The sequence below is a fragment of the Bradyrhizobium sp. AUGA SZCCT0222 genome, from assembly GCF_018130205.1.
Lineage (GTDB): Bacteria > Pseudomonadota > Alphaproteobacteria > Rhizobiales > Xanthobacteraceae > Bradyrhizobium.
Map to the genome: position 1 here is coordinate 1 of NZ_JAFCLX010000001.1, position 55800 is coordinate 55800.

The 55800-nt window shown below is 62.6% G+C and carries 56 protein-coding genes; 37 read left to right on the forward strand and 19 right to left on the reverse strand.

Annotated elements, in window-relative coordinates; genetic code table 11:
* Positions 1-711 precede the first annotated feature (711 nt).
* The 3 genes from JQ629_RS00005 to JQ629_RS00015 all read left to right on the forward strand — a co-directional run bounded on the left by JQ629_RS00005 (position 712) and on the right by JQ629_RS00015 (position 3728).
* Positions 712-1947 carry a cytochrome P450 gene (locus tag JQ629_RS00005; RefSeq protein WP_212410290.1) on the forward strand — a complete coding sequence of 412 codons (1236 nt, stop codon included), beginning with the start codon at positions 712-714 and terminating at the stop codon, positions 1945-1947.
* Positions 1948-2167: 220 nt separating this feature from the next.
* Positions 2168-2881 (forward strand): dihydroxy-acid dehydratase domain-containing protein, encoded by a 714-nt coding sequence (locus JQ629_RS00010; protein WP_212410291.1) that lies wholly within the window; start codon positions 2168-2170, stop codon positions 2879-2881.
* Positions 2868-3728 (forward strand): tetratricopeptide repeat protein, encoded by an 861-nt coding sequence (locus tag JQ629_RS00015; RefSeq protein WP_212274949.1) that lies wholly within the window; start codon positions 2868-2870, stop codon positions 3726-3728. Before JQ629_RS00010 ends, JQ629_RS00015 begins: the two co-directional genes overlap by 14 nt.
* Positions 3729-3781: 53 nt before the next feature.
* Here the strand turns inward: JQ629_RS00015 and xth are convergent, their stop codons facing one another.
* On the reverse strand, positions 3782-4573 hold the full coding sequence (xth, locus tag JQ629_RS00020; protein WP_212410292.1) for an exodeoxyribonuclease III: 792 nt from the start codon (positions 4571-4573) through the stop codon (positions 3782-3784).
* A gap of 157 nt (positions 4574-4730) precedes the next feature.
* On the opposite strand from xth, the gene JQ629_RS00025 reads away from it, so the two are divergent.
* Genes JQ629_RS00025 through JQ629_RS00035 form a run of 3 tightly spaced genes read left to right on the forward strand, consistent with a single transcriptional unit; the run spans position 4731 to position 9847 of the window.
* Complete coding sequence (locus tag JQ629_RS00025; protein ID WP_212410293.1) at positions 4731-5861, forward strand: efflux RND transporter periplasmic adaptor subunit; 1131 nt, start codon at positions 4731-4733, stop codon at positions 5859-5861.
* Between the two features lie 3 nt (positions 5862-5864).
* Positions 5865-8990 (forward strand): efflux RND transporter permease subunit, encoded by a 3126-nt coding sequence (locus JQ629_RS00030; protein ID WP_212410295.1) that lies wholly within the window; start codon positions 5865-5867, stop codon positions 8988-8990.
* Between the two features lie 17 nt (positions 8991-9007).
* Complete coding sequence (locus JQ629_RS00035; RefSeq protein WP_249134729.1) at positions 9008-9847, forward strand: amidohydrolase family protein; 840 nt, start codon at positions 9008-9010, stop codon at positions 9845-9847.
* A gap of 6 nt (positions 9848-9853) precedes the next feature.
* Here the strand turns inward: JQ629_RS00035 and erpA are convergent, their stop codons facing one another.
* Positions 9854-10183, reverse strand: a complete 330-nt coding sequence (gene erpA, locus JQ629_RS00040; RefSeq protein WP_192739521.1) for an iron-sulfur cluster insertion protein ErpA — start codon at positions 10181-10183, stop codon at positions 9854-9856.
* A gap of 107 nt (positions 10184-10290) precedes the next feature.
* Here erpA and JQ629_RS00045 point away from each other — a divergent pair, with 107 nt between their 5' ends.
* The 12 genes from JQ629_RS00045 (at position 10291) to surE (ending at position 22591) form a co-directional block, all read left to right on the forward strand.
* Entirely contained in the window at positions 10291-11499 is a 1209-nt protein-coding gene (locus tag JQ629_RS00045) for a deoxyguanosinetriphosphate triphosphohydrolase (protein WP_212410296.1), read from the forward strand.
* A 24-nt stretch (positions 11500-11523) separates the two neighbouring features.
* Positions 11524-13317, forward strand: coding sequence for an arginine--tRNA ligase (gene argS, locus JQ629_RS00050; protein ID WP_212410297.1), 1794 nt, complete (start codon positions 11524-11526; stop codon positions 13315-13317).
* Between the two features lie 120 nt (positions 13318-13437).
* Entirely contained in the window at positions 13438-14895 is a 1458-nt protein-coding gene (locus tag JQ629_RS00055; RefSeq protein WP_212410298.1) for an SPOR domain-containing protein, read from the forward strand.
* A 47-nt stretch (positions 14896-14942) separates the two neighbouring features.
* A complete protein-coding gene (gene nagZ / locus JQ629_RS00060; protein WP_212410299.1) occupies positions 14943-15965 on the forward strand; it encodes a beta-N-acetylhexosaminidase in 1023 nt (340 codons plus the stop codon).
* Positions 15962-16792 carry a segregation and condensation protein A gene (locus JQ629_RS00065; protein WP_212269933.1) on the forward strand — a complete coding sequence of 277 codons (831 nt, stop codon included), beginning with the start codon at positions 15962-15964 and terminating at the stop codon, positions 16790-16792. Before nagZ ends, JQ629_RS00065 begins: the two co-directional genes overlap by 4 nt.
* A gap of 21 nt (positions 16793-16813) precedes the next feature.
* Positions 16814-17545, forward strand: a complete 732-nt coding sequence (gene scpB / locus JQ629_RS00070) for an SMC-Scp complex subunit ScpB (RefSeq protein ID WP_212410300.1) — start codon at positions 16814-16816, stop codon at positions 17543-17545.
* Positions 17546-17775: 230 nt separating this feature from the next.
* Entirely contained in the window at positions 17776-18015 is a 240-nt protein-coding gene (locus JQ629_RS00075; protein ID WP_192739514.1) for a twin-arginine translocase TatA/TatE family subunit, read from the forward strand.
* A gap of 155 nt (positions 18016-18170) precedes the next feature.
* Positions 18171-18692 (forward strand): Sec-independent protein translocase protein TatB, encoded by a 522-nt coding sequence (gene tatB, locus JQ629_RS00080; protein WP_212410301.1) that lies wholly within the window; start codon positions 18171-18173, stop codon positions 18690-18692.
* On the forward strand, positions 18689-19516 hold the full coding sequence (tatC, locus tag JQ629_RS00085; protein ID WP_211996703.1) for a twin-arginine translocase subunit TatC: 828 nt from the start codon (positions 18689-18691) through the stop codon (positions 19514-19516). The genes tatB and tatC overlap by 4 nt, the downstream gene beginning before the upstream one ends.
* Before the next feature lie 249 nt (positions 19517-19765).
* Entirely contained in the window at positions 19766-21190 is a 1425-nt protein-coding gene (gene serS / locus JQ629_RS00090; RefSeq protein ID WP_212410621.1) for a serine--tRNA ligase, read from the forward strand.
* Between the two features lie 11 nt (positions 21191-21201).
* Entirely contained in the window at positions 21202-21732 is a 531-nt protein-coding gene (locus tag JQ629_RS00095; protein WP_212410303.1) for a hypothetical protein, read from the forward strand.
* Between the two features lie 91 nt (positions 21733-21823).
* Positions 21824-22591, forward strand: a complete 768-nt coding sequence (gene surE, locus JQ629_RS00100; RefSeq protein WP_212269938.1) for a 5'/3'-nucleotidase SurE — start codon at positions 21824-21826, stop codon at positions 22589-22591.
* 152 nt (positions 22592-22743) lie between these two features.
* Here surE and JQ629_RS00105 read toward each other — a convergent pair whose 3' ends face one another.
* Positions 22744-23049 carry a GIY-YIG nuclease family protein gene (locus JQ629_RS00105; RefSeq protein WP_212410305.1) on the reverse strand — a complete coding sequence of 102 codons (306 nt, stop codon included), beginning with the start codon at positions 23047-23049 and terminating at the stop codon, positions 22744-22746.
* Between the two features lie 272 nt (positions 23050-23321).
* Entirely contained in the window at positions 23322-23699 is a 378-nt protein-coding gene (locus JQ629_RS00110) for a response regulator (protein WP_212269939.1), read from the reverse strand.
* A 258-nt stretch (positions 23700-23957) separates the two neighbouring features.
* On the opposite strand from JQ629_RS00110, the gene JQ629_RS00115 reads away from it, so the two are divergent.
* Together JQ629_RS00115 and JQ629_RS00120 are read left to right on the forward strand one after the other, a co-directional pair.
* A complete protein-coding gene (locus JQ629_RS00115; protein WP_502752104.1) occupies positions 23958-24602 on the forward strand; it encodes a protein-L-isoaspartate(D-aspartate) O-methyltransferase in 645 nt (214 codons plus the stop codon).
* Positions 24603-24712: 110 nt separating this feature from the next.
* On the forward strand, positions 24713-26095 hold the full coding sequence (locus JQ629_RS00120) for a peptidoglycan DD-metalloendopeptidase family protein (protein ID WP_212410307.1): 1383 nt from the start codon (positions 24713-24715) through the stop codon (positions 26093-26095).
* Between the two features lie 180 nt (positions 26096-26275).
* On the opposite strand, the gene JQ629_RS00125 is transcribed toward JQ629_RS00120, so the two are convergent.
* A complete protein-coding gene (locus JQ629_RS00125; RefSeq protein WP_212410309.1) occupies positions 26276-27247 on the reverse strand; it encodes an ATP-binding protein in 972 nt (323 codons plus the stop codon).
* Positions 27248-27426: 179 nt separating this feature from the next.
* On the opposite strand from JQ629_RS00125, the gene yajC reads away from it, so the two are divergent.
* The 5 genes from yajC (at position 27427) to JQ629_RS00150 (ending at position 31862) form a co-directional block, all read left to right on the forward strand.
* On the forward strand, positions 27427-27792 hold the full coding sequence (yajC, locus tag JQ629_RS00130; protein WP_211996710.1) for a preprotein translocase subunit YajC: 366 nt from the start codon (positions 27427-27429) through the stop codon (positions 27790-27792).
* Positions 27793-27832: 40 nt separating this feature from the next.
* The gene (gene secD, locus JQ629_RS00135) at positions 27833-29437 is read left to right on the forward strand and encodes a protein translocase subunit SecD (protein WP_212410311.1); all 1605 of its coding nucleotides are present in this window, start codon (positions 27833-27835) and stop codon (positions 29435-29437) included.
* Between the two features lie 122 nt (positions 29438-29559).
* The gene (gene secF, locus JQ629_RS00140) at positions 29560-30561 is read left to right on the forward strand and encodes a protein translocase subunit SecF (RefSeq protein WP_212410313.1); all 1002 of its coding nucleotides are present in this window, start codon (positions 29560-29562) and stop codon (positions 30559-30561) included.
* 45 nt (positions 30562-30606) lie between these two features.
* Positions 30607-31002 (forward strand): Mth938-like domain-containing protein, encoded by a 396-nt coding sequence (locus JQ629_RS00145; protein WP_212410315.1) that lies wholly within the window; start codon positions 30607-30609, stop codon positions 31000-31002.
* Entirely contained in the window at positions 30999-31862 is an 864-nt protein-coding gene (locus JQ629_RS00150; protein WP_212410317.1) for a phytoene/squalene synthase family protein, read from the forward strand. The genes JQ629_RS00145 and JQ629_RS00150 overlap by 4 nt, the downstream gene beginning before the upstream one ends.
* Here the strand turns inward: JQ629_RS00150 and JQ629_RS00155 are convergent.
* The 3 genes from JQ629_RS00155 to JQ629_RS00165 form a co-directional block, all read right to left on the reverse strand.
* Entirely contained in the window at positions 31859-32983 is a 1125-nt protein-coding gene (locus JQ629_RS00155; protein ID WP_212410319.1) for an AMP-binding enzyme, read from the reverse strand. The genes JQ629_RS00150 and JQ629_RS00155 overlap by 4 nt on opposite strands.
* Before the next feature lie 4 nt (positions 32984-32987).
* On the reverse strand, positions 32988-34421 hold the full coding sequence (trmFO, locus tag JQ629_RS00160; protein WP_212410321.1) for a methylenetetrahydrofolate--tRNA-(uracil(54)-C(5))-methyltransferase (FADH(2)-oxidizing) TrmFO: 1434 nt from the start codon (positions 34419-34421) through the stop codon (positions 32988-32990).
* Positions 34422-34556: 135 nt separating this feature from the next.
* A complete protein-coding gene (locus JQ629_RS00165; RefSeq protein ID WP_016846063.1) occupies positions 34557-34709 on the reverse strand; it encodes a DUF1127 domain-containing protein in 153 nt (50 codons plus the stop codon).
* 828 nt (positions 34710-35537) lie between these two features.
* Between JQ629_RS00165 and JQ629_RS00170 the strand changes: the two genes are divergently transcribed.
* Positions 35538-35801 (forward strand): hypothetical protein, encoded by a 264-nt coding sequence (locus JQ629_RS00170; protein ID WP_212410322.1) that lies wholly within the window; start codon positions 35538-35540, stop codon positions 35799-35801.
* A gap of 58 nt (positions 35802-35859) precedes the next feature.
* On the opposite strand, the gene JQ629_RS00175 is transcribed toward JQ629_RS00170, so the two are convergent.
* Entirely contained in the window at positions 35860-36675 is an 816-nt protein-coding gene (locus tag JQ629_RS00175) for a lytic murein transglycosylase (RefSeq protein ID WP_212410323.1), read from the reverse strand.
* A 277-nt stretch (positions 36676-36952) separates the two neighbouring features.
* On the reverse strand, positions 36953-37897 hold the full coding sequence (locus JQ629_RS00180) for a DUF2189 domain-containing protein (protein ID WP_212410324.1): 945 nt from the start codon (positions 37895-37897) through the stop codon (positions 36953-36955).
* Between the two features lie 292 nt (positions 37898-38189).
* Between JQ629_RS00180 and JQ629_RS00185 the strand changes: the two genes are divergently transcribed.
* On the forward strand, positions 38190-38564 hold the full coding sequence (locus JQ629_RS00185; protein WP_192739852.1) for a DUF3597 domain-containing protein: 375 nt from the start codon (positions 38190-38192) through the stop codon (positions 38562-38564).
* Positions 38565-38645: 81 nt separating this feature from the next.
* Here the strand turns inward: JQ629_RS00185 and JQ629_RS00190 are convergent, their stop codons facing one another.
* Positions 38646-38810: a DUF1127 domain-containing protein gene (locus JQ629_RS00190; protein ID WP_212410325.1), complete on the reverse strand. Its 165-nt coding sequence runs from the start codon at positions 38808-38810 to the stop codon at positions 38646-38648.
* A gap of 170 nt (positions 38811-38980) precedes the next feature.
* Between JQ629_RS00190 and JQ629_RS00195 the strand changes: the two genes are divergently transcribed.
* A complete protein-coding gene (locus JQ629_RS00195) occupies positions 38981-39769 on the forward strand; it encodes a fumarylacetoacetate hydrolase family protein (RefSeq protein WP_212296527.1) in 789 nt (262 codons plus the stop codon).
* Positions 39770-39899: 130 nt separating this feature from the next.
* Here JQ629_RS00195 and JQ629_RS00200 read toward each other — a convergent pair whose 3' ends face one another.
* Positions 39900-40169 carry a GNAT family N-acetyltransferase gene (locus tag JQ629_RS00200; RefSeq protein WP_212410326.1) on the reverse strand — a complete coding sequence of 90 codons (270 nt, stop codon included), beginning with the start codon at positions 40167-40169 and terminating at the stop codon, positions 39900-39902.
* 98 nt (positions 40170-40267) lie between these two features.
* Here JQ629_RS00200 and JQ629_RS00205 point away from each other — a divergent pair, with 98 nt between their 5' ends.
* Together JQ629_RS00205 and JQ629_RS00210 are read left to right on the forward strand one after the other, a co-directional pair.
* Positions 40268-41212, forward strand: coding sequence for a tetratricopeptide repeat protein (locus JQ629_RS00205; protein ID WP_212410327.1), 945 nt, complete (start codon positions 40268-40270; stop codon positions 41210-41212).
* A 144-nt stretch (positions 41213-41356) separates the two neighbouring features.
* The gene (locus JQ629_RS00210; protein ID WP_211996725.1) at positions 41357-41761 is read left to right on the forward strand and encodes an SPW repeat protein; all 405 of its coding nucleotides are present in this window, start codon (positions 41357-41359) and stop codon (positions 41759-41761) included.
* A gap of 123 nt (positions 41762-41884) precedes the next feature.
* Here JQ629_RS00210 and JQ629_RS37430 read toward each other — a convergent pair whose 3' ends face one another.
* Positions 41885-42013: a hypothetical protein gene (locus tag JQ629_RS37430; protein WP_283813479.1), complete on the reverse strand. Its 129-nt coding sequence runs from the start codon at positions 42011-42013 to the stop codon at positions 41885-41887.
* Positions 42014-42224: 211 nt separating this feature from the next.
* Here JQ629_RS37430 and JQ629_RS00215 point away from each other — a divergent pair, with 211 nt between their 5' ends.
* On the forward strand, positions 42225-43865 hold the full coding sequence (locus JQ629_RS00215) for an acyl-CoA synthetase (protein WP_212410329.1): 1641 nt from the start codon (positions 42225-42227) through the stop codon (positions 43863-43865).
* A gap of 35 nt (positions 43866-43900) precedes the next feature.
* Positions 43901-44758 (forward strand): PCC domain-containing protein, encoded by an 858-nt coding sequence (locus JQ629_RS00220; protein WP_212410623.1) that lies wholly within the window; start codon positions 43901-43903, stop codon positions 44756-44758.
* Positions 44759-44803: 45 nt separating this feature from the next.
* Here the strand turns inward: JQ629_RS00220 and JQ629_RS00225 are convergent, their stop codons facing one another.
* Together JQ629_RS00225 and JQ629_RS00230 are read right to left on the reverse strand one after the other, a co-directional pair.
* Positions 44804-45070 (reverse strand): hypothetical protein, encoded by a 267-nt coding sequence (locus JQ629_RS00225; protein WP_212410330.1) that lies wholly within the window; start codon positions 45068-45070, stop codon positions 44804-44806.
* 1289 nt (positions 45071-46359) lie between these two features.
* Positions 46360-46563 (reverse strand): hypothetical protein, encoded by a 204-nt coding sequence (locus JQ629_RS00230; RefSeq protein WP_212410332.1) that lies wholly within the window; start codon positions 46561-46563, stop codon positions 46360-46362.
* 265 nt (positions 46564-46828) lie between these two features.
* Here JQ629_RS00230 and JQ629_RS00235 point away from each other — a divergent pair, with 265 nt between their 5' ends.
* From JQ629_RS00235 to JQ629_RS00255, 5 genes are all read left to right on the forward strand, one after another.
* Positions 46829-47041 (forward strand): hypothetical protein, encoded by a 213-nt coding sequence (locus JQ629_RS00235; protein WP_212410333.1) that lies wholly within the window; start codon positions 46829-46831, stop codon positions 47039-47041.
* A gap of 157 nt (positions 47042-47198) precedes the next feature.
* On the forward strand, positions 47199-47741 hold the full coding sequence (locus tag JQ629_RS00240; RefSeq protein ID WP_212410334.1) for an SRPBCC family protein: 543 nt from the start codon (positions 47199-47201) through the stop codon (positions 47739-47741).
* A 103-nt stretch (positions 47742-47844) separates the two neighbouring features.
* Positions 47845-48771, forward strand: coding sequence for a YVTN family beta-propeller repeat protein (locus tag JQ629_RS00245; protein WP_212410624.1), 927 nt, complete (start codon positions 47845-47847; stop codon positions 48769-48771).
* A gap of 137 nt (positions 48772-48908) precedes the next feature.
* Positions 48909-49121, forward strand: coding sequence for a DUF433 domain-containing protein (locus JQ629_RS00250; protein ID WP_212410335.1), 213 nt, complete (start codon positions 48909-48911; stop codon positions 49119-49121).
* 18 nt (positions 49122-49139) lie between these two features.
* The gene (locus JQ629_RS00255; RefSeq protein WP_212410336.1) at positions 49140-49427 is read left to right on the forward strand and encodes a HigA family addiction module antitoxin; all 288 of its coding nucleotides are present in this window, start codon (positions 49140-49142) and stop codon (positions 49425-49427) included.
* 116 nt (positions 49428-49543) lie between these two features.
* Here the strand turns inward: JQ629_RS00255 and JQ629_RS00260 are convergent, their stop codons facing one another.
* The 4 genes from JQ629_RS00260 to JQ629_RS00275 form a co-directional block, all read right to left on the reverse strand.
* Complete coding sequence (locus tag JQ629_RS00260; protein WP_212410338.1) at positions 49544-50662, reverse strand: DUF262 domain-containing protein; 1119 nt, start codon at positions 50660-50662, stop codon at positions 49544-49546.
* A gap of 2 nt (positions 50663-50664) precedes the next feature.
* Positions 50665-51453: an FRG domain-containing protein gene (locus tag JQ629_RS00265; protein WP_212410340.1), complete on the reverse strand. Its 789-nt coding sequence runs from the start codon at positions 51451-51453 to the stop codon at positions 50665-50667.
* 102 nt (positions 51454-51555) lie between these two features.
* Positions 51556-54555: an excinuclease ABC subunit UvrA gene (gene uvrA / locus JQ629_RS00270; RefSeq protein ID WP_212410342.1), complete on the reverse strand. Its 3000-nt coding sequence runs from the start codon at positions 54553-54555 to the stop codon at positions 51556-51558.
* A gap of 268 nt (positions 54556-54823) precedes the next feature.
* Entirely contained in the window at positions 54824-55579 is a 756-nt protein-coding gene (locus JQ629_RS00275) for an outer membrane protein (RefSeq protein WP_212410344.1), read from the reverse strand.
* Positions 55580-55800 lie beyond the last annotated feature (221 nt).

The window sequence follows — 55800 nt, forward strand, 5'->3', positions numbered from 1 at the left end:
CCATCCCGTCCTACTCAGAAGGGCGTCGGCCGTCGTCACGGACGTTGGACGGGTTGCGGTGGACGCTGGTTTACGCCTCGACGACGGCGTGGATAAGCGTACGGCAAAACCGTGTGGTCCTGGCGCCCGTTGCAGGCGTCAAGCTGTCGGAGAAGCGCAAGCGGGAACGGCAGCGACGGAGTCAACCAAGAACTCGTCTCCGGGGAGAGCACGGCATAAGCCGTAAAGCCATTGCGCAGGGAAGGCCGGGTGTTCTCCGCTGCCCTGTATGCTCGTGTGCACTTTGTTTTGTGCAAACCGCACACGGGACCGCGGGTGCAGCGCGCACCCGGTCTTCCCTGCGCCCTCTCTATGAAAGGGCAAGGAACTTCTGGCAAACCTCGGGCGCAATGCGTCGCGAGATCGCGAAGCCACATTCAGTTGTCGTCACCCGCCCTCGCGAAGGCGGGTGACCCAGTATTCCAGAGACGCTGATGATAGAACCGAAAAGCCGCGGCGTACTGGATCCCCGCCTGCGCGGGGATGACGTCATTTGTGGGATGGCCGCTTTCCCGCCGTCATTGCGAGCGAAGCGAAGCAATCCATCCATCCGCGCGGGCAGCATGGATTGCTTCGTCGCTATCGCTCCTCGCAATGACGTTACTCATTGGGGCTGGAATTATTGCGTCGAGCTCGCATATCGGGCATCGGACTTCAGCGAAGGAACCGCGCATGAGTTTACAGGCCGACTTCACCAGCCAGGAGTTCTTTCGCGACCCCGCCACCGCGATCGAGAAGCTGCGCACCACCGGGCCGGTGGTGGAAGTGCGCTTTCCCATCATCGGCAAGGTGTGGGCCACCACCACGCAGGCGCTCGCCGATCAGGTGCTGAAGGACACTGAAACCTTCACAATCCGCCGCGACGATGGCAATGTCGCCGGGCTGCAGTGGTGGATGCCGGGCATCGTGCGCACGCTCGCCAACAGCATGCTGTCGATGGACGAGCCCGATCACAAGCGGCTGCGCGACATCGTCGACGAAGCGTTCCGCCGCCGTGCCGTGCTCGACATGGAGCCGCATATCCAGGCGATCGGCGACCAGCTTGCCGATGAATTGTTTGCCGATGGCAGTCCGGCCGATCTCGTCGAGCGCTTTGCGCGCAGGCTGCCGCTGTCGGTGATTTGCGAACTGCTCGGGCTGCCGCTCGCCGACCGCGCCAAATTCACCGCCTGGGCCAGCGGCTTTACCCGCTTCACCGGCGCGCTCGGCTTTCTCGGCATGATGCCGAAGATTTTTGCCATGCGGCGCTACGTCGAGCAGCATCTCGAAACCGTCCGCCGGCAGGGCGGGCAGGGGTTGATCGCCGAGATCGTGCGCGTCGAAAAGGACGGCGGGAAGATCAGCCGCGACGAGATCGTGTCGATGGTGTTCCTGCTGCTGTTCGCCGGCCACGAAACGACGACGCATCTGATCAGCGGATCGGCGTTCGAGCTTCTGAAGAATCCCGGACTGCGCCACTGGCTTGGTGAGGACGAAAGCCGGCTCGATCTGGCGGTCGAGGAATTTCTGCGCTTCATCACGCCGGTGCAATTCACCAAGCCGCGCTATGTGCGCCGCGATGTCGACCTCGGCGGCGTGCAAGTGAGGAAGGGCGACAAGGTCATGGCGATGCTCGCCGCCGCCAACATGGACCCGCAAGCCAATCCGCATCCCGAGCGGCTCGACCTGCAGCGCAGGCCCAACCGCCACATCGCGTTCGGCACCGGGATCCATTTTTGTCTCGGCCATCAGCTGGCGCGGATCGAAGGCCGATGTGCGCTGAAATCGCTGTTCCGGCGCTGGCCCGAGCTGGCGCTGGCGGTCGATCCATCCGAAATCAAATGGCGCAAGCGGCCTGGCCTGCGCGCGATCGACCGGTTGCCGGTGGCACGGCAAACACGCGGTCCGGGTGGCGTAAAGCAGGAGTAGCGGGTTTTTGGTTCCACAGCCTGTGCGGGTTGTGCCATCGATCGTTGCCCACTTGCTACGATTGTTGCGTAGCCGCAACACTTCCTGAACATTTAACCGTCAAATCAGCCAGCTGTTGCCTGCGCCGCTTTTTAGCCACACCCCTGCATGAAATCATGCCTTCATAGGCTGATGGCCACAGCGCTCGCGAAGACGAGACGGCTGGGGAAACAGGTTCGCGATGCACGCAGGGACCAACATCAAGAACAGGCTGCCGAGCCGTCACGTGACGGCGGGTCCCGCGTGCGCGCCGCAAGCCTGCGCCGCGGCATCCAGCGACGCGAGCAATGCTGCACCGCACATGCCGTTGATCACCAATCACTACCGCACCAGATTCGATTTGGTCGACGTCGCCGAAATCTTCGCGGAGGAAATCTTCAAAAAGACTCCGTATGCCGCGGGTTTGCAGCCGGGCGGCCGTTATGTTGCCAAAGACATGCAGGAAATTGGGAGCATATCGCTTCTGATGAAGACGCTGCTCGACAATGGCCACCTGCGCGGGAATTGCCTTACCGCCTCGGGCCGGACGATCGCCGAAAATCTCAAGAGCGTAAAGGTGATGGCCGTCACCGGCGGTGTCGTCGGCCCAAAAGATAATATTGCGCAGGAAGGTGCGGTCGTGAAGGTCGCGGGCATGTCGAAGCCGAAATTTCCAGGTTCTGTATTTCCAGGTTCTGTCCGCGGTTTGGACCGCGAAGAGAACGCCGCGGCGAGTCTTAACGTAAAGTTGACCGGCGCCGACGCCCCTGAACATGAGACCAAACGGCAGTCCCGAGCGACTAACTTCAAATCGGCTGCGCTGTGGAAGGACGCCCAAAGGATCGGGCAGGCGATGGGTGGCGCTGTTTCCCACCCAGGCGGTGCGCACGAGAAACAGTGTTATGCGGACATCTAGGCGTATCATTCTTGCGTTGATGTTAGGGGCCGCGCCGGTGGCGGGTTCCGGATTCGCGTTCGATGGTGCGCCGGTAAATCCCAAAGATGCCGCTCTTCCCGTGGTTTCCCAGCCCGCCGCCCAGGCGTTGAACGCCCAGGCCTTGGGTATTCCGGGCCAAAAAAAGGCGATTCCGCCGGCAACTGCGGCGGCTGCCGCGACCGCGCCGTCACTGACGTCCCTGCAATACGCCGCTGAAGGCGGTCATCCCGTGGCCCAGTGGAAGCTGGGCCGGATGTATGCCAACGGCGATGGCGTCACCCAGGACGACCTGCGGGCGTTCGAATATTTCAGCCGCATTGCCAACCAGCACGCCGAGGATAGCCCGTCGGCGCCTCAGGCGACGATCGTGGCCAACGCGTTCGTGGCGCTGGGGCGGTATTACCTCAACGGCATTCCCAATTCGAAGGTCAAGGTCGACCGGGAGCGGGCGCGGGAGATGTTCTCCTATGCCGCGTCCTATTTCGGCAATGCCGACGCCCAGTACGATCTGGCGCGGCTCTATCTGAAGACCCCCGACGCCTCGCGGGAAGATTTCCGCTATGGCGCCCGCTGGCTTGGTCTGGCCGCCCAGAAGGGCCAGCATCAGGCGCAGGCGCTGCTCGGCCAGATGCTGTTCAACGGCGACCGGCTGCCGCCGCAGCGCGCGCGCGGGCTGATGTGGCTGACCCTGGCGAGCGAGAGTGCGACGCCGGACGAGGTCTGGATCAAGGAAAGCTACACCCGGGCGATGTCGAAAGCCTCCGGCGACGACCGCGCGATGGCGCTGCAGATGCTCGAGCACTGGGTGCAGGGCCGCCGGGACTGATTGCCGCCGCGGCTTGGTGGCTGCCGCGGCTGGCTTGAGCGGCGCTTGTTCGCTCAGGCGGTTTCGAGATCGAGATCGGCCCAGACCGGGACATGGTCCGACGGCTTCTCCCAGGCGCGTACGTAGCTGTCGATACCGACATTGGTGAGCCGGTCGCTGGCCTGCGGCGACAGCAGCAAATGGTCGATCCGAATGCCCCAGTTCTTCTGCCAGGCACCGGCCTGATAGTCCCAGAAGGTGTACTGGCCGGGGGCGTCGTTCACGGCCCGCAGCGCGTCCGTCAGGCCAAGCCCGAGCAGCGATTGGAAGGATTCGCGGGTCGCGGGGCGGAACAGCGCGTCATTGGCCCAGGCGGCGGGATTGTAGACGTCCTGGGCTGCCGGGATGACGTTGAAGTCGCCCGCCAGGATCAGCGGCTCCTCCGCTTTAAGTCGTTCCCTGGAGTACTCAAGAAGCCGCGACATCCATTTGAGTTTATAGGGATATTTATCTGAATCCGCAGGATTGCCGTTGGGCAGATAAAGGCAGGCGATGCGCAGCACGCCCTTCTTCAGGGGAATCACGCCTTCGAGGAACCTGGCATGGGCATCCTCGTCGTCGCCGGCGAGGCCGGATTTGGTTTCCTCGAACGGCAGCTTCGACAACAGCGCAACGCCGTTGAAGGTCTTCTGGCCGTGGGTGACGACGTTGTAGCCGAGCGCCTCGATCTCGAGCCGCGGAAAGGCGTCATCGATGCATTTGATTTCCTGCAGGCAGACGACGTCAGGCGCGCAGTCCTTCAGCCAGGTCAGGAGATGGTCGATCCGCTGCCGGACCGAATTGACGTTCCACGTAGCAATACGCATTGCAAAAGCCCGGATTGTAATCACACATTTTCGCTGCAGTGGCATACCATGTGCCGCGAGGCTGTGATAACTATCTAGAAATAAGGCGTAAAAGTCGCCGTCAAGGGGGCCGGGACCAGCTGTCCCGCCCTTTGCGGACCGGCGGACGTGAAAAATTATGAAAAAGCGTAACTGGATACTTTTCGCCGGCATTATCGGCATTGCTGCCGTCGCGGCCTACACAACCCGCTCGTCGTGGATGGGGAGCAACGCCAGCGCACAGGGGCCGCAGCGCCCGCGCATGGTCTCGGTCGAACTGGCGAAGGCGGAGCGCAAGTCCGTGCCCGTCGATGTCGACGCCAACGGAACCGTCACGCCGATCTCCAGCGTGGCGCTGAAGTCGCGGCTGGAAACCACCATCGTGTCGGTCCATTTCCAGGACGGCGCCAAGGTCAACGAAGGCGACTTGCTGTTCACGCTCGATGCGCGCCAGATCGACGCCCAGATCGAGCAGGCCGAGGGGGTCCTGGCGAAGGACCAGGCCCAGCTCGAAGGTGCGCAGCGCGATGTCCGGCGCTACAGCGAGCTGATCGGCAAGGGCGCCACCACGCAGGTCAATCTCGACAACGCCAAGACGACGGCTGACATCCTGGCCGGAACCATCAAGGCCGACCAGGCGGCGCTCGACAATCTGAAGGTCCAGAAAAGCTACACCACGATCCGCGCACCGTTCTCGGGCCGGGTCGGTGCGGCTAACGTCAAGGTCGGCAATTTCGTGCGGCCGGCCGATCTCGCACCGCTCGCCGTCATCAACCAGATGGCACCGGTCTATGTGACGTTCGCCGTCCCCCAGCGCGTGCTGGTCGATCTGCGCGAGTCGATGGCGAAGGGGGCATCCGGGGTGACCGCGACGATCCCGGGTCATCAGCGCTCGGAAAGCGGCAAGATCGCGATGGTCGAGAACACGGTGGATGCCACCACGGGCATGGTTACCGTGCGCGGCATCATGAACAACGAGAACGAGACCTTGTGGCCGGGCACCCTGGTCGCGACCCGACTGACGATCCGCAGCGAAGATGCGATCGTGGTTCCGACGGTCGCCGTGCAGCGCAGCCAGACCGGCAACTTCGTCTTCATCGTCAAGGACGGCACAGCCAAGGTTCAATCGGTCACGGTCGATCGTACCTCGCAGGGCATGTCGGTGATTTCAGAAGGGCTCGCCGGCGACGAGAGCGTGGTGGTCGACGGACAATTGCTGCTGTCGGATGGAACGCGGGTCGAGGCGCGGGCGAAGAAGGCGGGGGCGTAGCCGATGACGCTCTCGGAGCTCTGCATCCGCCGGCCGGTCATGACGACGCTGATCACGGCGTCGATCATTGCATTCGGCATCTTCGGCTTCCGCCTGCTGCCGGTATCGGCGCTGCCGCGGGTCGACTTCCCGACCATTGCCGTGACCGCGACCTTGCCGGGCGCGAGCGCGGATACGATGGCCGCCTCGGTGGCCGGCGTGATCGAGCGCCAGCTCTCGACCATCGCCGGCATCTCCTCGATGTCGTCGAACTCATCGCAGGGCTCGAGCCAGATCACGATCCAGTTCGATCTCAACCGCAATATCGATTCCGCCGCGCTCGACGTGCAGACGGCGCTGACCATCGCGCAACGCCGCTTGCCGATCGAGATGAGAATCCCGCCGAGTTTCCGCAAGGTGAACCCGGCCGATTTCGCGATCCTGTTCGTGGTGCTTGGCTCGTCCACGCTGCCGCTGTCGGCGGTCAACGAATATGGCGAAATCACCATCGGCCAGACGTTGTCGCAGATACCGGGCGTCGCGCAGGTCAGCGTCTACGGCGCGCAGAAGTTCGCCGTTCGCGTCCAGGCCGATCCGGAAGCCGCCGCGGCGCGCGGATTGTCGCTCGAAGACATCCGCGCCGCGGTTTCGGCCGCCAATTCGTCGACCCCGGTCGGCACGCTGAATGGACCAAAGCAGGACGTGGCGCTGCAGGCCTCCGGCCAGATGGACAAGGCGGCTGACTACAGCAAGATCGTGGTGGCCTGGCGCAACGGTTCGCCGGTCAAGCTCGATGAGGTTGCAAAGATCTACGACAGCGTCGAGAACGAGCGGATCGCGACCTGGCTGAACGACGAGCGCTCGATCGTGCTCGGCATCCAGAAACAGCCGGACGCCAACACGGTGGCGGTGGTCGATGGCATTCTGGCCAAATTGCCGGTGCTGCGGGCGCAGATCCCGCCATCGGTGTCGATCAACGTGCTGATGGATCGCTCGGTATCCATTCGTCAGGCGGTGGCCGACGTCGAGGAGACGCTGCTGATCGCGATCGGGCTGGTCATCCTCGTCATCTTCCTGTTCCTGCGCTCGGCGTCGGCGACCTTCATTCCGGCGCTGGCGGTTCCGATCTCGCTGTTCGGCACCTGCGCGGTGATGTACGCGCTCGACTATTCGATCAACAACATGACGCTGCTGGCGCTGACCCTTTCCGTCGGGTTCGTGGTCGACGACGCCATCGTCATGCTGGAGAACATCGTCCGCCATATCGAGCGCGGGATGCAGCCGTTTGAAGCCGCGCTGAAAGGCGCGCGCGAGATCGGATTCACGATCATTTCGATCACGTTCTCGCTGATCGCCGTGTTCATCCCGGTGTTGCTGATGGGTGGCATCGTCGGCCGGGTGTTCCGCGAGTTTGCGGTGACGGTATCGGTCGCGATCATCGTGTCAGGATTCGTTTCGCTGACCTTGACGCCGATGCTGTGCGCGCGCGTGCTGCGGGCGCACGACCCGAACAAGAAGCCGAACATCGTGCTTCGCGTTTTCGAGGCGATGTTCGAATCCTGGCTGCGTGCCTATGAATGGACGCTCGACTGGGTGCTGGCGCGCAAGGCGCTGATGCTGGCCGTGACGCTGGCGACGCTGGGCGGCACCGTCTACCTCTATATGATCGTGCCGAAGGGCTTCTTCCCGCAGGAGGACACCGGCTTCCTGATCGGCGTGACCGAGGCTGCGACGGACACGTCCTTCGATGCGATGAAGGAGCGGCAGCAGGCGCTGGTCGCGGTGCTGAGAAGCGATCCTGCGATCGAATACATCAATTCCACCGTCGGCGCCGGCGGACCGAACACGACGGCGAATTACGGACGGCTGTTCATTGCGCTGAAGCCGAAGAAGGAACGCGACAACCTCACGACGATCATCGGGCGGCTGCGGGGCAAAGCCCGCCAGATTCCAGGCATGCAGGCGTTCTTCCAGCCGATCCAGAACCTCAATATCGGGGGGCGGATCTCCAAGAGCCAATACCAGTATGTGATGCAGAGCGGCGACACCGACTCGCTGTACCGGCTGGCGCCGGAAATGCGCGACAAGATCGAGAAGGTGCCGGGCCTGCTCGACGTCACCACCGATCTCTACATCAAGAACCCGCAGATGACGGTCGATATCGACCGCGAGAAGGCCGCGGTTTACGGCGTCACCGTCGACCAGGTTCGCAACCAGCTCTACAACGCCTACGGCTCGCGCCAGGTCGGCACCATCTATATGCCGTCGAACGACTACCAGATCATCCTGGAAGTGCAGCCGCAGTTCCGGGTAGATCCGTCCGACCTGTCCAAGCTCTACATGAAGACCCAGAACAACCAGACCATTCCGCTGTCGGCCGTGGCGAAACTGGTTCCGACGGTGGGGCCGCTGCAAATCAACCATCAGGCGCAGCAGCCGGCGGTGACGATCTCGTTCAACCTCGCGCCCGGCTATTCGCTGGGCTATGCGGTCGACCAGATCACCACGCTCGAGCAGAGCTCCAACCTGCCGGCGACCATTGCCACCGGCTTCTCCGGCACGGCGCAGGTGTTCCAGGATTCGCTGCGCGGGCAGGGCGTCCTGATCCTCGCCGCCGTGTTCGCGGCCTTCGTCATCCTCGGCATCCTCTACGAGAGCTTCATCCACCCGATCACCATCATCTCCGGCCTGCCGTCGGCCGGCATCGGCGCGATCCTGACGCTGATGCTGTTTGGAATGGAGATGTCCGTCATCGCGATGATCGGCATCGTGATGCTGGTCGGCATCGTCAAGAAGAACGCCATCATGATGGTGGACTTTGCGCTGGAGCGCCGCAGCGTCGGCCTCAGCGCCGAGCATGCGATCCGGGAAGCCGCGCTGCTGCGTTTCCGCCCCATCATGATGACGACGTTCGCCGCGATCTTCGGCACGCTGCCAATCGCGCTCGGCGCCGGCGCCGGCGCCGAGCTGCGCCAGCCGCTTGGCGTCGCCGTGGTCGGCGGTCTGTGCCTGTCGCAACTGCTGACGCTGTACATCACCCCCGTGATCTACATCTATCTCGACCGCATCGACCGCCGCCTGAAGCGCCGGCTCGAGCCGCAGCTCGAGGAAACCGACGGCGAGCGGCCGCACGTGGTCGCGGCCGAGTAATGGTCCTGGCGCGGGCAATGCGGACTGCCTTGCGATGCATTGTCGTCCTGATCGCGATTGCGTGGACTGCCGGGACCAAGGCCGTTCCGGCCGAGCCGATCGAAATCTTCGACGCGCATCTGCATTATAATTGGGAACCGAAGCCCTATTACCAGCTCGACGAGGTGCTCGCGCTGTTCAAGAAGCATCGCGTCACCGGCATCCTCGCGACCAGCCGCCCGAACAGTGGAACGCATGCGCTGGTGGATGCGAAGGCCGATGGCCTGCAGGTCGTGCCTTTCATCCGGCCGTACCGCGTCCGGTCAGATATCCAGAGCTGGTTCGGCGATCCCGTGATCTTCGATCTCGTGCAGGACGAATTCAAGCGCGGCTATTACCGCGGCATCGGCGAATTCCATCTGTCGGGCAAGTCGGCGGAAAACGAGTGGGTGAAGAAGACCGTCGATTTTGCGGTGGCTAACGACCTCTATCTGCACGCCCATGCCGACGACGAGGCGGTCGAGATCCTGATGCGGCACAATCCGAAAGCCCGGATCATCTGGGCGCATACCGGCTTTGGGCTGTCGACCGATCGCGTCACGGCGATGCTGTCGAAATACCCAAAGCTGTGGGGAGAGTTGTCGTATCGCAGCGGCATCACCGACGGCGCAGGCAAGCTGACGGCTGAGTGGCGGACGCTGTTCGAACGCTATCCTGATCGCTTCCTGCTCGGTTCGGACACCTGGGTGCCGGAGCGCTGGGCGAGCTATGGTGAGATCATGGCGAGCTATCGCGCTTGGCTGGCGCAGCTATCGCCAAAAATCGCCGAGCAGATCGCGAGCGGCAATGCGAAGGCGCTATTCGCCGCGCCGCGCTGATATCGCTCAGATCGAAAAACTGGTGCCGCAGCCGCAGGAGGCGGTGGCGTTCGGATTGACCACCCGGAACGACGCGCCGATCAGGTCGTCGACGAAATCGACCTCCGAGCCGGCCAGGAACGGCACCGATGCCGGATCGACCAGCACCACCGCGCCCTCGCGCGCAATCACCAGATCGTCCTCGGCCTGCGCGTGTTCGACGTCGAACTTATACTGGAAGCCGGAGCAGCCGCCACCTTCGACAGAGATGCGCAGCATGGCGCCGTCGCCCTCGGTCTTGAGGATTTGCCCGATGCGGCGGGCGGCCCGCTCGCTGACGGTGATGGCAGTGGTCATGCGTGGTCTCCGGTCGAAGGCGTCATACCCAATTCATTTGGTATCCCGCGCTCCCCATAGTTAAGTATGTAATCTCGCAGAATCAAATGGATAAGGACTAAAAAAACGTGTCGGTCGGAATGGCTGCCCCCCGCGCGCTCTATGCCTGCGATCCCGATCGCAGCCGCGGCCGGCTGTTTACGGAGCCGCCGAGCAAGACCCGCAGCCCGTTCCGGCGCGACTGCGACCGGGTGATCCATTCCACCGCCTTCCGCCGCCTGAAGCACAAAACTCAAGTCTTCGTGTTCCATGAGGGCGATCATTACCGCACAAGACTGACCCATTCGCTGGAGGTGGCCCAGATCGCCCGCGCGCTGGCCCGCCAACTCGGGCTCGACGAGGACCTCACCGAGACCCTGGCGCTGGCCCATGACCTCGGCCACCCCCCGTTCGGCCATGCCGGGGAGCGGGCGCTGGACAAATGCCTGGCGGCCCATGGCGGCTTCGATCACAACGCCCAGACCTTGCGTGTCGTGACCTCGCTGGAACATCGCTACCCCGAGTTCGACGGCCTCAATCTGAGCTGGGAATCGCTGGAGGGCATCGTCAAGCACAACGGCCCGCTGACGGAGCGGAGCGGAGCCCCGGCCGGGCGCTACAGCGACAGTGGGATCCCGGTCGGGATCGCCGATTTCAACCGCAAATATGATCTGGAGCTGTGGACCTACGCCTCGCTGGAGGCCCAGGTCGCAGCCTTCGCCGACGACATCGCCTATGACGCCCACGATATCGATGACGGCCTGCGCGCGGGCCTGTTCAGCGTTGACGACCTCAAGGTGATGCCGCTCACGGCAGCCATCATCGCTGACATCGGCAAGCACTATCCCGATCTCGATGACAGCAGGCGCGGGGCGGAATTGGTGCGCGAGCTGATTTCCTACATGATCTCGGCTGTTGTGGCGGAGGCCGGCAGGCGGATCGACGCCGCCAAACCGCAATCGGCCCATGATGTACGCCACTGCGCTCAGCCGCTGGTCGCGTTTCCGCCTGCCGTGGCGGCGGAAGAGGCCGACATCAAGGCGTTCCTGAAGCTGCGGATGTACCGCCACAAGCGGGTGATGCGGGTGATGGGCGAGGCGGAGCAGATCGTGTTCGACCTGTTCGCGCGCTACCAGAAATCTCCGGATGACCTGCCGGCCGAGTGGGTCGAGGGCACCGAGCGCGAGACCGAGGGCGAACGTATCCGCCGGATCGGCAATTTCATTGCCGGGATGACCGACCGTTTTGCCCTGACCGAGCATCAAAGGCTTTTTGACTCGACCCCGGATTTGCGTTAGGCGGCGGCCCAGGAACTTAGAAATATGGCCGAAAAACCCACTTCTCCGCACCTTTTTGCCGATGTGCTTGCGCGCGTGCACAGGATTTGTGCCGTGCTGGCGGCCGAGGAAAACTGGCCCGCCGGCATCGATTTCTCCCGCGTGGTGGTCGAGCCGCCGCGCGATGCGACCCATGGCGACATGGCGACCAATGCCGCGATGGTGCTCGCCAAGGACGCCAAGGCCAAGCCGCGCGATCTCGCCGACAAGTTCGCCGAAAAGCTGCGCGCGGACGATCTGATCGCCTCCGTCGAAGTCGCCGGGCCGGGCTTCATCAATCTCACTTTGAAGCCAGAGGTGTGGGCCGATGCGCTGCGCACGGTACTGCGCGAAGGTGTCACGTACGGCCAGAGCGCGATTGGCGGCGGCGAAAAGGTCAATGTCGAATACGTCTCGGCCAATCCGACCGGGCCGATGCATGTCGGCCATTGCCGGGGCGCGGTGTTCGGCGATGCGCTGTGCAGCCTGCTGCAATTCGCGGGCTATGACGTCACGCGCGAATATTACATCAACGATGCCGGCGCGCAGGTCGATGTGCTCGGCCGCTCGGCGTATCTGCGCTACCGCGAAGCGCTCGGTGAAGACATCGGCGCGATACCGGAAGGCCTGTATCCCGGCGACTATCTCGTGCCGGTCGGGCAGGCGCTTGCCGCCGAATACGGCGACAAGCTCAAGGCGATGTCAGAGAGCGCCTGGCTGCCGGTCGTTCGCCTCAAGGCCATCGACATGATGATGGAGATGATCAAGGGCGATCTCTCAGCGCTCCACATCAAGCATGATGTCTTCTTCTCGGAGCGCTCGCTGATCGAGACCGGCAACAACAAGGTCACCGAGACTATCGATTATCTGCGCTCCAAGGGCGATGTGTATGAAGGCCGCCTGCAGCCGCCGAAGGGCAAGCCGGTCGAGGATTATGAGGACCGTGAGCAGACGCTGTTCCGGGCCACCGCATTCGGCGACGATGTCGATCGTCCGCTGATCAAGTCGGACGGCGCCTATACATATTTTGCGTCCGACATCGCCAACCACAAGAACAAATTCGATCGCGGTTTCACCAACCTGATCGACGTGTTCGGCGCCGATCATGGTGGCTACATCAAGCGCATGCAGGCCGCGGTGAAGGCCGTGACCTCGGGCAAGGCGGCCCTCGACGTCAAGATCGTGCAACTGGTCAAGCTGCTGCGCGACGGCGAGCCTGTGAAGATGTCAAAGCGCTCCGGCGAGTTCGTCACCTTGCGCGAGGTGGTCGACGAGGTCGGTTCGGACGCCGTGCGCTTCATGATGCTGTTCCGCAAGAACGACGCGGTGCTGGATTTCGACCTCGCCAAGGTGATCGAGCAGTCCAAGGACAACGCGGTGTTCTACGTCCAGTACGGCCATGCCCGCGGCCATTCGATCTTCAAGAACGCCCGGGAACTGGTTCCCGACCTGCCGGAGAGCGATTCTGCCCGGGCGGCCTATCTCGGGGATGCCGCGGTGGAGCGGCTGACCGACCCTGCGGAACTCAGCCTGCTGAAGCAATTGGCGCTCTATCCCCGGATGATCGAGGCGGCGGCGGTGGCGCATGAACCCCACCGAATCGCTTTTTACCTCTATGATCTCGCGAGTGAATTTCACGCGCTTTGGACCAGGGGGCGGGATTTGCCCTATTTACGCTTCATTATCACTAATGATGCACAGATTACGAAGGCGCGACTGGCAATGGTCCAGGGCGTCGTCTCGGTTCTGGCATCGGGCTTAGCCGTTCTCGGCGTCCACGCTCCGACCGAGATGCGGTAGGCAGGGGCGAAGGCCCTCACAATGGGGATTGTGAGGGTGTCTGGCAGGGGCCAATTCGTATTTCATGGCTCTTATGGTCATGGCGGGTTGGCGCTGTCCCGAAGGGGATGCATCTTCACGATGGCTGATCGATACCAGGAACGACTTTTTCCTTCCGACGCCGGCGATGATCGCGGCGCGGACCCGGCTGCCCCGAAGGGCGACAGCGATCCGCTCGCGGAGCTGGCGCGGCTGATCGGGCAGTCCGACCCGTTTGACGGCAGCACCAAGACCCCGCACCCACTGCAGTCGCGGGCCAACGTGCGCCCGCAATACGACGCCGTGGAGGAGGAAGGGGTCAGTGTAGCCGCGGGCCCGCCGCCATGGATGCAGCGCGCCAGGCACGATGCGCCGCCACTACCACCGCAACAGGAATACGAAGAGCCGGAGCCGGAATACCAGCCGAGCCCCGTGCATCCCCTGCACCGCTACGCCGCTCAGCAGCCGGCGGCTCATGAACAGGACTATCACGAGACGGCGCAGCAATACGCGGCTGAGCAGCCGGTGGATCCCTCGCGGTATGACGACGCGCTGTATGGCCAGCTCGAATCCGGGCAGCATGAATTTGCGCGTGATCCGGCCTTTCCGGATGATCCCTACGCCTACCAGAGTGATTATGAGGAAGAGCCCGAGCCGCCGCGCAAGCGCAGCAACGGCTTGATAACGGTCGCCGCGGTGCTGGCGCTGGCTGTGGTCGGGACGGGGGCTGCCTTCGCCTATCGAACCTATGTCGGTTCACCCCGCAGCGGCGAGCCGCCGATCATCAAGGCCGACAACAGCCCGACCAAGGTCATGGCGACGCCCGGCGATGGCGCCGCTGGCAAGACACCGGACCGCATGGTGCCCGGCGATGGCGGCGAGAAGATAGTGTCGCGTGAAGAGGCTCCGGTCGACGTCAATTCCAGGTCCGGCCCGCGCGTGGTGTTTCCGCCGCTGAACCCGAATGGCAGCCCGCCCTCGGTCGCAAGCGTCTCTCCGGCCGCTCCGCCGCCAGCTGCCGCCGCGAACGGCTCGCTGCCGAACAACGAACCACGGAAGATCAAGACCCTTGCCGTGAAGGGCGACGCCGACAACGGCGGCGTTCCTGCAGGGGTTGCGTCGGCAAAGCCGGCGCCGGCTGCCCGTACGGCCGCACCGGCGCCAGCCCCGGCCGCGGCGCCGCGCAACCCGTCATCCGCCAACGCCAGCGCCAATGGTCCGCTCGCGTTGACGCCGCAAGGCGGCGTAGCGCCCGATCCGGCGCCCACCCGTGTCGCCGCGACCAATCCGGCGCAGGCCGCGCCTTCCGGCGTTGGATACCTCGTCCAGGTCTCCTCGCAGAAGAACGAGGCCGATGCGCTGGCCTCCTACCGGGCGCTGCAGGGCAAGTATCCATCCGTGCTGGGGACACGTTCGGCTTCGATCAGGCGGGCGGATCTCGGAGAAAAGGGCGTCGTTTACCGCTCGATGGTCGGACCGTTTGGTTCTCAGGAGGAGGCGGCGCAGCTGTGCGGCAACCTGAAAACCGCCGGCGGACAGTGCGTCATCCTCAGGAATTAACGGCCGTTTCCTTGACCCGGGAGCTGTGAGGGGCCTAATCGGCCCCCATGAGCAGCCGCGCATTCATCACAGGCATATCCGGACTGGAATTGAGCGCTGACGAGCGCGCTTTTATCCGTGCCGAGCTGCCATGGGGCTTTATCCTATTCAAACGAAACATTGAGACCCCCGCGCAAGTTGCTTCGCTTGTTGGCGAATTACGCGATTTGATCGGAAACGCCGATGCGCCTGTCCTGATTGACCAGGAAGGCGGGCGGGTCCAGCGGCTCGGACCGCCGCATTGGCCGGTCTATCCGCCAGGCGCCGTCTTTGGGGCGTTGTACGACATTGACCCCAAGTTGGGCTTCAAGGCCGCCCGTTTGAGTTCACGGCTGATCGCAGCCGACCTGATCGACCTCGGAATCACGGTGGACTGCCTGCCGCTCGCAGACGTGCCGATCGCCGGCGCCGACGCTGTTATCGGCAACCGGGCCTATGGAACCGACCCGGGCAAGGTTGCCGCGATCGCCCGCGCCGTCACCGAGGGGCTCGAGCAGGGCGGGGTGTTGCCGGTCCTGAAGCACATTCCCGGCCATGGAAGGGCCACAGCGGACAGCCATTTTCGGCTGCCGACGGTTGATTCGACTAGGGAAGAGCTCGATCGGACCGATTTTGCCGCCTTCCAACCGCTGGCGGACCTGCCGATGGCGATGACCGCACATGTTGTGTTTAGCGCGCTAGACCCCGTCCATCCGGCGACGACTTCTGCGACAATCATCCGGCAAGTGATTCGCGGCGTAATCGGGTTCCAGGGTTTGTTGATGAGTGATGACGTGTCCATGAATGCGTTGGCGGGGTCGATCGCCGAGCGGACCCGAGCCATCGTCAACGCCGGCTGCGACGTGGTTTTGCACTGCAACGGCAAGCTCGACGAAATGCGTGATGTCGCAGCCGAGACGCCGGAACTGACGGGCGAGGCACTCAATCGCGCCAACCGGGCGCTGGCCTCGCGAAAGGCGCCGTTGCCGCTCGACCGGCAGGCGGCGCGGGCTGAACTGGACGCGTTGATGAATCGGGTAGGGACGGTATGACGGCGGAGATTCTATCGTTTGAGACCGGACGGCCCGCCGCTGACGGCACCGACAGCGAGCCCTCGCTGGTCGTCGACGTCGAGGGCTATGAAGGTCCGCTCGACCTGTTGCTGACGCTGGCGCGGCAACAGAAGGTCGATCTGTCCAAAATTTCGATCCTGGCGCTGGCCGACCAGTATCTCGTCTTCATCGAGGCGGCGCGAAAGATTCGCCTCGAACTCGCGGCCGACTACCTCGTCATGGCGGCCTGGCTGGCGTTCCTGAAATCGCGGCTGCTGCTGCCCGAGCCGGCGACGCCGGACGGCCCGAGCGCCGAGGAGATGGCGACCGCGCTCGCCAACCGGCTGCGCCGGCTGGAAGCCATCCGCGAGGCGGCCAACCGGCTGATGAACCGGCCGCAGTTCCAGCGCGATATTTTCCCGCGCGGCAATCCGGAATCGATCGCAGAAATCCGCCACCCCAAATTCACCGCGACCCTGTACGACCTGCTCACGGCCTATGCCACGCAGCGTCAACAGAAGGTGCTGGCAACGGTGCATCTGGCCAAGCGCACGGTGTGGTCGCTGTCGGAAGCGCGCGCCTCGCTGGAGCGGCTGGTCGGCGTGGCCGATGACTGGAGCTGCCTCGACGAGTATCTCCTCAGCTATGTCGTCGATCCCTCGCAGAAGGCGACGGTATTTGCCTCCACCTTTGCCGCAGCGCTTGAGCTGGTGCGGGAAGGTGAGATGGAACTGAACCAGAAAGAGGCGTTCGCGCCGCTGTATTTTCGTAAGCGTCAGCCGCAAGCGTCCGGGGCGATGTCCGCTTCGGATCTCTCGGTCGAGTAAGTGGAAGAAGGAGACCTAGCCATGGCGAGCCTCGCGGAAAAGCGAATGGAAGAAGCCGAGGAACATTCCGTCGATCCCACGAACGAGCCCGAAGCGCGGCCCGAAGAATTGCGGCTGCTGGAAGCGCTGCTGTTCGCCTCCGCCGAGCCGGTCGATCAGGCGGCGCTGGCCAAGCGCATGCCCGACGGCGTCGACGTCAAGGTCGCCTTGGCGCAACTGCAGGCGGAATACGCCACGCGCGGCGTCAATCTGGTGCGGGTCGCCAACAAATGGACGTTCCGCACCGCCGGCGATCTGGCGTGGCTGATGACGCGGGAGAGCACGGAAACGCGGCGGCTGTCGCGCGCGGCCATCGAGGTGCTCGCGATCATCGCCTACCACCAGCCGGTGACGCGCGCCGAGATCGAGGAAATCCGCGGCGTGATCACCTCCAAGGGCACGCTGGATGTGTTGCTGGAGACCGGCTGGATCCGTCCCCGCGGCCGCCGCAAGACGCCGGGCCGTCCGCTGACTTTTGGAACCACAGAGGGGTTCCTGTCGCAGTTCAGCCTCGAAGCACTCGGCGATCTGCCGGGCCTGGAAGAGCTGAAGGGCACGGGCCTGCTGGATTCGCGGCTGCCTTCCGGCTTCAGCGTGCCGACCCCGTCGGACGACGTGGCGCTGCGAGAGGACGAGGATCCGCTGGATGCCGGCGACACCCTGGAACTCCTGCTGGCGCCGGCCGCCGAGCCGGAGACGCCGAGCGAGAGCTAGGGCGCGGACAAAAATATCGAAAACAACCCCATGCAAAGTAGAACGGGCCCGGTTCGGAGCCTGTTCCGCCAAGGGCCGGTTGGTCCTCGAAACCGGATTAACGGTAGCAATAATACGTAGTCGCGACAGCGATTTGCCGCGGCTTGGGTCCTTGTTTTTGACACCTCCCGGGCCTACCTTCCGGCAAAGCTTGGGCCGGTTGCCGGCCGTCTCTTTTGGAGGGTTGCAGGATGGGTTCGCTTAGCATTTGGCACTGGATCGTCGTGATCGCAGTGGTCCTGCTGTTGTTCGGCCGCGGCAAGATTTCGGACCTGATGGGCGACGTCGCGCAGGGCATCAAGTCCTTCAAGAAAGGCTTGCAGGACGATGACAAGCCTGCGGAAAAGCCCGCGGTCGAGCCGACCAAGACCATTGATCACAATGCGGCGCCGACGGCGGCCCGCACCGATGTCGGCAGCAAGGCTGTCTGACGGTTTAGTCGTAGGCGCCCGTCTGGCGCGGACCGGTGTCCGGTGAAGGCATGGCCTATTGAAGTCATGGACGCCGGTTGAGAAAAGACGCGGGCCGCCCCAAAATCTTGCTAATGAGATTTGGTTGGGGCGGGGTCGCGTAAGCGGAAATTTTCATGTTCGACATCGGGTGGAGTGAACTGGTCGTCATCGCGGTTGTCGCGCTGATCGCCATCGGCCCGAAAGAGCTGCCGGGCGTGCTGCGCATGGTCGGGCAATGGATGGGCAAGGCCCGCAAGATGGCCTCCGAATTCCAGGGCCAGTTCCAGGAAGCGATGCGCGAGGCCGAAATGGCCGACCTCAAGAAGAGCTTTGACGAGGTCAAGGACGTCGCGACCGGCATGTCTCCCACCAATCTGATGACTTCGCTGCAAAAGGACGTCGGCGACGCCTTGCAGATCGGCGACATCGACAAGCCCGTCAATTCGCAGGTGGAAACCTCGATCGGTGAAAGCGTGACGCCCGAAATCGTCGCGCCGACCACGCCGGCCGCCCCGACGGCCGAGACCTTTGTCGAGGCCGAAACCTATCAGGCTGCTTCCGAGCCGCTGGTGATTACGCGTGAAGTTCAGGCCGCGCAGCAGCAGGACATCGCGCCACCGGCGCCGGATATTCTCAAGGACGCCAAAGCGTCATGAGCGACGAAGACATCGAGGCCAGCAAAGCGCCGCTGATGGACCATTTGATCGAGCTGCGCTCGCGGCTGATCAAGGCGCTGCTGGCGTTCGGTATAGCCTTCATCTTCTGCTTCTTCTTCGCCAAGCAGATCTACAACGTGCTGGTGTGGCCGTTCGTCTGGGTCGCTGGCCCAGAGAATTCGAAGTTCATCTACACGGCGCTGCTGGAATATTTCCTCACGCAGTTGAAGCTCGCGCTGTTCGGCGCCGGCTTTATTTCGTTCCCGATCATCGCGACGCAGATCTACAAATTCGTGGCGCCCGGGCTCTACAAGCACGAGCGCGGTGCGTTCCTGCCGTATCTGGTGGCGACCCCGTTCTTCTTCGTGCTCGGCTCGCTCCTGGTTTATTTCATCGTGCTGCCGATGCTGGTGCGCTTCTCGCTCGGCATGCAGCAGTCCGGCGGCGACGAGACCGCGCAGATCCAGCTGTTGCCCAAAGTGGGCGAATATCTGTCGCTGATGATGGGGCTGATCTTCGCCTTCGGCATCGCGTTCCAGTTGCCGGTGATCCTGACGCTGCTGGGGCGGATCGGCATCCTCACCGCAAAACAGCTTCGCGAAAAGCGGCGCTATTTCATCGTGGTCGCCTTTGTCATCGCCGCCGTCCTGACGCCGCCCGACGTGCTGAGCCAGGCCTCGCTCGCGCTGCCGTTGCTGGTTCTCTACGAAGGCTCGATCCTCGCGGTCGCCCTGGTGGAGAAGCGGGCCGCCGCCGCAGCCAAGGCCGCGACCGGTACGCCGCCCTCCGCGACCCCGCCGCCCGCGGCCAATCCGGCCGAGTAGGGCCTTTCGGCGCCTGCCGCACATCCTGCCGTCATCCTGAGGTGCGCGCTCTTGCGCGCCTCGAAGGATGAGCCACAGGCACCTGTTTCCCATCCTTCGAGGCTCGCCGAAGGGCTCGCACCTCAGGATGGCGGGCACTGAGTATGTCTTCAGTGTTCCAAATTGCGTCAGTTCGGGGTACGGAATTCATGTTGTATGACAACGTTATGCGTTGCTTGTTTGCAGAGCGGTGGCCCAGGAATTCTTGAAATGCACGACATCAAATCGATCCGCGATAACCCGCAAGCCTTCGACGCCGGACTGAAGCGCCGTGGCCTGGCGCCGCTGTCGCCGTCGCTGCTGGCGATCGACGAACGGCGCCGCGCGGCGATCCAGGCGTCCGAGCAGGCACAGGCACGGCGCAATGCGGCTTCAAAGGAAATCGGCGACGCCAAGAAGGCGAAGGATGAGGCGCGTGCATCGAAGTTGATGGCCGAGGTCGCCGAGCTCAAGACCACGATGCCCGAGCTTGAAGCTGCGGCAAAGACGGCGGACGACGAGCTTGCAAAAGAGTTGGCCGCGATCCCGAACCTGCCGCTCGACGAGGTGCCCGACGGCGCCGACGAGCACGGCAATGTGCAGCGTCAGGTGTTCGGCAAGGCGCGCACCCACGGTTTTGCGCCGAAGCCGCATGACGATCTCGGCGGCGCGCTCGGCTATATGGACTTCCAGGCGGCGGCGAAACTGTCCGGCGCGCGTTTTGTCGTGCTGAAAAAAGGTCTCGCGCGGCTGGAGCGCGCAATCGGGCAATTCATGCTCGATCTCCACACCAACGAGCACGGCTACAGCGAGATCAATCCGCCGCTATTGGTGCGTAGCGACGCGATGTTCGGTACGGGGCAATTGCCAAAGTTTGAAGAGGATCAGTTCCAAACTGCACGAGGTATGGCGAAAGCGCTGAACAGTTTCCTCGCACACTCAAAGCACATAGAAGCTATGGTGCAAGCTACTTTGAGAAAGGAGGCGTTCAACGAAGATGTGCCGGTTGGCCTCCCAATGGGCACGGAGTTGACAGATAGTCTCTGGCTCATTCCCACGGCCGAAGTATCGCTCACTAACCTCGTCCGCGAATCCATCGTCGACGACAAGGAATTGCCGATGCGTCTCACGGCGCTGACGCCGTGTTTCCGTGCGGAGGCAGGTGCCGCCGGCCGTGATACCCGAGGCATGATCCGCCAGCATCAGTTTACCAAGGTCGAACTGGTCTCGATCACCACGCCGGAGAACAGCCGCGACGAACACGAGCGGATGCTGTCCTGTGCTGAGGAAGTGCTGCGCCGCCTCGACCTGCATTATCGTGTCATGACGCTGTGCGCGGGCGACATGGGTTTCTCCGCGCAAAAAACCTACGACATCGAAGTGTGGATGCCGGGGCAGGGCGACGGCGGTGCTTATCGCGAAATCTCCAGCTGTTCGGTGTGCGGCGATTTCCAGGCGCGGCGCATGGATGCGCGCTATCGCGGGCCCGACGGCAAGCCGCGTTTCGTGCATACGCTGAACGGTTCCGGCACTGCGGTCGGCCGCGCGCTGATTGCGGTCATGGAAACCTATCAGCAACAGGATGGCTCGATTGCGGTACCCGACGTGCTGCAACCTTATATGGGCGGCCTCAAAGTGATCGAGCACGACAAATAGCAAAGTCGAAAATGGCGCTGCATCGCGACATCCATTGGATCGGCCGGCAATGGGCTGTCACCGGCCTCGGGATGCAGTTGATCGACCAGAAGCTGAAGGGCTTCTTTGATATTGAGGTCCCGCAATTGTGGGACGAGGCGCTGATCGAAACCACGCGCGCCAAGGAATGGCTCAACGTCGCGGATTTCGACAAGGGGCTCGAGGTGGCGCGAAAGCGGTTTCCTCCGGGCAGCCTGACGTCGCCGCCGGCGGCGGCCACCCCAGCGCAGCCGGCCGCATTGGCGGCAGTTCCGGAGGCTCAGCCCGTTCCACCGTTGACATCAGTTGCTTCGGCTCCGCCCATCGTAGCGGCTCCGGTTATCACATCGATCAAGCCGGTTAGAAAAGCGCCGGCGCCTGCGCAAATCACGGCGCCTGCAGAACCGCTGCCGCAAGAGGCTGAAATGATCGAGCCGGCAAAATCGGCGCTGGGAAAATTTCAGATGCAGTTTCTGGGTCATGGCAAGTTCATTCGTCCCTGGCGGGTCCGAATGAAAGAGTGACGGTATTTTGCCGGTTTGCCTCGGCGGCGATAGCCGGATAATACGGCGCCCGGAAACCGGCCTCGACTCGAACCAGAAGGCATTTTGACGGATGCGCATTCTCTGCACCAATGACGACGGCATTCACGCTCCCGGTCTGAAGGTCGTCGAGGAGATCGCCCGCGCGCTGTCGGACGACGTCTGGATCGTGGCGCCCGAACTCGATCAATCCGGCGTCTCGCATTCGCTGTCGCTGAACGATCCGCTGCGGCTGCGCGAAGTTGGCCCCCGACACTTTGCAGTGCGCGGCACGCCGACCGATTGCGTGATCATGGGCGCGCGCCACATCCTCGGCGAGAAGCTGCCTGATCTCGTGCTGTCCGGCGTCAACAAGGGCCGCAACGTCGCCGAGGACGTGGTCTATTCCGGCACCATTGCGGGCGCGCTGGAAGGCACCATTCTGGGTATTCCGTCATTTGCGCTGAGCCAAGAATTTTCCATCGACACGCGCCACGCGCCGCTGTGGGACACGGCGGTGAAATTCGGACCGGATATCGTGCGCAAGGTGATCGACGCCGGCGTGCCCAAGAACACCGTGATCAACGTCAACTTTCCGGCCTGCACCCCCGACCAGGTCAAGGGCATCCGCGTCACGCGGCAGGGCAAGCGCAATCTCGGTTTCCTGAAAGTCGACGAGCGTCACGACGGTCGCGGCAACCCCTATTTCTGGATCGGCTTCGAACGCGCCGCGGTGCTGGACACGCCGGCCGAAGGCACCGATCTCGCCGCATTGGCCGCGCGCTACGTCTCAGTGACGCCGCTGCGGCTCGACCGCACCGATGAAGCATTTTCGGAAGCGCTGACGACGACGCTGAAGTAGGGCAGCCACAGACTCGGACGTCATCCTGAGGCGCGAGCGCAGCGAGCCTCGAAGGATGGGCCACGGGCGCTTCTCATCCTTCGAGGCGCGCAAGGGCGCGCACCTCAGGATGACGCGATCGGGTGCAGTTGGCCTACATAGCTCAACACAAGCTAGCTCGATTTTGGCCGCCCAGCGCGACGACGAGACAGTTCGCTGACCTTGTCCCAATCGGACTTCAGCAATGCCTCTTTCTTGGCGCGGCTCCAGCCCTTGATCTGACGTTCGGCTGCGATCCCATCAGTGATCCGGTCGAAATACTCGGACCAAACCAGCACCACCGGCCGCCTTGTGAAAGTGTAGCCCGGATGTGCCCCTGCGTTGTGCTGATCAACACGAGGACCGAGATCGTCTCCGGTTGCGCTCCCCACATAATAGGACCCGTCGGCACAACGAAGCATATACACATACACACCCATCGCCGTCGTCCTTCGAGGCTCGCAAGTGCTCGCACCTCAGGATGACGTCGATTAGTCACCTGTCAACTTGGTTAGAAAGACTGGGGGGACGATTTCGAATCGAATCGGCACACGTCATCCTGAGGTGCGAGCGCAGCGAGCCTCGAAGGATGGGCCACGGGCGCTTCTCGTCCTTCGAGGCGCGCAAGGGCGCCCACCTCAAGCGATAAGCGCAATTGCGCTCACGCGGGGATGACGTCGATTGGTCAGCTCTCAATTGATCTTAGAAGCGCTTAAGCCGCAGCGCTCTTCAGCGCGCTGTTGATCATTTGCGCCAGCGTTTCCAGTTGAAACGGTTTTTGTAGCGCCGGGCGATCGCGGTATTCCTCGGGCAGGCCCGACGAGCCGTAGCCGGTCGCGAAAATGAAGGGCCGGTTGCGCGCCTTGATCAGTTCGGCCACCGGCGTGATCACCTTGCCGTTGACGTTGACGTCGAGGATGGCGAGATCGAAGTCGGTCGATTGGGCGAGCTTGACGGCTTCGCCGATTTCGCCGGCCTCGGCGGCGACGCTGTAGCCGAGCTCTTCGAGCATGTCGGCCACCATCATCCGGATCATGACCTCGTCTTCGACGAGAAACACTGAACAGCCCTGCGGCCGCGTCGCCATCATGATGGAATCCTTGCCCTTCCCGAGCTCAAGGTTCGCAAATAACATCAATCGGCGCAACGACAAGATGGGATAGGCCAAGGCCTGCGGCCCACCCGTCAAGAGCCCCGATTTTCCGGGCTCTAACGCTGCTTCCGGACCCTGGTTCCGCGATCGGAACCCATTTTTGAGGAAATTCTTCCTTAAAGCTCTGGTGGCTATTGCATCCAATCTCTGCCGAAGCACTAGATGAATGGCCAAGCCGTGACCCTTGAGTCGCTAATGTCGCAAGAACCGCCCGAAAAGATGATGTTCCAGCTGACCCTGCGGCGGCGCGGGATCAGCGACCAGACCATCCTGCGCACCATGGAAGAGGTCCCGCGCGAGATGTTCGTGACCACTGCCGATCGCGGCCATGCCTACCGTGACAGCGCGCTCGGCATCGCCTGCGGGCAAACCATCAGCCAGCCCTTCGTGGTCGCCTACATGACCGAGCAATTGCAGCTGCAGAAGCAGCACAAGGTGCTCGAGATCGGCACCGGCTCCGGTTACCAGGCCGCGGTCCTGTCCCGGCTTTGCAAGCATGTCCTGACCATGGAGCGGTACCGGACGCTGGCCGACAGCGCGCGCGCCCGGCTGGAAAAGCTGGGCTACGACAATATCGAGGTCCTGCTTGGCGACGGTTTCGATATCCCGCGAGGTGCCGGGGATTTCGACCGCATCATCGTGACCGCGGCGATGGAGCAAATTCCCGAACAGCTGCTGGCGCGGCTGGAGCCGGGCGGCATCCTGCTCGCGCCGGTGGGGCCGCATCAGGGCGTCCAGACGCTGGTGCGCGTCACCAGGACCGAGGCCGGCTTCGATCGCAAGGCGCTGGTCGACGTGCGCTTCGTGCCGGCACTGCCGGGAATTGCCCGCGAACTGTAGAAGCACGGGATTGGCGGTTCCCGCCAACATCTTATTTGAAGGGTTAAGCGGTTATTTACTCGGGACGTGTTTACTCAAAAGAGTATTTTGTTGCGTACAAGTGAGTAACCATGTCCCGTGTCGCCGAGTTACTTCGCTCGCGTCGCATGCCGCAGATTGCGGTGCTGACGCTGATGTCGGTTGGCTTTGCCGGCTGCAGCGCCGATATGCAGACGCGCTTGTCCCAAAACACTTTATCAAACCCGTTCAACTATCAGCCGGACGCGACCGGTACGGTGCCGCAGGCGCCGGCGCCCCAGGTCGAGCGTCGCGAACTGCCGCAATATGCGCGGCCGCAAGCCCAGGCTCCGCAGTATCAGTCGCAATACCAGTCGTCGGCCTTGCCGCCACCGCCGCCGGTGGTCACGGCGCCGCGATCCTATCAGGCCGCAGGCAACGGCGTGTCGGGAGGAGGCCGCGGGCTTTCGTCCTATACTCCGCCGGGCCAACCCAAGCTTGAGACCACCGCCACCGTTGCGCCGCGCTCGGTTGCCGCTGCGCCCGCGCATGGCGGCACCACGATCATCGTCGGCACCAGTGACACGCTCGATATCCTGGCCAAGCGCTACAATGTTTCGCCGGCCGCGATCCTGCAGGCCAATGGTTACAAGGGTCCGCGCGCGCTGTCGCCCGGCCAGCAACTGATCATCCCGCGCCAGGCCGTCGCCGCCGCGCCCGCGCCGGCGGTAGCGCCGCCGGTCAGCAAGCCGGTCGCGGCCGTGGCAGGGCCGTCGAGCGTACACGTCGTCAATCGCGGCGACACGTTGATGAGCATTGCACGCCGCAACAACCTTCCGGTGGCGGATCTCGCCAAGGCCAACAACCTCGACACATCGGCCAAGCTCAGCCTCGGCATGAAGCTGAGCGTGCCCGGCGCCAAGACCGCCGCCGCACCTGCGGCGCAGCCGGTTGCACCGGTGCAGCAGGTCGCAGCGGTCGCAGCGCCTGCCGCCAAGCCGTTGACACCCGCCGCACAGCCGCAAAGCGCGCGCCTGGCGCAGTCGACCGTCAATGTCGAGGAAAAACCGGTGGCCGAAGCGCCGGCGGTCAAGTCCAGCGAAGCCACCGGCGCGCTGCCGACCTTCCGCTGGCCGGTACGCGGCAAGGTCATCACGACCTACGGCGCCAAGACCAACGGCAAGGCCAATGACGGCATCAATCTGGCGGTGCCGGAAGGCACCCCGGTGAAGGCTGCCGAAGACGGCGTCGTCGCCTACTCGGGCAATGAATTGAAGGGTTACGGCAATCTCATTCTGGTTCGGCACTCCAACGGTTACGTCACCGCATATGCCCATGCGAGTGAGCTGATGGTGAAGCGCGGCGACACGATCAAGCGCGGCCAGATCATTGCCAAGTCGGGCCAGTCGGGTGAGGTGGGGTCGCCGCAACTCCACTTCGAGATCCGCAAAGGATCTTCACCGGTTGACCCGCTTCAATTCCTGAACGGGGCGTGAGGCGCTAGACGCCTCACCAAGCTTCCACAAACCGAGCTGTCGTCGCCCGCCTTGTGCGCAATTGCGCACTGGAGCGGGCGATCCAGTATTCCAGAGACGTCGGCAATTGAATAGAGATGCCGCGGCGTACTGGGTCCCCCGCATTCGCGAGGACGACAGTCAACCGTGGCGGGCCGGCGATTACTTCCCCGTCAGCCGCACACCCAGCCGTCCCGCCAGCTCCTGTGTGAACTGCCAGGCGACGCGTCCCGAGCGCGAGCCGCGCGTCGTCGACCATTCCAGCGCTTCGCGCTCCAGTTCCTCATCGGCAAGCTTGATGCCGTAATGGCCGCAATAGCCGCGGACCATCGCCAAATATTCGTCCTGGCTGCAGCGATGGAAGCCGAGCCACAGACCGAAGCGGTCCGACAGCGAAACCTTTTCCTCGACCGCTTCGCCGGGATTGATCGCGGTCGAACGTTCGTTCTCGATCATCTCGCGCGCCAAAAGATGCCGCCGGTTCGAGGTGGCGTAGAGGATGACGTTGTCCGGGCGTCCCTCGATGCCGCCTTCCAGCACCGCTTTGAGCGATTTGTAGGAGGCGTCGTTACCGTCGAAGGAGAGGTCGTCGCAGAACACGATGAAACGGAACGAAGAGCTGCGCACCCGGTCCATCAGACCCGGCAGGCTCTCGATATCCTCGCGATGGATCTCGATCAGCTTGAGTTTGTCGGCCGCCTTGCGCTTGAGGTTGATGTCGGCATGCGCGGCCTTGACCAGCGACGACTTGCCCATGCCGCGCGCGCCCCACAGCAGCGCATTGTTGGCGGGCAGGCCGTCGGCGAACCGCTCGGTATTCTCGATCAGGATGTCGCGCATCCGGTCGATCCCCTTGAGCAGCCCGAGGTCGACCCGGCTGACGCGCGGCACCGGCGCCAGCCGCCCGTCCGGGTGCCAGACGAAGGCGTCCGCAGCCCCGAACGACTCAGGGCCGGAGGCCGCCGGGGAGGCCGCGGAAAGGTGGCTCGCGATGGCCTCCAGCGCGTCAGCGATGCGCTCGGCGGTGACGTCTTTCGAGGGGGTTGCCGGACGTTTTGTCGCGGTTTTTGCGGGCTTCCGCCGGCCTGCTTTGGAGGTGGCGCGAGCCGCTGTTTTCTTGGGCTTTTTCGACATTTTCCCTGTTCCTGACGGCGCAGCCATAACGGGCCTTGGAAGCTCCCGCAAGCGCCCTAAATGAGGGGGCTGGCAGCGTTGCAATTGGGACGGCCGCCGCTATAGTCCGCGCGAATTTGCCCGGACCGGCCAGACGCTTGCGTCGCCGGTCGTTTCCGTATCTCACGAGGATTGTTCGAATGCTGATTACCCCTGCGTACGCCCAGGCTGCAGCCGGTGGCGATGCCAACAGCATGTTGATGTCGCTGCTGCCGTTCGCACTGATCTTCGTCATCATGTACTTCCTGATTCTGCGCCCGCAGCAGAAGAAGATCAAAGACCATGCCGAGCTGGTGAAGAACATCCGCCGCGGCGATACCGTCGTGACCTCCGGCGGCCTGGTCGGCAAGGTGACCAAGGTCGTCGACGACGACCAGATCGAGTTCGAGATCTCCGACGGCGTCCGCGTGCGCCAGATGCGGCAGATGATTTCAGGCGTTCGTGCCAAGGGCGAGCCGGCCAAGGAAAAGGCCGAAACCGCCAAGGACGAGACGTCCGCGAGCTGATTTGCGCTCTGGCATACTCCTGATCTGACAGGTCGACTCGATGTTGTATTTCTCGCGGTGGAAGGCGCTGGCGATCATTCTGACCGCGCTGGTGGTGTGCCTGTGCGCCGTTCCGAACTTCTTCCCGGCGGCCCAGGTGAAGACCTGGCCGGCCTGGGCGCAGCGCCACATCGTGCTTGGCCTCGATTTGCAGGGCGGCTCGTCTCTGCTGCTGGAAGTCGACTCCAATTACGTCAAGAAGGAAAAGCTCGAGCAGGTGCGTGACGAGGTACGGCGCGTGCTTCGCGATGCCAAGATCGTCTATACCGGCCTTGCGGTACGCAATGATGCCGTCGAAGTGCGCATCAGCAAGGACACTGATCAGGCGACGGCGCTGACCAAGCTGCGGGACATGGCGCAGCCGATCGGCGGGCTTCTGGGCTCCAGCGGCGGGCGTGACCTCGAAGTGGCCGATGCCGGCGGCGGGTTGATTCGCATGACCATCCCGCAGCCCGCGATGATCGAACGGATGCGCAAGACCATCGAGCAGTCGATCCAGATCGTCCAAAAGCGCGTCGACGAGGTCGGTACCGTCGAGCCGATCATCCAGCGCCAGGGCACCGACCGCATCCTGGTGCAGGTGCCGGGTCTGCAAGATCCGACACGCCTAAAGAAGCTGCTCGGCGAGACCGCCAAGATGGAATTCCGGATGGTCGACCTCACGGTGCCGCCGGACCAGGCGCAACGGGGGAGCGTGCCGCCGGACTCGGAGTTGCTGCCTAGCGCCGACCCGCAATATCCGCAGCCCTATGTGATCAAGAAGCAGGTGCTGGTCTCGGGCGGTGACCTGATCGACGCCCAGCCGGGCTTCGACCAGCGTACCAATCAGCCGATCGTTTCATTCAAGTTCAACAGCTCCGGATCGCGGAAGTTCGCGGTGGCAACGACCGAGCACGTCAAGGAACCGTTCGCAATCGTGCTGGACGGCAAGGTGATCTCGGCGCCGGTCATCCAGGAACCGATTACTGGCGGCTCCGGACAGATCTCCGGCAACTTTACGGTGCAGGCTGCCAACGATCTGGCGATCCTGCTGCGGGCCGGCGCGCTGCCGGCGCCGCTGACGGTCGTCGAAGAGCGTACCGTCGGTCCGGGCCTCGGCCAGGACTCGATCGAGAAGGGCGAGCTTGCGGCCTATGTCGGCTCGATCCTGGTTATCGTTTTCATGCTGGTGACCTACCGGCTGTTCGGCGTGTTCGCCAACATCGCGGTGGCCATCAACGTCGCCATGATCTTCGGCATCCTGTCGCTGCTGAACGCCACGCTGACCTTGCCGGGCATTGCCGGTATCGTGCTGACCGTCGGTATCGCCGTCGACTCCAACGTGTTGATCTATGAGCGCATCCGCGAGGAATTGCGCGCAGGGCGCACCGCGATCTCGGCGATCGATGCCGGCTTCCGCCGCGCGCTGTCGACGATCCTGGACTCCAACATCACGACCTTCATCGCCGCCACCGTGCTGTTCTACATCGGCACCGGGCCGGTTCGCGGTTTTGCCGTGACGCTCGGCATCGGCATCATCACCACCGTGTTCACCGCATTTACCCTGACCAGCCTGATCGTCGCCGGCTGGGTTCGATGGAAGCGGCCGAAGACCGTGCCAATCTGAAGCATGATCCCGAAAAGTGGACACCGGTTTTCGGAACAGATCATGCTTCTAAACAGAAATAGAGCAACGAACATGATCCAGCTACGCTGGATCACGTTCGCGCTGACAATGCGGAGCCAGCTTTGACACAATACGTCCTTATCGGGCTGGGCATTCTGATTGCCGTGCTGACCGTGGTCGCCATATTCGATCTGCTGCCGCCGCTGCGCATCGTCCCGGACGACACGCATTTCGATTTCACGCGCTTTCGCCGCATCTCGTTTCCGATCTCGGCTGCGCTGTCGATCGTCGCGATCGTGCTGTTCTTTACCCACGGCCTGAATTTCGGCATCGACTTCAGGGGCGGTACGCTGCTGGAGGTGCAGTCCAAATCGGGCCCGGCCGACATCGCCGGGATGCGCGCGACGCTGGGTGGTCTCGGCCTCGGTGAGGTCCAGCTGCAGCAGTTTGGTGGTCCGGCCGACGTCCTGATCCGGGTTGCCGAGCAGCCCGGCGGCGACCAGGCACAGCAGGCGGCGGTGACGAAAATCCGCACCGCCCTCGGCGACAGTGTCGAGTATCGCCGCGTCGAAGTTGTCGGACCCCGCGTGTCCGGCGAATTGCTGGCTTACGGCATGCTCGGCCTGATGCTGGCGATCGTCGCGATCCTGATTTATCTCTGGTTCCGGTTCGAATGGCAGTTCGCGCTCGGCGCCATGATCGCCAACGTCCACGACATCGTGCTGACGATCGGCTTCATGTCGATCTCACAAGTCGATTTCGACCTCACCAGTATCGCGGCGCTCCTGACGATTCTCGGCTACTCCCTGAACGACACGGTCGTGATCTATGACCGGATCCGGGAAATGCTGCGGCGTTACAAGAAAATGCCGATGCCGCAACTGCTCAACGAATCCATCAATTCGACGCTGTCTCGCTCGATCATCACCCACGTCACGGTGACGCTGGCGTTGCTGGCGCTGCTGCTGTTCGGTGGGCACGCGATCCACAGCTTCACGGCGGTCATGATGTTCGGCGTCGTGCTGGTCGGCACTTACACCTCGATCTTCATCGCGGCGCCGATCCTGATCTATCTCGGCGTCGGCGAGCACCGCGACGCGCCGGATAGGCCCAAAAAGAAGTAAGCGGGCATGATCCCGAAAAGTGGAAGCCGGTTTTCGGACAAGATCATGCCCACTCAAAACACTGGCTCCTCGGACGCTCCGCATTTTCCGAGGTCGGCGCCGATCGAGGCCTACGGCAAGGGCGGTTTTGCGTTCGCCGACATGTCGCATCGTGGCTCGCTGTTGTGCCTGCCGGACGGGATCTGGGCGTGGGACGTCACGAAGCCTGATGAAATCGACGAATACTCGCTGGCGCGCGTCTTCAAGTCAGCCAATGCGATCGATACCCTGGTTGTCGGCACCGGCACCGACGTCTGGATTCCGCCCAAACATTTGCGCGAGGCGCTGCGCGCGGTGAGGGTGGTGCTGGACCCGATGCAGACCGGACCGGCGATTCGCACCTACAACATCATGATGGGTGAGCGCCGGCGCGTCGCCGCGGCGCTGATCGCGGTGCCATGAGCGCAAGCGAGGCCACAAAGGATTCCGCCGGCTTCTGCGCCGATCTGGTGCGCACCCATGATTTCGTCCGCTACGCATCGACGCTGTTCATGCCGGCGGCCCAGCGCCGCGCGCTGCTCGCGATCTACGCCTTCAACGTCGAGATTTCACGGGTGCGCGAGCAGGTCAGCCAGCCGCTGCCCGGCGAGATGCGCCTGCAATGGTGGACCGACATGCTGGCCGGCGCGGGCCATGGCGGCATCGAAGGCAACCCGGTCGCGGCCGAACTGCTGCAGGTGATCCGCGACTACCGCCTGCCGGTCGACCCGCTGTCCCGCCTGATCGACGAACACCAGTTCGATCTCTACAACGACCCGATGCCGTCGATGGCGGCACTCGAAGGCTACATCAACGACACCTCGTCGGCGCTGTTTTCGCTGGCCGGGCGTATCGCGGCGCGGCCTTCGGAAGCGGTCGATCACCTCGCGCGCCACGCCGGTTTCGCCCAGGGCCTGGTGCAGGTGATCGAGAGGTTGCCGTGGGATGCGGCGCGGCGCCAGCTGTTCCTGCCGCTGCAATTGCTGCAGCAACACGGCAGCGGCGTGGAAGAGGTGTTTACTGGCAAGCAGACGCCGCAGGCGCGTGCGGCGATCGACCAGCTGATCGGCGAGGCGCGGGAGCATCTGGAAACCGCCTTCGAACTGCTCGCCGGCGTGCCGCCGGAGGTGAGGCCGGTATTCCTGCCGTTGGCGCTGGTCCGCCGCGACCTGAAGCGGATGTCGCGGGCCGATTCCGATCCGTTCGTGCCTAAGACCACTTCGCGATTGCGGACGCTCTGGACGCTGTGGCGCGCGTCGCGGACGCCGGAGTTCGGCGGTTAGGAGTTTGCTCGCGTAGATGCGCCCGATGGCGAGTCCATATCGGCCGCTTCAAAATTGAACCGGTCCCGCAAATTCTTGCGGCTCTCCAGGATGTCCTTCAGGAAAGCCCGGTCGGCGTCGTTCTTCATCATCGGCTCGATCAGGTCGAGCTGGTTCATCGCGACGAGCTGCAGGATTTCGGTGCGCGGCTTGCCGGCGGCATCGCGCGGCAACGCGTGAACGACCTGGATATGCTCCGGTGCTTTGACGCCCTTGGCGGACGAAAGCTCGCTGCGCAACTGCTTTTCGAGCGAGACCTGATCGGCCTCGACGAACGCATAGAGCCCGACGCCGGTGCGGCGGTCAGCAAAGGCGACGATAGCCGTGTCGCGCACGTCGGGGTTCTTCCGGATCATCTCGATCAGCACGGGCGCGTCATTGACCAGGCGACGGCCGCCGCCCTCCCGATCGGTGAAATTGAACAGGCCGCGGGTGATAGCCTGATAGACCTTCTTGCCGGTCATCAGCCAGACGCTGGCGACGACGGATTTGCGTGCCAGGATCTTGCGCTCCATCGGAGTCAGCGCTGCCGGCGCGTAGCTGCGCTTGTGTTTCAAGAGGTGCCGCAGATCCTCGTAGGCCGCGATGCGAAACAGCCGGCTGCGGCTCTTGAAGCAGGCGGCGAGCTGGAAGTCGGTGAGATAGGCCTGCCCGTCGCTGCCGCGCAGCCAGTTCTGCTCCTTGGCGAGATCGTTGTGGCAGATGCCGGCGCGATGCAGCTTTCGGAGCGCTAGCTTGGCCGAGCGGAAATAGCCGACATCGCCATGGGGCTTTGCCATTTGCAGCGCGACGCCATCGATGAAGCCGCGCACCAGCGCCTGCCGGCCGGCCCACAGCAGTTTTGGACCGACATGAAGGTCCCGCGCCAGCGCCAGTGCGCGGCGCTCGCGGGCGAACAAATGGCGGGCGAGGAGATAAGACCATGCCGGCACCTGATCGAGCCGGCGCAACACCGCATCAACCTCGCCGGCGTCGCTTTTGAAGCGCCCGCGCTCGACGGTCGAGAACACGTCGCGCTTTAGCAGCACGCCTTCGGTCCATCGCGCCGACAGAATCGCGGCGTCATCCTTTGGCAAAGCCATGATCTTACGCCGCCGCCGCGACGCGCAGGTGATCGGCGATCCAGCGGTCGAGATCGGCCAGCGCCCGCGCGCTCATCGCCTGCTTCTTGGCGACCGTCTTCTCGTTGCCGCGCAGCCGTGTGCCGTCCGGCTTCTTGGTCGGCGGACTGGCAAGCGGCGGGAATAGGCCGAAATTGATGTTCATCGGCTGGAACGAGCGCGGACCTGCGTCGACCGTCTCGATGTGACCGCCGGTGATGTGGCCGAGCAAGGATCCCAGCGCTGTCGTTGCCGGCGGGGGCGCCAGCGACTGCGCGCGCGCATCGGCCGCGGCATAGAGCCCGGCGATCAAGCCGATGCTGGCGGATTCCACATAGCCTTCGCAGCCGGTCATCTGGCCGGCGAATCGCAGCCGCGGCTGCGCGCGCAGCCGCAACTGGCCGTCCAGAAGTTTTGGCGAGTTCAGGAAGGTGTTGCGATGCAGGCCGCCGAGGCGGGCGAACTCGGCCCCCTCGAGCCCGGGAATTGTGCGGAAAACGCGCTGCTGCGCGCCGTGCTTCAGCTTGGTCTGGAAGCCGACGATGTTGTAGAGCGTGCCGAGCTTGTTGTCCTGGCGCAGCTGCACGATGGCGTAGGCCTTCACCGTTGGGTTATGCGGATTGGTGAGGCCGACCGGCTTCATCGGCCCGTGGCGCAGCGTCTCGTGGCCGCGTTCAGCCATTACTTCGACCGGCAGGCAGCCGTCGAAATAGGGGGTGTTGGTCTCCCAGTCCTTGAAGTCGACCTTCTCGCCGGCCAACAGATCAGCGACGAACGCGTCGTACTGCTCCTTGGTCATCGGGCAGTTGATGTAATCGGCGCCGGTGCCGCCGGGCCCGACCTTGTCGTAGCGCGACTGGAACCAGGCCACCGACATGTCGATGGATTCCTTGTGCACGATCGGCGCGATGGCGTCGAAAAACGCCAGCGCGTTCTCGTCGGTGAGCTCGCGTATCGCGTCCGCCAGCGGCGCCGAGGTGAGGGGGCCGGTCGCGACGATCACATTGCCCCAGTCGGCGGGCGGCAGGCCGGCGATTTCCGTGCGGTCGATCTCGATCAGGGGATGATCGTGCAGGGCACGGGTGACCGCGGCCGAAAATCCGTCGCGATCAACCGCCAGCGCGCCGCCGGCGGGCACCTGGTTGGCGTCCGCCGAACGCATGATCAGCGAGCCCAGCCGCCGCATTTCGGCGTGCAGCAGGCCCACCGCATTGTTGGCGGCATCGTCGGAGCGGAATGAATTGGAGCAGACGAGCTCGGCAAGCCCTTCGGTCTGGTGGGCCTCGGTCATTCGCACCGGGCGCATCTCGTGCAGGACCACGGGGATGCCAGCATTGGCGATCTGCCATGCGGCTTCCGAGCCGGCGAGGCCACCGCCGATCACATGGACGGTGTTAGTTGGATTCTTGGCTGCGGTCATGCGCGCAGGGTTAGCGCGTTTTCTCGCCAAGTGCACCTGCGGCAATGGCGTTTTCAAAACAGGAATCCAGACTCAGATACGACAACGCCCGCAGCGAGGCGGGCGTTATCCGTTCGTCAGGCGGCTGACAAAGGATCAGCCGTTGTAGGTCCCGGCTGCAACGCGCGGAATGTCCGAACGATCAAGGCCAATATCGGCCAGTTCGCGATCGCTAAGCTGGGACAGTTCGCTGACATTGCGCTGATAGTCCCGGAAAGCCTGGATCATGCGGATGAGCGAGAGTAACATGGTAGTCTCCTTGAAATTACGATTCAGCTCTTGGAGGGAAGCCTTATCGTTGAAATGAATATAGCTGGTATTTTGCAGTGCAGAAGTTCCGATGTTGCGGTGCAGCTACTCCAAAAGCGCATGGCTAAGATAAGGTCCGATTAACCTTCGGCAGGGCTGCCTTATCAAGTGCTGAAGGGGCGTCTGGCCAGTCAATTGATGCGAATTATCCTGTAAAATCGCGGCGTTGACGCAATCACGACACAACCATCACTGCTTGGTTCCGTGGTCTGAAATCGCCGCAAACGGACTTGAAACTCGTCGAACCCGTCTCTCTGCGAAACGAATTTCTGCATGCGTGATTCGCATGCACTCCGCAGCATAGAAATGAATTATAAGTCACTATATTGCCTGCGAACCGCACCACGCGTACGGGATGGCCCAAGGCAGGGTTGCCGGTGCTTCGGCTGGCGAACTTGCGCAGATCGCGGGTGACGACAGTTCTCCTGGCGCTGGACAAAGACGGTGCGAACAACCGATCGCGATGTGAATGCGACACCAAGCCAAGATGCGTTGGTCATCGTCACCGGCGTTGCACGCACCGTGGCGAGAACGAACGCTCACTGCTGCACTGAATCGATCAACGCGCATGCTGCGCCGCGTCGTTACGCGGCTGTAATGAATTACGCAGCCGTAATGAAAACGCGTCGTTTCGCATAAGCGCCTTGCATGCTGCGCTCAGCACCTCGCGCGAAGTTTATTCCTCAATTCTCTGCGACCAGCGAACAATCGTCGCGCAGATTCCGGCAATGACGCTGGTGCTGTCAAAAACAGAAAACGGAAAACAACATGCTCAATAAATTAATCGCAGCAGCCGCAATGGCTGCCATTGCCTACGCCATCGCTCCCGCAAACGCCGCCAAGGTGAACGCCGGCTGCAGCGGTCCCAACCTCGAAAAGACCGAGACCGCCATCGAAGCGATGGCGGACGGCGAGGGCAAGATTGTCGCGCAGAAGGAAATCGCCCTGGCTCAGGACGCTATGCTGAGCGGCAAGATGGGCGTCTGCGGCGCGCATCTGAGCAAGGCGATCCACATAGGTACGGCGAAGTAGACGTATCCGGCGGAGGGCCTGTTGCCTTGGTGCCTGGCCCTCCGATTTCCCGACCCCTTCAGGGCGCACGTGCAAGCTGCGTCGCGAAATAGCCGATGGTCTTGGAATAGACCTCGCTCTTATTCCACTGCTGGATCACGGCGAAATTCGCGCTGCCGGGCTCCCAATCCTTGCCGCGCTGCCAGCCATAGCTTGCAAGGTAGTTCGCGGTCGAGGCCAGCACATCAGGCGCACTGCGCAGCAAGTCGCGGCGGCCATTGCCGTCGAAATCGACCGCATATTTGATGTAGGACGACGGCATGAACTGGGTCTGCCCGATCTCACCGGCCCAGGCGCCGCGCATATCCTGTGGTGCGATATCGCCGCGCTCGACGATGCGAAGCGCGTCCATCAACTCGGCCTTGAACAAATCGGTGCGACGGCAGTCATAGGCCAGCGTCGCCAGCGAGCGCAGCGTCGGGAATTTTCCGATGTTGACGCCGTAATCGGTTTCCAGACCCCAGATTGCCACCAGCACTTCGCCGGGCACGCCATAGGCCTGTTCGATGCGCCCGAGCACCGACCCATATTGCTTGAGCATGTTGGCACCGCGCGCGAGCCGGGGCGGGACCATGCGGCCGGAGAATTCCTCAAAACTCTGGCTGAATACCTTCTGCGAATGGTCACGCGTAATGACGGCCTTGTCGAGCGCCACGCCGGTCAGTCCGGCTTGAATGGCCGACTGCGAAATTCCTTTCGCCGCGGCTTCCTTCTTGAAGTCTTCGAGCCAGCCCTCAAACGTGCCGGTGCCACAGGGTGCTGCAATCGATGGGCTTGCCGAAGTCAGGAGGAGTGCAGCCAGCGCCAAAGTCCGAACAGAAACGCGAGAGGTCATAGTGTCGTTCGCTCCAAAGTCGATTCATGATCGACATTAGTCTCGAAACCACACCGAATGTTCGGAGCAACAGCGGCCAAAACAAGGCCGCGATTTCGCCGGCGCTGACACAAACGTGTCATCGGCACAGCCGCTCAATTCATAGGCAATTCTGAACCCGAAGGCCGAGGCCGTGGGGCGGCCTAGGTTGGTCTTGCGCGATGCTTGCATGAATGGACGCCAAACCGCCGGTCGACAACCGACCGGCGGTTTGAGATCTCGCTACCCGCTGCAAGGCCTATGCGCCTTCCTTGCGCCGCCAGGGAAACAGATTGGCCGGGAAGTCCGCCGCGGGCTTGCGCTCGCGCGGCGCGCGGGGCGGAAGCGGCTGAGGATTGAGTTCCGGTTCAATGGTTTCCCGGTAGAGATGCCAGGTGGCGTGGCCAAGCAGTGGAATGACGACGGCAAGGCCAAGGAAGAACGGCAGCGTTCCTGCAACCAGCAGCACCGCCACGATCAAACCCCAGACCGCCATCGGCACGGGATTTCGTGCGACCGCGCGCAGGGACGTCACCATCGCGTCGCCGGCGCCGGCGTGACGATCGAGCATCAACGGGAACGATACGACGCTGATGCAGAGCGCAACGAGGGCGAACAGGAAGCCGACGCCACAGCCGACCATGATCAGCCACCAGCCTTGCGGCGTCGTCAGCACCCGCGTCGCGAAATCTCCCATGCCGGTCGCGCCTTCATAGCCGAACGCCGCGATGTAGATCGCCTGCGCGGTGGCAACCCAGGTCACAAACAACGCCAGCAGGAGGACGCCGAGCCCGAGCATGGCGCCGAACGAGGGCGAGCGCAGCACCTCGATCGCATCCCACGCGGACGCCTGTGCGCCAGTCTCACGACGGCGGCTCATCTCATACAGGCCTAGTGCAGCGAAGGGGCCGAGCAGGGCGAAGCCTGCGGCCAGCGGAAACAACAGCGGCAACACCGAGTAACCGAGCACCGTGCGCGCCAGCACCAATCCGAGCACGGGATAGATCACGCACAGGATAATGGCGTGACTTGGAACGGCCTTGAAATCCTCCCAGCCGAGCTGCAAAGCCTGGTGCAAATCGGAAAGGCCGATGGTTCGGATCACTGGCGCGTTCGCGGTCTCCTCTCCGCTCTGCGTCAGAGATGTGACATTGCCTTGATATGAGGTGCCTTGATATGAGGTGCCTTGAATTGGAGTCGCCATGGCCGTCTCCCTTTGGCGGCCGCATTTTGCGCTCGCTGGAGGGCGCAAACGTGCCGTTTCCAAACATGATCACGATCAGGCCAGACGCGAAGACAGGGAAGAATAACTGGCCATGCCGCGAACTGAGCCAGCAGCGTACCCCCAAACCGGGACAATAGCACTCACGCTTCGGTGAATGTTTCATTGGCAAGCCACAATTCGCTGGCTAAACTACAAGGCGAGCCCGGCCTGGTGCTGCCGGTCAAACAGTGCCGCTAGCGACATACCTATTCAATTCCACTGGGAGCCAACGATGAGCATTTTCGGAAAAATCATGGGCGCGATTTTCGGTACGAAGGCAGACGCGGCGCCAGCTTCCGGCGGAGCGGCTGCAGGCGGAGCTGCCGCCGGCGGATCCGCAGCACCGGCGGCAACGATCGATGTTGCTCCGATCCTGGACAAGGCCGTGGCTGACAAGGGCGAGAAGCTGGCGTGGCGCACCTCGATCGTCGATCTGATGAAGGCGCTCGACATCGATTCGAGCTTCACGGCGCGCAAGGAACTCGCCAAGGAACTCGGCTATACCGGCGACAGCAATGATTCGGCGAGCATGAACATCTGGCTGCACAAGCAGGTGATGACCAAGTTAGCCGCAAATGGCGGCAAGCTGCCGCCGGAAATTCACTGACGCTTTCGTTCTGATCAACAGGCACAAGGCCCGCGGTGACGCGGGCCTTGTTTGTTTTGGGATGCGCACGAGAACGATCGTTCAGGGATACGGCCGGCGCCCGGTGTAGCGCGGGGCGGAGTTAGCAAGGTCGGCGCGGCTGATGCCGATGTCGCGGAGCATACGTTCATCCAGCTTGCTGATGCTTGCGATATCGGAGCGATACTGGGCGTACCGCCGGATGGCGGCAATGAGAGAGATCAACATGGTCTGTTCCTGTTCGGTATTTGAGGCACCTTTGCGGTGCTGATGGCCGTTGGTCGCAAGCTGCGGCGACGCGGTTCACTGCAATGCAGCAAAGCGCAGGTGCCATGCAATTTGTCCGAAAAGGCTGTAGAGACGGCCTGAACGAGAAACGTGTACCAAGGGAGACCATCATGAACAGCCTTGACCGCAGGACAATTTTAACCACGGGAGCGTTGGCGCTGGCGGGGGCAGCGGCAAGCGCTCCGGCGGCTGCGCAGGCCGGCCCGAAGTCGATGTTTCCGGTACCTGCGACGACCATTCCGATCGTCGGCGAGACCGACGTGTACCAGGTCCGCCGCATCTACTGCATCGGGCGCAACTACGCCGCGCATGCGCGCGAAATGGGGTCCGACCCGACCCGCGAACCGCCGTTCTTTTTCCAGAAGCCGACGGATGCAATCCAGAACGTCGCGATCGGCAGTGTCGCCGATCATCCCTATCCCTCACTGACCAAGAACTATCACTACGAGGTCGAACTGGTGGCAGCGCTCAAGTCGGGCGGCACCAACATCCCGGCGGAGAAGGCGCTCGATCACGTCTATGGCTATGCGCTCGGCCTCGACATGACGCGGCGCGATCTGCAGCGCGCGTTGGGCGACGAGAAGAAGCCCTGGGAGATCGGCAAGAGCTTTGACCGTTCTGCGGTGCTCGGCCCGATCCACCCCGCCGCCAAGACTGGCCATTTCACCAAGGGCGCGATCTCGCTGGCGCTGAACGGCACCGTCAAGCAGAACTCCAACCTGCAGAACATGATCTGGAGTGTCGCCGAGCAGATCGCCAAATTGTCGGATGCCTTCGAGCTGAAGGCTGGCGACATCATCTATTCCGGCACGCCGGAAAATGTCGGTCCGGTCGTGAAGGGTGATGTGCTGCTGTGCAAGCTGGAAGGGCTGCCGGATATGTCGATCAAGATTGTTTAGATGTTGTCGTCCCGGCGAAGGCCGGGACCGATACGCCGCAGCTTCTCGATTTTGATAGGTTGTGGTTGACACCTTTCGCGATAAGGACGGCCGGTGGTTGGGTCCCGGCCTTCGCCGGGACGACAAGGGATTATCCCGTCAAATCGGCGAACTGCGGATTCTTGTGCAGATAGTCGACAACAAAACCGCAGCCGGCGATCACCTTGTGGCCGTCGGCGCGGATCAATTCCAGCGCACCCTTGACCAGTTCGGAGGCAATGCCGCGGCCGCGCAGCGCCCTCGGCGTCTCGGTATGGGTGATGATAACAGCCGACGGGGTCAGCCGATAATTCGCAAACGCTACCGCCCCCTCGACGTCGAGTTCGAAGCGGTTTTGGGCTTTGTTGTCGCGGATGGCCATCGAGGGGTTCCCATGCGGTTCACCTCATTCATCTAGGCATGTGAACCCCGTGATGCAAACGAGCGACCAACGGGAAAATCGCTTGCCGGGGTGACAACATGCGAATTTTGACCTGCCTGACCGTTTCGCTGCTCGGCGCATCCCTGACGTTCGCGCAACCGCCTGCCGCATCCGCCGAAAGCGACCGGAACTGGCAGGCCTGCACCGGCACGACGACCGCGCCGAATGAGAGGGTGACGGCCTGCAGCGTCGTGATCGATGGCAAGACCGAGACCGGCAATAGGCTCGCCGGCGCCTATTGCAACCGCGGCCACGGCCTTACCGAGAAGCGTGAGCTCGACGCCGCCATGGCCGATCTCAATGAGGCGATCAAGCTCGATCCGGACTATGCCTGCGCCTATTCCAATCGCGGACGGGTCTATGCCTTCAAGCGCGATCTCGATCACGCCATGGCCGACTATGACGCGGCGCTGCGCATCGATCCGACCTTCGCCTTGGCCTACAACAACCGCGGCGACGCCTGGTTCGGCAAAGGCGACCTCGATCGCGCGCTGACCGACTTCGACGCCGCCATCAAACACAACCCGTCGCTCGCCATCGCCTACGGCAATCGCGGCTATCTCCATCATCGCAAGCGCGACACGGCCCGTGCGATCGCCGACTACAGCATGCAGATCAAGCTGAAGCCGGACGTGCTGGCCTATATCAACCGCGGCAATGTCTACCGCGATACCGAGCAACTGGAGCGTGCCGCCGCCGATTACGGCGCGGCGGCGAAAATCGCACCGACCGATGCGCGGGGCTGGCGCAACCGCGGCATGATCCGGCTGTACCAGGGCGATACCAAGCGCGGCATTGCCGATTACGACAAGGCGTTGCAATACGATCCGGCCGACGCCTATTCCTGGAACAACCGCGGCCAGGCCAAGATGCGGCTGGGCGACAAGGCCGGCGCGGTCGTGGATTTCCGCAAAGCCCTGGAGATCGATCCCAGCCTGCGCACCGCCCGCGATGGCCTGCAGCAACTTGGCGCAGTCCAATAGATGGTTCGTGGTCTTGCAACCGGTTAGGGTGTACCTACGTCCTTTGCAAGACATACGCCCCGATGCGGCCGGATGTGGTTCGAGATCGGAAATGTCAGGTGTGGCCGGCCGCTGACGTATGCCTCTTTTCAATGGGAGGTTTACATGTCGGACTTTCGTTTCTTCAGTAAGCATCGATCGTGGGAAGACTGGTTCGGCATGCTGCTTGGCGTGCTGATCGTGGTGTCACCCTGGTTTCCACTGCAGCCGGCCAACGAGGTCATGACCGCCGATCGCAGCACCATGATCCTCAACACGTTCGTGGTTGGCATGCTGGTATTCGGCCTCGCCCAGCTGGAATATGTCGCTTTGCAGCGCTGGGAGGAGGTGGCCGAGATCGTCCTCGGGCTCTGGCTGATCGCTTCACCGTGGATTTTCGGCTATTCCGGCGACGCGTTTCTCCCGGCTTGGCACGCGATACTCGGCGCAGTCGTGGCTCTGCTCGGCGCGCTTCAGCTGTGGCAGGATTGGCGCCTGACCGATCAGGAACTTGCCAACCATCCGCAGTAGGTTGCTTGCGATCGGGCCTGCCGGCGTCCTCATCGGCAGGCCTGCGTGGCAGCTCGGTAACGATGACGACAGGATCGCCCGGACCCGCCGGGTGGTCCTGTTTCGGCGTGGGAAATCGGGTGGTCAGCGCACGCCGGTCCCCTTGCAGCGCTGGCATTTCACGACGTTGTCGCCCTTCTTCACCAGGCCTTTGCCCTCGCAATTCTTGCATTTCTGCTTCTTTTTGATGTTCGGGCCTTTTTCATTGGCCATCATGATCTCCCAGCGGCGTTTTTGGCTGAGGGCACCATGAGCCAGCCCTTGAGCCGCGTCTATAAGCACGCAGCCTGAACCAGCACCGGGACGGCCGGACGCGCTGGCAGAGGCCGGGCTTTCTGCTAACGTCCGGCCGGGCGTTCAAATCAGTGTTGAGAAGCGTAACGATGATGACTTTGCTTGGCTTGTGCAGTGCGGCGGTGCCGACATGACGGGAATCGCAACCACAGCCGCGCCGCGCGGCGGCCTCGTGCGGATGTCGAACCGGGTGATGAACCTGGCGCATCTGGTGACCCAGAACGCCCGCCGCCATGGCGATCGCGCCGGCTTTATCTACGGCGACCGGACCTGGACCTGGCGCGAGATCGACCGCGGCGTCTCGGCGCTGGCAGCAGCGCTGGCGGCGCGTGGCCTCGTGAAGGGCGACCGGCTGCTGGTGCATTCCAAAAATTGCGACGAGATGTTCTGGTCGATGTTTGCGGCGTTCCGGCTCGGCGTGGTCTGGGTGCCGACCAATTTCCGCCTGATGCCGGACGAAGTGGCCTATCTCGCCACCGCCTCCGGCGCCAAGGGGTTTTTGTGCCACGGCGATTTCCCGGAGCATGCCGCCGCGGTCGCCAACCCCGCGCTGGAATTCATCTGGCGGATCGGCGAGGGCGCCTTTGGCGAGCAATCCGTCAGCGCCGCGATCGCGGCGCATGGCGACGCCGAGGTCGCCAATACCGCGGTCGACTATAACGACTCCTGCTGGTTCTTCTTCACCTCGGGCACGACGGGTCGGTCCAAGGCCGCGGTGCTGACCCATGGCCAGATGGCCTTCGTCGTCACCAACCATCTCGCCGACCTGATGCCCGGCACCACCGAACAGGACGCCTCGCTGGTGGTGGCGCCGCTGTCGCATGGCGCCGGCGTGCACCAATTGGTACAGGCCGCACGCGGGGTGCCGACCATCCTGCTGCCGTCGGAAAAATTCGACATCAACGAGGCGTTTCGGCTGATCGAGGCGCATCGCGTCAGCAACATTTTTACGGTGCCGACCATCTTGAAAATGATGGTCGAGCATCCCGCGGTCGACCGCTATGATCATTCCTCGCTCCGATTCATCATCTATGCCGGCGCGCCGATGTACCGCGAGGACCAGAAGGCCGCGCTGAACAAGCTCGGCAAGGTCTTGGTGCAGTATTTCGGGCTCGGCGAAGTCACCGGCAACATCACGGTTATGCCGGCCAATCTGCACGACCCCGAGGACTCACCACATGCGCGGATCGGCACCTGCGGCTTCGAGCGCACCGGCATGCAGGTCTCGATCCAGGGCGACGACGGGCGAGAACTCAAACCGTTCGAGACCGGTGAGATCTGCGTGATCGGCCCCGCCGTGTTCGCCGGCTATTACGACAACCCCGATGCCAACGCGAAGGCGTTTCGCGACGGCTGGTTCCGCACCGGCGATCTTGGCCATATGGACGAGGAAGGGTTTGTCTACATCACCGGCCGCGCCTCCGACATGTACATCTCGGGCGGGTCCAACATCTATCCGCGCGAAGTCGAGGAGAAGATTTTGACCCATCCCGGGATCGGCGAGGTCGCCGTGCTTGGGGTGCCCGACCCGTTCTGGGGCGAGGTGGGCGTTGCCGTCTGCGTCCCGCGCGAGGGGGCGGCTGCGGTGAGCGAGGCCGAGCTCGCTGCGTTCCTGTCGCCCAAGGTGCCGCGCTACAAAATGCCGAAGCGCTTTTTCTTCTGGGAGGCGCTGCCGAAGTCCGGCTACGGCAAGATTCCGAAGCGGCTGGTGCGCGACGAACTCGAGGCGCGCGGGCTGCTCGACCTCACCAATCAAGACGCGCCACGATGACAGCGGCGAAGGCAAATCGGCCGGCGCCCGAGGCGATGCGAAGCATCGTCCAGCCCGGTCCTCCGAACCCTGAACGCATCCAGTGGGCCGAGGCGCGCGGCCGCGCTTTCTCGTTCACGGTTCAAGCCGGCCTGCCGCTGCTGGAAGCCGCGCGCCGCGGCTTTGCCGAGGCCGGATTTGCCGGTGGCGTGCTGAGCATGCGGGGCGGGGCGCTCGGGCCGTTTGCCTATGTGATGCCCGCGCTGTCGAAGACCGGCGCCAATGCCGCGTTCTACAGCGACACCTTCCGGCCCGAAGGCGTCACGCAGCTCAAGTTCGCGGCGATGACGCTCGGCGAGCGCGACGGCGCGCCGTTTTTCCACTGCCACGGCCTGTGGACCGAGACCGATGGCGACCTGCATGGCGGTCATATCCTGCCCGAGGAGAGTATCGTCGCCGAGCCGTTCGCGGTGGAAGCGTTCGGGATCGATGGCGCTGTCTTTACCGCCGAGGTGGATAGCGAGACCAATTTCAAATTGTTCGGGCCGGTGCCGCGCGAGGCGACCGATGCCAACGCCACGAGCCGGGCCTTTGCGCTGCGCTTGCGGCCGAACCAGGATTTCGCATGTGCGCTGGAAGCATTCTGCCGGCAGCACGGGATCTTTCACGCCCGGATTCATGGCGGGGTCGGCAGCACGATCGGCGCGCAGTTCACCGATGGCCGATGCGTCGTGCCGTTCGCGACCGAGCTAGCGATCCGTTCCGGCACCATCACGTCAACCGCCGACGGTACGCTGGAGGCCGCGCTCGATATCGCGCTGGTGGATTATCTCGGCGGCATCGCCGAAGGCCGGCTGATGCGCGGCGACAATCCGGTGTTGATGACGATGGAGCTGGTGCTCGAAGTGCTCTGATCAGCGTGGGAAGCTGGAAGCTCCAGCTCCCCACCTGAACCAACGTTAGTAGCAGACCAGCTGGCGTTTGGCGACGTAGCCGATGCCGGGGACGAACGCGGTGCGGCGCGCGTAGTAGCAATCGCTGGCGTAGCCGGTGTCGCCGATCAGGCCGATCGACAATCCGCCGCCCCACCAGCCGTGGCCGTGGTGGTGATGGTGGTGGCCACCGCCGACAACGCCGGGCTTGGTGATGGTGAGGGCACTGGCCGGGGAGGTTGCGGACACGGCGAGCGCGGCGGCAGCGGCCGCGATGAGTACGAACTTCTTCATGACACTTCCTCTGTTGGCCCGGCGCGATCGTCGCGTGGGCGTTTTCACAACGGCCGCTCGCTGAAGTGCTGGCGTCCTGTTTGCGAGAGGTTGGTGGCGGGAAAAGTTCCATGGGTTCACGGAGCAATCGGCATCATGTGTGAGTTGGATCACGGACGGGGGCGGTTGTGGTGGGTTTGTGCGGAACGGTTTTGTTGGTTGAGAGATGCAGATGAAGATGTGGTTTGCATCTCTTGCGCATGTTTCTGACTCAGATTTCGAACAGCGACGACACAAGTATTTGTTGCTGTCGTCCCGGCGAAGGCCGGGACCCATACCGCGTGATCTCTCGGTGAAGCTCAGTAGGAGAGACCATTCGCAAAACTTCTTCCTGTGGTTATGGGTCCCGGCCTTCGCCGGGACGACGCGGATATAGTTTCGCGTTCCCGCGGCGCGATGCGCCCGAGGTTTGCAAGAAATTTCTTCCGCCCCCAGAATTCAGAGGGCGCAGGAAATGCCGGATGCGCGCTGCACCCGCGGTCTCATGTGCGATTGTGCTAAGAAAGCTGCACACGAGCATACAGGGCAGCGGAGAACATCCGACATTCCCTGCGCAATGGCTTTACGGCTTATAACGCGCTTTCCCCGGTGAGACGGCCTCTATTGCCACCGTCGCCTCGCAGATCGCTCCGCAAGACTTGACGCCGTTACGGGCGCCAGGACCACACGCTTTCGCCGTACGCATCAGCCGCGACCGTCAATCGCAACGTCAGCGTCCACCGCGACCCGCCCCTCGTCGTGACGACGGCCGACGCCCCTCTGAGTGGGACGGGATGGCTATTGATGTGCAGGTGATTTGGGGTGGGAGGAAAGAGAAATTTTTTTGATTGTCGGAAATTTAGGACTTGACATAACTTCTGTAAATCGGAAGTGATTTGCCCGTCGGGCTACTATGTCGCACCCACCGTCATTGCGAGCGGAGCGAAGCAATCCACGCCTCGGCCTGGCGCAATATGGATTGCTTCGCTGCGCTCGCAATGACGGGGAGAGAGCGGTACCCACATCAAGCTGTCATTCCGGGGCTCGCGAAGCGAGAACCCGGAATCCATTGGGCCACAGAGCATGCCGCCTGATGGATTCCGGGCTCGCGCCAAGAGGCGCGCCCTCAGATGCGCAATTGCGCATCGGGGAATGACGGGGAGGGAGCTCGTAGCCCGGATGAGCGGAGCGATATCCGGGGATTTTCCCGCACTGTCCCGCATATCGCTGCGCTCATACGGGCTACGAAACAGGCCGCCAAGGAGAACTCGTTACTTCAAATTCTGGGCGATGCCGTCGAGGGTCTGGGACCATTTTGCGCTCATGTCGGACTGAGCCTTCGAGGTCCTGGTATAAATGTTGTTCGCTTCCTGAAGCGCGAGCTGAAGTTGCTGACCAAGGTCGGACCGTCCGCCGCTGACGCCGTTCAGTTCGTCCGTTGCGAGTTCGCGAATGTCGTTGTTCAGATTGACCATGTCATTCCCCTCTTTGTCTCGGGCGAGACCATTCCCGCCGCGATGATAAGGGCTACGCGATGCGGTCGCGCCGCTCTGTGACTTCGGGCACATTCGAGAACTGGCGGGGCTGCGTTCTCCGGCAAAAGCTCCCGTTGCACACCGGGTGAACTTGAGGCTGCCGACCGCTACTAAGGGAAACATGTGAGCGAGCCTTTAGACCAAGCCGCCGTGGTGTGCTGCCGCTCTCAATAGCCCCGTGAGAATGAAGTCGGAGACGCTAGTCATGAATGAATGGATATCTTCGCTGGTCACATGGTTGCCGTTCCTGGCGGCGATCGCCGTGTGGTTTTGGTTCGCGCGCCGCCACGGCATGCAGGCGCGTGGATCGTCCGGCTCGACCATGATCGAGCTGTACGAACAGCAGGTCGCGGAGACCCGGCGGATGAACGGGTTTCTGGAGCGGATCGCGGCGTCGCTGGAGAAGCGGGAGAAGTAGGGCGCAGCAGCGAAGCGTATCGCGCTGCACGAGCGGTACCCCGAGGCGGAATACGCCGCGCGTTTCGGCGGCGCCACAAACCAGCCTCCTTTGGTATGAAAATGCGTGACGATAACGCCGCGTGCCTGCGCGGCGATAAAGACCATGGGGAAACGACATGAGGAAGACGACCGCGAGGGTGGGGGCCGTGGTGGCGGCGCTGGCAGTCATGGGGGTGGCCTGGGCGCACGGGCCGACCCGCCAGAAGGTGCGGGAATCGATCGAGATCAACGCGCCGCCGGCCAAGGTGTGGGCCTTGATCGGCAATTTCCAGGACATGAGCTGGCTGCCGCCGGTCGGCAAGACCGAGGGCACCAAAGGCAACGCGATCGAGGCCACGCGGCGGCTGACGCTGGCTGGCGGTGCGACCGTCGATGAGGAGCTCTACAAGTACGATGCCGAGAAGATGACCTATTCCTACCGGATCACGGCCGTCGATGTGAAGGTGCTGCCGGTCACCAACTATTCGTCCACCCTGACGGTCACGCCCAGTGCCGACGGCAAGGGAAGCAGCCTGGAGTGGGCCGGCGCGTTCTACCGCGGCTTTCCCAACAACGATCCGCCGCCGGAGCTGAGCGACCAGGCCGCCGTGAAGGCGGTGAGCGGGCTCTATAAGGCCGGCCTCGAGGCGCTGAAGAAGAAGGTCGAAAGCGGAAGCTGATCGTGCGGGCTAGAGTCTTGTCTTGACGCGTTTTCTGAGCGTGAACCGGGTCCACCCCGCATCAAGTGCGGGGCAGGCTTTCGCTGGAAAACGCTATGTCGTTCTGGCGGCTGCGGTCGCCGGCATCGGCACGGTGTGGGCCGCCCGGGCCGAGGAGGCGTTCGTCACCAATCAGCTCAGCGAAAATCTCACCGTCGTTGACCTCGCGACGTCGCGGCCGGTCGCGACCATCGCGATCGGTGGCAAGCCGGCAGGGGTCGCCATCACGCCGGATGGACGCTTCGCCTATGTGACCAGCCCCGACGCCAAGGCGCTCACCGTGGTCGATGCCGCCGCAAGGCAGGTCGTGGGCAAGATCAACGTCGGCGGTGGTCCGCTCGGCGTTGCGGTGGCGCCGGATGGCGGCGCGGTCTATGTCGCCGACTGGTACGCCGCGGCGGTGCGGGTGATTGATCCGAAAGCGCAGCGCGTGATCGCCGATATCGCGGTCGGCGCATCGCCGTCGGGGCTTGCGGTAACCCCGGACGGGCGGTTGCTGCTCTCGGCGGACCGCGACGCCGACAGTGTATCCGTCATCGATACCGCGACGCGCGAACGCCGGGCGGTCATCAAGGTCGGCACGCGCCCCTTCGGCATCACGATCGATGCGGACGGCCGGCGGGCCTACACCGCCAATGTCGGATCGAACGACGTCTCCGTGATCGACATTGTCGAAAGCCGCGAAATCGGGCGCGTGAAGACGGGCCTGCGTCCCTACGCGGTCGCACTTGCCCAGGGCCGCGGCTTCGTCAGCGACCAGTATGACGGCACCGTCAGCGTGTTCGATCTCGCAACGCTTGCGCCGGTCAAGCGCATCAATGTCGGCGATTATCCGGAAGGGATCGCGGCGACGGCGGACGGCAGGCAGATCATCGTGGCGAACTGGGAGAGCAACTCGATCAGCGTGATCGATGCGGCCGAGCTCAAGGTGACCGGTGAGATCAAGGTCGGTGACGGCCCGCGGGCGTTCGGGATGTTTTTGCGGCGGTAGTCGCGCTACTTTGGCTGGCGCAGTCGTAGGATGGGTGGAGCGAAGCGATACCCATCATCCCTCCGCGCGCAGGATTGATGGGTTTCGCTTCGCTCTACCCATCCTACAGGCTATTATCCTGAAGTCAGGAAAATGCCATGACTCACGAACGCATTGAAATCAATCCGGCCATGATGGCCGGCAAACCAGTCATTCGTGGCACCCGTGTTCCGGTTGAGCTGATCCTGCGCAAACTTGGAGCCGGTGTGCCCGTCGAGGCAGTCCTCGTGGATCATCCACGTCTGACGCTGGAGGATATCCATGCCGCGCAAGTATTTGCTGCCGACTATCTCGCCGGGGCTCGATTGTAGATGCAAAGGCTCACCACGATGGCTGCCGTCGTACACCCCGGCCGTTTATTGAAACGCGAGCTGGCGGCCCGCAAGCTCAAGGCAAACCGCTTGTCGCGGGATATCGGCGTACCATCGGGCCGCGTCACCGACATTCTCAACGGTCGCCGTTCGATTACGGCTGATACGGCGGTGCGCCTTGGGCGCTACTTTGGCAACGATGCACAGTTCTGGCTCGGCTTGCAGGGCCAATATGATGTCGGCGTCGTTGAGCGGGAGAAGGGCGCGAAGATTGCGAAGCGGGTTAGGCCCGCGGACGCGGCGTAGGGCAGCGGACAAACGAAAGAGGCGGAATACGCTGAGCTATTCCGCCCCTGAGGTCACGAGTTTCGCGACGATCCGGTGCAGTTCGTTGAGACGACAATCCTGCGTGAGCTAGTGTTCTAGCCTGCAGTAACAGTTCTGCCCAAAGGGATGAACTCAAGAAGTCGCGCTTCAGTTGACCTGCCCGTCGCAAATCCTGCTTGCATTTTTGGCATAGTCCAAACCTCTTTCGCCGCTGCCAACAAATCTTTGCGAACCTTTTTATTGTTCGCCAGGTGGTATCCGACGCCAAGACCAAAAATTTCGAATGCTGAAAGCAGGAATGATCCTGTGAAGTCGCTTTTTGACTTCTCCCATCTGCGAAAGAGTTGTTCACCTCCTGATTTCGCAATTAGGTCAAAGGTAGCCTCGAAAACTTTCTTAAGCTCGAGCTGCTTGGTCGAGCTGTTCATCGCAACATTTACGATCTCGTCGTCCAATACCTTGGGTAGATCGCGAAGCGAGGTTAAGTTCAGCTTGCTAGACGGCCAGTTATGCAAGATCAGAAATCGCGTCACTAATTCAAGATCGAAGCGCTCTTCAACCATTCGCTCACTCAACGAAACGCATTCGGCAAAACTGCTGTATGAAGCCATCTGTTCAACTTGAGTAAAGAACTCAGGTGACACCGCGACCAGCAGTGATGTCCGCAACTCGGCAGGGGTAAGTGGTGTGCCGTAGCTGTTCAATCTGTGAAAGAGGTCGTACTTAGCTTGAGGTGATGAATCTCGCTTAATTATCTTAATATCAATCTTCGAACGCTTGATATCAAGCCGCTGAGCTTCAGACAGTGATTGTGATTTGGTCTTGCTCTCCCAAACTCGCCCCTCCAGGGCTGGTAAATAAGTTGTACCCTCTAGGACCAATTTGTCGTGAGGTTTGCTGTTCTCATCCAGCAACTCGCCTTGAAGCTGAAGTATCGTCGAAACTCTCTGAAGTCCGTCCACCAGCTCCCATTTTCCAGTCTCGGTTTGCGCGACAAAAATGGAGGGAAGTGGAATTCCCAGCAGAATGCTCTCGATAAGGCGCGACTTCTGGAGGTTTGACCAGCGAAAAAGGCGCTGGAATTCTGGCCTGATGATGAGCTCACCGTTGCGATACAAGCTGGTAAGCTCACCAATGCTCATAGGATATCCATCCGAGGATATTGAGCGTCTTGCCTCTGCAATCTGTGCTTCTAGAGTCTTACTCTCGGCCATTGTCATTTTCTCCAGCCTTCCGTTCGGCTCAATTCGGTCGCCAAAGCAGGAAGTTCGGGAAAGACCATTGTCTCGCCAAAGCCCAACGCCGCTAAGTCACGAGCGAGCTCGGACCTATCTCCCCGAATTGCTAGTTTCCATAAGTTTCCGTCAGTCTCATTCGCAAACTCCTCAAGAGTTCTTGCGTCATTTCCCCAAACCATAAACGTCCCGCGTTGAGCCACGATGCGTTGGGAATTATGTGTACCAAAGATCGCGACAGGGGATTTATTTCTCCGTTTCGTCGTTTCAGGCCTGTATGCATCGACTTCGTCATCTGACGTAGTGAGCACGTGAATAGACTCGCCATACTCAGAAAGGACAGGCATTGATCGATTCCATGCGATCGGATCGACGCACCAAATCGCTGGTAATGTTTCGACAGATCGCTTTAGCGGCGAATAGTTCAATGCAAAATGCGCGGCAACAAATAGATTTTCGCTCCAGTCCAACAGACGGGTTGGAAATCCAAAATGCTGCATGGCGAACAGATGTTCCCAGTCGTTCTGCGGGTAGCCCGCAGGCCAATAGGCGACGCTTCGCTGTCTAAACCGAGTCAGGAGTCGGCGTTCGCGTTCGAACACATCGTCGACGGCTTTTCCGTCCCTCATGAGTTTCGGGATGAGACCATACCCCTGATCTGGAAGTCCTCGATACCAAAGGAACGAGTCCTGGGGCACATCCTTTGATATTTGGAGGACTGACGATAGCAATCCAGTCAGTCCTTCAACTTCTTGTTCGATTATCGGCACATATCCCCCAAAAAGCCCAATCAAGTAACTCGACTACACCGAGATTATCTAGACGGATGGCTGGACTGTTATCACTTCCAGAGGTTGCACGCCACAGAGCCCTCACTCCGCCGCCTCACTCGCTCCCGTACTCTTCCTCGGCTTCCCCGCCGCCCGTTTCAGCACCGGCTCCAGGAATTTGCCGGTGTAGCTCCTTGGCGCCTTGACGATGTCCTCGGGTGGGCCCCAGGCGACGATTTCGCCGCCGCCGTCGCCGCCTTCGGGGCCGAGGTCGATGACCCAGTCGGCGGTCTTGATGACTTCGAGGTTGTGCTCGATGACGACCACCGTGTTGCCCTGCGAGACCAGCTCGTGCAGCACTTCCAGCAGTTTGGCGACGTCGTGGAAATGCAGCCCGGTGGTGGGTTCGTCCAGGATGTAGAGCGTGCGGCCGGTGGCGCGCTTTGACAGTTCTTTTGCCAGCTTGACGCGCTGGGCTTCGCCGCCGGAGAGCGTCGTGGCCTGCTGGCCGACATGGATGTAGTCGAGGCCGACGCGGTGCAGCGTCTTGAAAGTCTCGCGGACGCGGGGGACGGCCTTGAAGAACTCGGCGGCTTCCTCGACCGTCATGTCGAGCACGTCGGCGATGCTCTTGCCCTTGAACAGGACTTCCAGCGTCTCGCGGTTGTAGCGCTTGCCCTTGCAGGCGTCGCAGGTGACGTAGACGTCGGGCAGGAAGTGCATCTCGATCTTAATGACGCCGTCGCCCTGGCAGGCCTCGCAGCGGCCGCCCTTGACGTTGAAGGAGAAGCGCCCGGGCTCGTAGCCGCGCGCCTTGGCTTCGGGCAGGCCGGCGAACCATTCGCGGATCGGCGTGAAGGCGCCGGTATAGGTCGCGGGGTTCGATCGCGGGGTGCGGCCGATCGGCGACTGGTCGATGTCGATGATCTTGTCGATATGCTCCAGCCCCTCGATGCGGTCGTGGGGCGCGGCGCCTTCGCTGGCGTTGTTGAGTTTTCGGGCGATCGCCTTGTAGAGCGTGTCGATCAGCAGCGTCGACTTGCCGCCGCCGGAGACGCCGGTCACGCAGGTGAACAGGCCCAGCGGAATTTCCGCCGAGACGTTTTTCAGATTGTTGCCGCGGGCGTTGATCACCTTGATGGTGCGGCGATGGTTCGGCGGCTTGCGCTCGGGGATCGCCACCGACAATTCGCCGGTGAGATACTTGCCGGTCAGCGACTTCGGATTGGCCATGACCTCGGCGGGCGTGCCTTGCGCGACGATGTGGCCGCCATGCATGCCGGCGCCGGGGCCGATGTCGAGCACGAAATCGGCGAGCCGAATGGCGTCCTCGTCATGCTCGACCACGATCACGGTATTGCCGAGGTCGCGCAGCCGCTTCAGCGTCTCCAATAGCCGCGCATTGTCGCGCTGGTGCAGGCCGATTGACGGCTCGTCCAATACATAGAGCACGCCTGTCAGCCCCGAGCCGATCTGGGAGGCGAGGCGGATGCGCTGGCTTTCGCCGCCGCTCAGCGTGCCGGAGGAGCGCGACAGCGTCAGATAATTGAGGCCGACGTCGAGCAGGAAGGACAGCCGCTCGCGGATCTCCTTCAGCACGCGGATGGCGATCTCGTTCTGCTGGGTGTTGAGCGCCTTGGGCACGCTTTCGAACCATTCACCGGCGCGGCGCACCGAGAGTTCGCTGATCTCGCCGATATGCTTGCCGCCGATCTTGACGCACAGCGCCTCCGGCTTCAGCCGGTAGCCGTGGCAGCCCTCGCAGGGAATGTCCGAAAAATACTTGGCCAGCTCCTCGCGCGCCCATTCGCTTTCGGTCTCGCGAAAACGGCGATTGAGGTTGGTGATGACGCCCTCGAACGGCTTCTTGGTGTCGTAGGAGCGTACCCCATCCTCATAGGAGAACTTGATCTCGTCGTCGCCGGAGCCGTGCAGGATCGCGGCCTGGGTTTTCTTCGGCAGGTCCTTCCATTTGGTGTCGAGCGTGAACTTGTAGAACTTGCCGAGCGCGGTCAGCGTCTGGATGTAGTAGGGCGAGGACGATTTGGACCAGGGCGCGATCGCGCCCTTGCGCAAGGTCAGCTCCTTGTCGGGGATGACGAGGTCCTCGTCGATATGCTGCTCGACGCCGAGGCCGCCGCAGGCCGGGCAGGCGCCGTAGGGGTTGTTGAAGGAGAACAGCCGGGGCTCGATCTCGGGAATGGTGAAGCCGGATACCGGGCAGGCGAATTTTTCGGAGAACAGGATCCGCTCCGGGCCGCTCTTGTCGTGGATCTTTGCGGTCTTCTTGTCGGACTTCTTTTCGGACTTCTTTTCGTCGTCGGTGCTGCCCGCGGGCGCGTCGGCGTATTCGATCACCGCGAGGCCTTCGGCGAGCTTCAGCGCGGTCTCAAAGCTTTCGGCTAGACGCTGGCCGATATCGGGGCGTACCACGATGCGATCGACGACGACGTCGATGTCGTGCGGGAATTTCTTGTCGAGCGTGGGCGCCTCGGCGAGCTCATAGAAGCTGCCGTCGATCTTGACGCGCTGAAAACCCTTCTTGAGGTATTCGGCGAGCTCCTTCTTGTATTCGCCCTTGCGGCCGCGCGCGACCGGCGCCAGCAGATAGAGCCGCGTGCCTTCCGGCAGATCAAGCACACGGTCGACCATCTGCGACACCAGCTGGCTCTCGATCGGCAGGCCCGTCGCGGGCGAGTAGGGCACGCCGACGCGTGCCCATAAGAGGCGCATGTAGTCGTAGATCTCGGTGACGGTGCCGACGGTCGAGCGCGGGTTTTTCGACGTCGTCTTCTGCTCGATCGATATCGCCGGCGACAGGCCGTCGATCTGGTCCACATCCGGCTTCTGCATCATCTCGAGGAACTGGCGCGCATAGGCCGAGAGCGACTCGACGTAGCGGCGCTGGCCCTCGGCATAGATGGTGTCGAAGGCGAGCGAGGATTTACCTGAGCCGGATAGGCCGGTGAACACCGCGAGCTTGTCGCGGGGAATCTCGACGTCGATGTTCTTCAGATTGTGCTCGCGCGCGCCGCGGATCGTTATCGCGCGCGTTCCCGAGCCGGCGTTGGTTTGGCGCTTCGCCCTCAGCACTTCATCCATATCGGCATTTCCAGGCGCGTGGAGGCGCGCCACGTTGGGCGCGCATGGCCAGGGAAGACCTAAGCCGGGCGCCGATGGCAGAAAGCTGGAACGTAGGAAGAACGGGCCGGGATTTCCAGTGCTCGCAGCGAGCCATCAACGGTTTGTTTTGCAATGAGTTGCCATGGGATCGCAATGGCAGCAGATGGCAGCGGAACCGCAGAGCACATAAAACAAAAAGGCCGGCGCGAGGCCGGCCTTTTCATCAAATCGTTTGGTGCAGCGAAGCTCAGTACTTCGCGATGACCGGGCCGCCCCAGCGATAGTTGACGCGGACGGTCACGAGATCGACGTCCTGACGGATGCGTTCGCTGAAGGTGCCGCCAGCCACATTCGTGAAGGTGCTGGTTCGGTTCCCCATGAACAGATGATCGTATTCGACGGCGGCCGACCAGTTCGGGGCGAAGCCGTATTCGAGGCCGGCACCGACCACACCACCCCAGCGATTGTCATCGTTAGACGAGGCGATCAGCGCGTTGCCGACAGTGGCATTGATGCGATAGCGATCGGCGGTCACAGCTGCACCGCCCTTGACGTAAAACAGAACGTTGTTGGCGGCGTAACCGACCTGACCGGTGAGCAGGCCGAACGCGTCGACCTTCGAGCGAATGGTCGTTCCCGCGCCAAAGCCCACGGGTCCAAGGCTCACGCTGCTGCCGCTGAAGTCGGCCCAGTTGCCCTGTCCTTCAACGCCGAACACCCAGGTGCCGGCCTGCCAGCGATAGCCGATCTGGCCACCGGCAGTGCCGCCGCTTGCATCGTGGCAACCTTCGCTGGCAACGAACACGCCAGCGCCGTTCAAGGCATCCCAGCACTTGCGGCTCGTACCCCAACCACCGTTGGCACCGACGTAGAAGCCGCTCCAGTCGTAGATGGCCGCGATCATCGGGGGCGCCTTGGTGTAGGGACGCGCAGCGAGATCAGCAGCCGCGGCGGGAGCCGCGAAGGCAACGAGAGCAACCGTACCCAGCAAAAACTTCTTCATTTCAAATAGTCCCCAGTCCTTTGTCCGCTTCCCGTTGATCCCGAAGCGTTTTCGTCCAAGACGCGAGCGCCGCGCCGCTGGATAAATCCATACGCCGATTCAACCGGAAATGCCGTCTCCGAAATGCAACACTCGCGGGTGAAGTGCGGGCTCTTCAAGGTAATGATTTGTTTAGAATATCCGCCGCGCAGCTCCGGGTGGGGCACGGACCAAATACCGAA

Coding starts and splice junctions, on each gene's coding strand:
- JQ629_RS00005 (WP_212410290.1), top strand. CDS start 712: ATGAGTTTACAGGCCGACTTCACCAGCCAGGAGTTCTTTCGCGACCCC.
- JQ629_RS00010 (WP_212410291.1), top strand. CDS start 2,168: ATGCACGCAGGGACCAACATCAAGAACAGGCTGCCGAGCCGTCACGTG.
- JQ629_RS00015 (WP_212274949.1), top strand. CDS start 2,868: ATGCGGACATCTAGGCGTATCATTCTTGCGTTGATGTTAGGGGCCGCG.
- xth (WP_212410292.1), bottom strand. CDS start 4,573: ATGCGTATTGCTACGTGGAACGTCAATTCGGTCCGGCAGCGGATCGAC.
- JQ629_RS00025 (WP_212410293.1), top strand. CDS start 4,731: ATGAAAAAGCGTAACTGGATACTTTTCGCCGGCATTATCGGCATTGCT.
- JQ629_RS00030 (WP_212410295.1), top strand. CDS start 5,865: ATGACGCTCTCGGAGCTCTGCATCCGCCGGCCGGTCATGACGACGCTG.
- JQ629_RS00035 (WP_249134729.1), top strand. CDS start 9,008: ATGCGGACTGCCTTGCGATGCATTGTCGTCCTGATCGCGATTGCGTGG.
- erpA (WP_192739521.1), bottom strand. CDS start 10,183: ATGACCACTGCCATCACCGTCAGCGAGCGGGCCGCCCGCCGCATCGGG.
- argS (WP_212410297.1), top strand. CDS start 11,524: ATGGCCGAAAAACCCACTTCTCCGCACCTTTTTGCCGATGTGCTTGCG.
- JQ629_RS00055 (WP_212410298.1), top strand. CDS start 13,438: ATGGCTGATCGATACCAGGAACGACTTTTTCCTTCCGACGCCGGCGAT.
- nagZ (WP_212410299.1), top strand. CDS start 14,943: ATGAGCAGCCGCGCATTCATCACAGGCATATCCGGACTGGAATTGAGC.
- JQ629_RS00065 (WP_212269933.1), top strand. CDS start 15,962: ATGACGGCGGAGATTCTATCGTTTGAGACCGGACGGCCCGCCGCTGAC.
- scpB (WP_212410300.1), top strand. CDS start 16,814: ATGGCGAGCCTCGCGGAAAAGCGAATGGAAGAAGCCGAGGAACATTCC.
- JQ629_RS00075 (WP_192739514.1), top strand. CDS start 17,776: ATGGGTTCGCTTAGCATTTGGCACTGGATCGTCGTGATCGCAGTGGTC.
- tatB (WP_212410301.1), top strand. CDS start 18,171: ATGTTCGACATCGGGTGGAGTGAACTGGTCGTCATCGCGGTTGTCGCG.
- tatC (WP_211996703.1), top strand. CDS start 18,689: ATGAGCGACGAAGACATCGAGGCCAGCAAAGCGCCGCTGATGGACCAT.
- serS (WP_212410621.1), top strand. CDS start 19,766: ATGCACGACATCAAATCGATCCGCGATAACCCGCAAGCCTTCGACGCC.
- JQ629_RS00095 (WP_212410303.1), top strand. CDS start 21,202: ATGGCGCTGCATCGCGACATCCATTGGATCGGCCGGCAATGGGCTGTC.
- surE (WP_212269938.1), top strand. CDS start 21,824: ATGCGCATTCTCTGCACCAATGACGACGGCATTCACGCTCCCGGTCTG.
- JQ629_RS00105 (WP_212410305.1), bottom strand. CDS start 23,049: ATGGGTGTGTATGTGTATATGCTTCGTTGTGCCGACGGGTCCTATTAT.
- JQ629_RS00110 (WP_212269939.1), bottom strand. CDS start 23,699: ATGATGGCGACGCGGCCGCAGGGCTGTTCAGTGTTTCTCGTCGAAGAC.
- JQ629_RS00115 (WP_502752104.1), top strand. CDS start 23,958: ATGTCGCAAGAACCGCCCGAAAAGATGATGTTCCAGCTGACCCTGCGG.
- JQ629_RS00120 (WP_212410307.1), top strand. CDS start 24,713: ATGTCCCGTGTCGCCGAGTTACTTCGCTCGCGTCGCATGCCGCAGATT.
- JQ629_RS00125 (WP_212410309.1), bottom strand. CDS start 27,247: ATGTCGAAAAAGCCCAAGAAAACAGCGGCTCGCGCCACCTCCAAAGCA.
- yajC (WP_211996710.1), top strand. CDS start 27,427: ATGCTGATTACCCCTGCGTACGCCCAGGCTGCAGCCGGTGGCGATGCC.
- secD (WP_212410311.1), top strand. CDS start 27,833: ATGTTGTATTTCTCGCGGTGGAAGGCGCTGGCGATCATTCTGACCGCG.
- JQ629_RS00145 (WP_212410315.1), top strand. CDS start 30,607: ATGCCCACTCAAAACACTGGCTCCTCGGACGCTCCGCATTTTCCGAGG.
- JQ629_RS00150 (WP_212410317.1), top strand. CDS start 30,999: ATGAGCGCAAGCGAGGCCACAAAGGATTCCGCCGGCTTCTGCGCCGAT.
- JQ629_RS00155 (WP_212410319.1), bottom strand. CDS start 32,983: ATGGCTTTGCCAAAGGATGACGCCGCGATTCTGTCGGCGCGATGGACC.
- trmFO (WP_212410321.1), bottom strand. CDS start 34,421: ATGACCGCAGCCAAGAATCCAACTAACACCGTCCATGTGATCGGCGGT.
- JQ629_RS00165 (WP_016846063.1), bottom strand. CDS start 34,709: ATGTTACTCTCGCTCATCCGCATGATCCAGGCTTTCCGGGACTATCAG.
- JQ629_RS00170 (WP_212410322.1), top strand. CDS start 35,538: ATGCTCAATAAATTAATCGCAGCAGCCGCAATGGCTGCCATTGCCTAC.
- JQ629_RS00175 (WP_212410323.1), bottom strand. CDS start 36,675: ATGACCTCTCGCGTTTCTGTTCGGACTTTGGCGCTGGCTGCACTCCTC.
- JQ629_RS00180 (WP_212410324.1), bottom strand. CDS start 37,897: ATGGCGACTCCAATTCAAGGCACCTCATATCAAGGCACCTCATATCAA.
- JQ629_RS00185 (WP_192739852.1), top strand. CDS start 38,190: ATGAGCATTTTCGGAAAAATCATGGGCGCGATTTTCGGTACGAAGGCA.
- JQ629_RS00190 (WP_212410325.1), bottom strand. CDS start 38,810: ATGTTGATCTCTCTCATTGCCGCCATCCGGCGGTACGCCCAGTATCGC.
- JQ629_RS00195 (WP_212296527.1), top strand. CDS start 38,981: ATGAACAGCCTTGACCGCAGGACAATTTTAACCACGGGAGCGTTGGCG.
- JQ629_RS00200 (WP_212410326.1), bottom strand. CDS start 40,169: ATGGCCATCCGCGACAACAAAGCCCAAAACCGCTTCGAACTCGACGTC.
- JQ629_RS00205 (WP_212410327.1), top strand. CDS start 40,268: ATGCGAATTTTGACCTGCCTGACCGTTTCGCTGCTCGGCGCATCCCTG.
- JQ629_RS00210 (WP_211996725.1), top strand. CDS start 41,357: ATGTCGGACTTTCGTTTCTTCAGTAAGCATCGATCGTGGGAAGACTGG.
- JQ629_RS37430 (WP_283813479.1), bottom strand. CDS start 42,013: ATGGCCAATGAAAAAGGCCCGAACATCAAAAAGAAGCAGAAATGCAAG.
- JQ629_RS00215 (WP_212410329.1), top strand. CDS start 42,225: ATGACGGGAATCGCAACCACAGCCGCGCCGCGCGGCGGCCTCGTGCGG.
- JQ629_RS00220 (WP_212410623.1), top strand. CDS start 43,901: ATGCGAAGCATCGTCCAGCCCGGTCCTCCGAACCCTGAACGCATCCAG.
- JQ629_RS00225 (WP_212410330.1), bottom strand. CDS start 45,070: ATGAAGAAGTTCGTACTCATCGCGGCCGCTGCCGCCGCGCTCGCCGTG.
- JQ629_RS00230 (WP_212410332.1), bottom strand. CDS start 46,563: ATGGTCAATCTGAACAACGACATTCGCGAACTCGCAACGGACGAACTG.
- JQ629_RS00235 (WP_212410333.1), top strand. CDS start 46,829: ATGAATGAATGGATATCTTCGCTGGTCACATGGTTGCCGTTCCTGGCG.
- JQ629_RS00240 (WP_212410334.1), top strand. CDS start 47,199: ATGAGGAAGACGACCGCGAGGGTGGGGGCCGTGGTGGCGGCGCTGGCA.
- JQ629_RS00250 (WP_212410335.1), top strand. CDS start 48,909: ATGACTCACGAACGCATTGAAATCAATCCGGCCATGATGGCCGGCAAA.
- JQ629_RS00255 (WP_212410336.1), top strand. CDS start 49,140: ATGGCTGCCGTCGTACACCCCGGCCGTTTATTGAAACGCGAGCTGGCG.
- JQ629_RS00260 (WP_212410338.1), bottom strand. CDS start 50,662: ATGGCCGAGAGTAAGACTCTAGAAGCACAGATTGCAGAGGCAAGACGC.
- uvrA (WP_212410342.1), bottom strand. CDS start 54,555: ATGGATGAAGTGCTGAGGGCGAAGCGCCAAACCAACGCCGGCTCGGGA.
- JQ629_RS00275 (WP_212410344.1), bottom strand. CDS start 55,579: ATGAAGAAGTTTTTGCTGGGTACGGTTGCTCTCGTTGCCTTCGCGGCT.